The organism is Rheinheimera mesophila (genome assembly GCF_000986865.1).
GTDB classification, from domain to species: domain Bacteria; phylum Pseudomonadota; class Gammaproteobacteria; order Enterobacterales; family Alteromonadaceae; genus Pararheinheimera; species Pararheinheimera mesophila.
Map to the genome: position 1 here is coordinate 1 of NZ_LAVS01000011.1, position 57,671 is coordinate 57,671.

49 protein-coding genes (1 of these 49 running past the window's edge) are annotated in these 57,671 nt (G+C 48.5%); 37 read left to right on the forward strand and 12 right to left on the reverse strand.

Annotated features, from left to right (window positions below; translation table 11 throughout):
* The coding region (locus SD53_RS06245) for an efflux RND transporter permease subunit (protein ID WP_046519378.1) at window positions 1-573 on the forward strand (573 nt) is incomplete at its 5' end.
* Entirely contained in the window at window positions 570-3,635 is a 3,066-nt protein-coding gene (locus tag SD53_RS06250; protein WP_046519379.1) for an efflux RND transporter permease subunit, read from the forward strand. The genes SD53_RS06245 and SD53_RS06250, both read left to right, overlap by 4 nt.
* A gap of 106 nt (window positions 3,636-3,741) precedes the next feature.
* Here the strand turns inward: SD53_RS06250 and SD53_RS06255 are convergent, their stop codons facing one another.
* Together SD53_RS06255 and SD53_RS06260 are read right to left on the reverse strand one after the other, a co-directional pair.
* Window positions 3,742-4,962, reverse strand: a complete 1,221-nt coding sequence (locus SD53_RS06255; protein WP_046519380.1) for a sugar MFS transporter — start codon at window positions 4,960-4,962, stop codon at window positions 3,742-3,744.
* A 43-nt stretch (window positions 4,963-5,005) separates the two neighbouring features.
* Window positions 5,006-7,549, reverse strand: a complete 2,544-nt coding sequence (locus SD53_RS06260) for a glycoside hydrolase family 3 protein (RefSeq protein WP_046519381.1) — start codon at window positions 7,547-7,549, stop codon at window positions 5,006-5,008.
* A 518-nt stretch (window positions 7,550-8,067) separates the two neighbouring features.
* Between SD53_RS06260 and SD53_RS06265 the strand changes: the two genes are divergently transcribed.
* The 8 genes from SD53_RS06265 to SD53_RS06300 all read left to right on the forward strand — a co-directional run bounded on the left by SD53_RS06265 (window position 8,068) and on the right by SD53_RS06300 (window position 19,193).
* On the forward strand, window positions 8,068-11,037 hold the full coding sequence (locus SD53_RS06265) for a TonB-dependent receptor (protein WP_046519382.1): 2,970 nt from the start codon (window positions 8,068-8,070) through the stop codon (window positions 11,035-11,037).
* 182 nt (window positions 11,038-11,219) lie between these two features.
* Window positions 11,220-11,945 carry a SapC family protein gene (locus SD53_RS06270; RefSeq protein ID WP_046519383.1) on the forward strand — a complete coding sequence of 242 codons (726 nt, stop codon included), beginning with the start codon at window positions 11,220-11,222 and terminating at the stop codon, window positions 11,943-11,945.
* A gap of 13 nt (window positions 11,946-11,958) precedes the next feature.
* The gene (locus tag SD53_RS06275; RefSeq protein WP_046519384.1) at window positions 11,959-12,981 is read left to right on the forward strand and encodes a cupin-like domain-containing protein; all 1,023 of its coding nucleotides are present in this window, start codon (window positions 11,959-11,961) and stop codon (window positions 12,979-12,981) included.
* A 47-nt stretch (window positions 12,982-13,028) separates the two neighbouring features.
* The gene (locus tag SD53_RS06280; RefSeq protein ID WP_046519385.1) at window positions 13,029-14,522 is read left to right on the forward strand and encodes a tryptophan halogenase family protein; all 1,494 of its coding nucleotides are present in this window, start codon (window positions 13,029-13,031) and stop codon (window positions 14,520-14,522) included.
* A complete protein-coding gene (locus SD53_RS06285; RefSeq protein ID WP_241481757.1) occupies window positions 14,482-15,243 on the forward strand; it encodes a DUF6445 family protein in 762 nt (253 codons plus the stop codon). The genes SD53_RS06280 and SD53_RS06285 overlap by 41 nt, the downstream gene beginning before the upstream one ends.
* A 141-nt stretch (window positions 15,244-15,384) precedes the next feature.
* The gene (locus SD53_RS06290) at window positions 15,385-16,713 is read left to right on the forward strand and encodes a GH1 family beta-glucosidase (RefSeq protein WP_046519387.1); all 1,329 of its coding nucleotides are present in this window, start codon (window positions 15,385-15,387) and stop codon (window positions 16,711-16,713) included.
* Between the two features lie 50 nt (window positions 16,714-16,763).
* Window positions 16,764-18,095, forward strand: coding sequence for a glycoside-pentoside-hexuronide (GPH):cation symporter (locus SD53_RS06295; RefSeq protein ID WP_046519388.1), 1,332 nt, complete (start codon window positions 16,764-16,766; stop codon window positions 18,093-18,095).
* Window positions 18,096-18,194: 99 nt separating this feature from the next.
* Window positions 18,195-19,193 carry a LacI family DNA-binding transcriptional regulator gene (locus SD53_RS06300; RefSeq protein ID WP_046519389.1) on the forward strand — a complete coding sequence of 333 codons (999 nt, stop codon included), beginning with the start codon at window positions 18,195-18,197 and terminating at the stop codon, window positions 19,191-19,193.
* Between the two features lie 35 nt (window positions 19,194-19,228).
* Here the strand turns inward: SD53_RS06300 and SD53_RS06305 are convergent, their stop codons facing one another.
* Genes SD53_RS06305 through SD53_RS06315 form a run of 3 tightly spaced genes read right to left on the reverse strand, consistent with a single transcriptional unit; the run spans window position 19,229 to window position 21,170 of the window.
* Complete coding sequence (locus SD53_RS06305) at window positions 19,229-20,032, reverse strand: DUF4198 domain-containing protein (RefSeq protein WP_046519390.1); 804 nt, start codon at window positions 20,030-20,032, stop codon at window positions 19,229-19,231.
* A 4-nt stretch (window positions 20,033-20,036) separates the two neighbouring features.
* Window positions 20,037-20,531 carry a DUF2271 domain-containing protein gene (locus SD53_RS06310; protein ID WP_046519391.1) on the reverse strand — a complete coding sequence of 165 codons (495 nt, stop codon included), beginning with the start codon at window positions 20,529-20,531 and terminating at the stop codon, window positions 20,037-20,039.
* 30 nt (window positions 20,532-20,561) lie between these two features.
* Window positions 20,562-21,170 (reverse strand): PepSY-associated TM helix domain-containing protein, encoded by a 609-nt coding sequence (locus SD53_RS06315; protein WP_241481758.1) that lies wholly within the window; start codon window positions 21,168-21,170, stop codon window positions 20,562-20,564.
* A gap of 269 nt (window positions 21,171-21,439) precedes the next feature.
* Here SD53_RS06315 and SD53_RS06320 point away from each other — a divergent pair, with 269 nt between their 5' ends.
* The 4 genes from SD53_RS06320 to SD53_RS17970 all read left to right on the forward strand — a co-directional run bounded on the left by SD53_RS06320 (window position 21,440) and on the right by SD53_RS17970 (window position 27,293).
* Window positions 21,440-23,866, forward strand: a complete 2,427-nt coding sequence (locus tag SD53_RS06320; protein WP_046519393.1) for a TonB-dependent receptor domain-containing protein — start codon at window positions 21,440-21,442, stop codon at window positions 23,864-23,866.
* A 140-nt stretch (window positions 23,867-24,006) separates the two neighbouring features.
* The gene (locus SD53_RS06325) at window positions 24,007-25,005 is read left to right on the forward strand and encodes an SMP-30/gluconolactonase/LRE family protein (RefSeq protein ID WP_046519394.1); all 999 of its coding nucleotides are present in this window, start codon (window positions 24,007-24,009) and stop codon (window positions 25,003-25,005) included.
* A gap of 90 nt (window positions 25,006-25,095) precedes the next feature.
* Complete coding sequence (locus SD53_RS06330) at window positions 25,096-25,779, forward strand: response regulator (RefSeq protein ID WP_046519395.1); 684 nt, start codon at window positions 25,096-25,098, stop codon at window positions 25,777-25,779.
* A gap of 2 nt (window positions 25,780-25,781) precedes the next feature.
* Complete coding sequence (locus SD53_RS17970; RefSeq protein ID WP_052749281.1) at window positions 25,782-27,293, forward strand: sensor histidine kinase; 1,512 nt, start codon at window positions 25,782-25,784, stop codon at window positions 27,291-27,293.
* Here the strand turns inward: SD53_RS17970 and SD53_RS06340 are convergent.
* Window positions 27,290-29,161 (reverse strand): Ig-like domain-containing protein, encoded by a 1,872-nt coding sequence (locus SD53_RS06340; RefSeq protein ID WP_046519396.1) that lies wholly within the window; start codon window positions 29,159-29,161, stop codon window positions 27,290-27,292. The two genes, SD53_RS17970 and SD53_RS06340, sit on opposite strands and share 4 nt — an antisense overlap.
* 171 nt (window positions 29,162-29,332) lie before the next feature.
* On the opposite strand from SD53_RS06340, the gene SD53_RS06345 reads away from it, so the two are divergent.
* Window positions 29,333-29,650, forward strand: a complete 318-nt coding sequence (locus tag SD53_RS06345; RefSeq protein WP_046519397.1) for a DUF1840 domain-containing protein — start codon at window positions 29,333-29,335, stop codon at window positions 29,648-29,650.
* Window positions 29,651-29,673: 23 nt separating this feature from the next.
* Here the strand turns inward: SD53_RS06345 and SD53_RS17975 are convergent, their stop codons facing one another.
* Complete coding sequence (locus SD53_RS17975) at window positions 29,674-32,322, reverse strand: CHASE domain-containing protein (protein WP_125060951.1); 2,649 nt, start codon at window positions 32,320-32,322, stop codon at window positions 29,674-29,676.
* Window positions 32,323-32,468: 146 nt separating this feature from the next.
* Here SD53_RS17975 and SD53_RS06355 point away from each other — a divergent pair, with 146 nt between their 5' ends.
* Together SD53_RS06355 and SD53_RS06360 are read left to right on the forward strand one after the other, a co-directional pair.
* Window positions 32,469-34,412 carry a DNA topoisomerase III gene (locus SD53_RS06355; protein WP_046519398.1) on the forward strand — a complete coding sequence of 648 codons (1,944 nt, stop codon included), beginning with the start codon at window positions 32,469-32,471 and terminating at the stop codon, window positions 34,410-34,412.
* 83 nt (window positions 34,413-34,495) lie between these two features.
* Complete coding sequence (locus SD53_RS06360; protein WP_046519399.1) at window positions 34,496-35,260, forward strand: peptidylprolyl isomerase; 765 nt, start codon at window positions 34,496-34,498, stop codon at window positions 35,258-35,260.
* Between the two features lie 15 nt (window positions 35,261-35,275).
* Here the strand turns inward: SD53_RS06360 and SD53_RS06365 are convergent, their stop codons facing one another.
* Both SD53_RS06365 and SD53_RS06370 read right to left on the reverse strand, forming a co-directional pair.
* Window positions 35,276-35,911, reverse strand: coding sequence for a GntR family transcriptional regulator (locus tag SD53_RS06365; protein ID WP_046519400.1), 636 nt, complete (start codon window positions 35,909-35,911; stop codon window positions 35,276-35,278).
* 1 nt (window position 35,912) lies between these two features.
* Complete coding sequence (locus tag SD53_RS06370) at window positions 35,913-37,088, reverse strand: benzoate/H(+) symporter BenE family transporter (protein WP_241481759.1); 1,176 nt, start codon at window positions 37,086-37,088, stop codon at window positions 35,913-35,915.
* Window positions 37,089-37,251: 163 nt separating this feature from the next.
* Between SD53_RS06370 and SD53_RS06375 the strand changes: the two genes are divergently transcribed.
* The 4 genes from SD53_RS06375 to SD53_RS06390 are packed head-to-tail and all read left to right on the forward strand — an operon-like array spanning window position 37,252 to window position 40,895.
* A complete protein-coding gene (locus SD53_RS06375; RefSeq protein WP_046519402.1) occupies window positions 37,252-37,632 on the forward strand; it encodes a response regulator transcription factor in 381 nt (126 codons plus the stop codon).
* Entirely contained in the window at window positions 37,629-38,372 is a 744-nt protein-coding gene (locus SD53_RS06380; protein ID WP_082101801.1) for a YaiO family outer membrane beta-barrel protein, read from the forward strand. The genes SD53_RS06375 and SD53_RS06380 overlap by 4 nt, the downstream gene beginning before the upstream one ends.
* On the forward strand, window positions 38,353-39,429 hold the full coding sequence (locus SD53_RS06385) for a HEAT repeat domain-containing protein (RefSeq protein ID WP_046519404.1): 1,077 nt from the start codon (window positions 38,353-38,355) through the stop codon (window positions 39,427-39,429). The genes SD53_RS06380 and SD53_RS06385 overlap by 20 nt, the downstream gene beginning before the upstream one ends.
* Window positions 39,429-40,895, forward strand: a complete 1,467-nt coding sequence (locus tag SD53_RS06390; RefSeq protein ID WP_206539905.1) for a glycosyltransferase family 2 protein — start codon at window positions 39,429-39,431, stop codon at window positions 40,893-40,895. Before SD53_RS06385 ends, SD53_RS06390 begins: the two co-directional genes overlap by 1 nt.
* Before the next feature lies 1 nt (window position 40,896).
* Here SD53_RS06390 and SD53_RS06395 read toward each other — a convergent pair whose 3' ends face one another.
* Window positions 40,897-41,103 (reverse strand): cysteine-rich CWC family protein, encoded by a 207-nt coding sequence (locus SD53_RS06395; RefSeq protein WP_046519405.1) that lies wholly within the window; start codon window positions 41,101-41,103, stop codon window positions 40,897-40,899.
* Between the two features lie 127 nt (window positions 41,104-41,230).
* Here SD53_RS06395 and purT point away from each other — a divergent pair, with 127 nt between their 5' ends.
* From purT to SD53_RS06420, 6 genes are all read left to right on the forward strand, one after another.
* On the forward strand, window positions 41,231-42,415 hold the full coding sequence (gene purT / locus SD53_RS06400) for a formate-dependent phosphoribosylglycinamide formyltransferase (protein ID WP_046519406.1): 1,185 nt from the start codon (window positions 41,231-41,233) through the stop codon (window positions 42,413-42,415).
* A 345-nt stretch (window positions 42,416-42,760) separates the two neighbouring features.
* A complete protein-coding gene (locus tag SD53_RS06405; RefSeq protein ID WP_046519407.1) occupies window positions 42,761-42,994 on the forward strand; it encodes a hypothetical protein in 234 nt (77 codons plus the stop codon).
* Between the two features lie 51 nt (window positions 42,995-43,045).
* Window positions 43,046-43,321 (forward strand): hypothetical protein, encoded by a 276-nt coding sequence (locus tag SD53_RS06410; protein ID WP_125060950.1) that lies wholly within the window; start codon window positions 43,046-43,048, stop codon window positions 43,319-43,321.
* A gap of 499 nt (window positions 43,322-43,820) precedes the next feature.
* Window positions 43,821-43,982 carry a hypothetical protein gene (locus SD53_RS18635; protein ID WP_157850010.1) on the forward strand — a complete coding sequence of 54 codons (162 nt, stop codon included), beginning with the start codon at window positions 43,821-43,823 and terminating at the stop codon, window positions 43,980-43,982.
* Between the two features lie 317 nt (window positions 43,983-44,299).
* On the forward strand, window positions 44,300-44,608 hold the full coding sequence (locus tag SD53_RS18800) for a hypothetical protein (RefSeq protein WP_052749283.1): 309 nt from the start codon (window positions 44,300-44,302) through the stop codon (window positions 44,606-44,608).
* 337 nt (window positions 44,609-44,945) lie between these two features.
* Complete coding sequence (locus SD53_RS06420; RefSeq protein ID WP_046519409.1) at window positions 44,946-45,776, forward strand: hypothetical protein; 831 nt, start codon at window positions 44,946-44,948, stop codon at window positions 45,774-45,776.
* Here SD53_RS06420 and SD53_RS06425 read toward each other — a convergent pair.
* Window positions 45,766-46,134 (reverse strand): hypothetical protein, encoded by a 369-nt coding sequence (locus SD53_RS06425; RefSeq protein WP_046519410.1) that lies wholly within the window; start codon window positions 46,132-46,134, stop codon window positions 45,766-45,768. The two genes, SD53_RS06420 and SD53_RS06425, sit on opposite strands and share 11 nt — an antisense overlap.
* Before the next feature lie 360 nt (window positions 46,135-46,494).
* Here SD53_RS06425 and ccoG point away from each other — a divergent pair, with 360 nt between their 5' ends.
* The 5 genes from ccoG (at window position 46,495) to SD53_RS17985 (ending at window position 50,907) form a co-directional block, all read left to right on the forward strand.
* Window positions 46,495-47,919 (forward strand): cytochrome c oxidase accessory protein CcoG, encoded by a 1,425-nt coding sequence (gene ccoG, locus SD53_RS06430; protein ID WP_082101802.1) that lies wholly within the window; start codon window positions 46,495-46,497, stop codon window positions 47,917-47,919.
* 79 nt (window positions 47,920-47,998) lie between these two features.
* Window positions 47,999-48,979, forward strand: coding sequence for a serine/threonine protein kinase (locus SD53_RS06435; RefSeq protein ID WP_046519411.1), 981 nt, complete (start codon window positions 47,999-48,001; stop codon window positions 48,977-48,979).
* Window positions 48,980-49,026: 47 nt separating this feature from the next.
* On the forward strand, window positions 49,027-49,662 hold the full coding sequence (locus SD53_RS06440) for a thiol:disulfide interchange protein DsbA/DsbL (protein WP_046519412.1): 636 nt from the start codon (window positions 49,027-49,029) through the stop codon (window positions 49,660-49,662).
* 16 nt (window positions 49,663-49,678) lie between these two features.
* A complete protein-coding gene (locus SD53_RS06445; RefSeq protein ID WP_046519413.1) occupies window positions 49,679-50,326 on the forward strand; it encodes a thiol:disulfide interchange protein DsbA/DsbL in 648 nt (215 codons plus the stop codon).
* Between the two features lie 146 nt (window positions 50,327-50,472).
* Window positions 50,473-50,907 (forward strand): hypothetical protein, encoded by a 435-nt coding sequence (locus tag SD53_RS17985; RefSeq protein ID WP_052749284.1) that lies wholly within the window; start codon window positions 50,473-50,475, stop codon window positions 50,905-50,907.
* 31 nt (window positions 50,908-50,938) lie between these two features.
* On the opposite strand, the gene SD53_RS06455 is transcribed toward SD53_RS17985, so the two are convergent.
* Window positions 50,939-51,604 (reverse strand): hypothetical protein, encoded by a 666-nt coding sequence (locus SD53_RS06455; protein WP_046519414.1) that lies wholly within the window; start codon window positions 51,602-51,604, stop codon window positions 50,939-50,941.
* Between the two features lie 136 nt (window positions 51,605-51,740).
* Between SD53_RS06455 and SD53_RS06460 the strand changes: the two genes are divergently transcribed.
* The 5 genes from SD53_RS06460 to SD53_RS06480 form a co-directional block, all read left to right on the forward strand.
* Window positions 51,741-52,430, forward strand: a complete 690-nt coding sequence (locus SD53_RS06460) for an SDR family NAD(P)-dependent oxidoreductase (RefSeq protein WP_046519415.1) — start codon at window positions 51,741-51,743, stop codon at window positions 52,428-52,430.
* 181 nt (window positions 52,431-52,611) lie between these two features.
* Entirely contained in the window at window positions 52,612-54,129 is a 1,518-nt protein-coding gene (locus tag SD53_RS06465) for a leucyl aminopeptidase (protein ID WP_106693138.1), read from the forward strand.
* A 295-nt stretch (window positions 54,130-54,424) separates the two neighbouring features.
* On the forward strand, window positions 54,425-56,389 hold the full coding sequence (locus SD53_RS06470) for a protein-disulfide reductase DsbD family protein (protein ID WP_241481760.1): 1,965 nt from the start codon (window positions 54,425-54,427) through the stop codon (window positions 56,387-56,389).
* A gap of 16 nt (window positions 56,390-56,405) precedes the next feature.
* Entirely contained in the window at window positions 56,406-57,002 is a 597-nt protein-coding gene (locus tag SD53_RS06475) for a thioredoxin family protein (RefSeq protein ID WP_046519416.1), read from the forward strand.
* Window positions 57,003-57,220: 218 nt separating this feature from the next.
* Window positions 57,221-57,671 carry the 5' portion of a PA4780 family RIO1-like protein kinase gene (locus tag SD53_RS06480; RefSeq protein WP_046519417.1) on the forward strand. The gene runs 407 nt beyond the window's last position, so 451 of the gene's 858 nt are visible here — the first part of the coding sequence; the start codon lies at window positions 57,221-57,223; the stop codon falls past the right edge of the window.

Here is a 57,671-nt window from a genome sequence, read left to right on the forward strand (position 1 = left end):
GCTGCTGAAGCCTTCCGGGCATCGCTCAGCAATACGCTCTGGCTGGTGCTGGCGGCTGTAGTGACTATGTACATAGTGCTGGGTATTTTGTACGAAAGCTTAATCCACCCTGTCACTATCTTGTCGACCTTACCTTCCGCCACAGTCGGAGCTTTGCTAGCGCTGCTGATCGCGGGCCAGCCTTTGGATCTGATTGCAGTCATCGGCATAGTACTGCTGATAGGTTTAGTGAAGAAAAACGGCATCATGATGGTCGACTTTGCCTTGGAAGCGCAGCGGCATCAGGGCTTAACGCCAACCGAAGCTATTTATCAGGCGGCGTTAATGCGGTTCAGGCCTATTTTAATGACGACTTTAGCTGCGCTGTTTGGCGCTATTCCGCTGTTATTGGCCAGCGGCTCGGGTGCTGAATTGCGTCAACCTTTAGGCCTGGTGATGGTCGGTGGTTTGTTAGTTAGTCAGGTGCTGACGCTGTTTACCACGCCAGTGGTGTATTTGTGGTTTGACCGTCATTTTAGTAGTAAAGAAGGTCATCAGGAACAGCTACCTGAAGCTGAGGCAAAAGCGCTATGAATTTAGCTCAGCCCTTTATTCAGCGCCCTGTCGCCAGCGGTTTAATCGCCACCGCTATTTTGTTACTTGGTATGTTGTGCTGGCGTTTATTGCCGGTCTCGCCTTTGCCTGCAGTCGATTTCCCTATGATAGTGGTCACCGCCAGTTTGCCTGGCGCCAGCCCTGAAAGTATGGCGGCTACAGTGGCGACACCGTTGGAGCGCGCCTTGGGCAGCATCGCTGGTATTAACCGCATCAGTTCCAGTAGCAATCAGGGCTCAGCGCAAATCCGGCTGGAGTTTGACTTAGACCGTAATGTCGATGAAGCGGCGCGTGAAGTGCAGGCTGCGATTAACGCCGCCCGTAGTCAGTTGCCGTCCGGTATGCCGGGTAATCCTAGTTACCGTAAATTTAACCCGTCACAGGCTCCGGTCATGGCGCTGGCGTTAAGTTCAGAGCATTTAGCGTCCAGTGCTTTATATGATGCGGCCTCTACTGTGTTGGCACAAAAACTGGCTGCTATTACTGGTGTGGGTCAGGTAGAAGTGACAGGCGCCTCCTTGCCGGCAGTTCGGGTACAGTTAAACCCCGGCATGCTGACGCATTATGGTGTGGCTTTGGATGAGGTGCGCAGCGCCATCAGTGGTGCTAATGCGTCGTTGCCTTTAGGCGTGCTGGAGAGCAATGATCAGCGCTGGCAGTTGTCGACCAGTCAAACCTTACGGCAGGCGTCGGATTATCAGAATTTAGTAGTGAAATACGTCAACGGTGCTCCTATTCGTTTGTCGGATGTGGCTTCGGTCACTGACTCGACAGAAAACCGCTACAGTGCAGGTTTTCATAACGATAAAAACGCTGTGATTCTGCTGATCAGCCGCCGCACCGGTGCCAATATAGTCGAAACCATAGATGCGATTTATCAGCAAATGCCGTTGCTACAAGCGCTGGTACCAGCCGGAGCTGATTTGGCCGTAGTGATGGACCGCAGTCCGGTGATCCGTGCCACCTTAACCGAAGCGCAAATCAGTTTGTTGATTGCGGTGGCTTTGGTGGTGCTGGTGGTTTGGGTGTTTTTAGGCAGTTTACGCAGCGCGTTGATCCCCAGTCTGGCTATTCCTGTGTCTTTGGTCGGTGCTTTTACCGTGATGTATCTGTGTGATTTTTCACTGAATAACTTGTCGGTAATGGCGCTGATTGTGGCGACAGGTTTAGTGGTGGACGATGCAATTGTCGTGGTCGAAAATATTAAACGCCATATAGAACGCGGTTTAACGCCATTGCAGGCAGCGCGGCAAGGTGCGTCCGAAGTGGGTTTTACTCTGTTGGCGATGAACCTGGCGTTAGTGGTGATTTTCCTGTCGATTTTGTTTATGGGCGGGTTGGTCGAGCGTTTATTCCGTGAGTTTTCTATTACGCTGGTCGCGGCTATGATCATCAGTCTGGTGATTTCTTTAACCTTAACCCCCAGCCTGTCAGCTCTGCTACTCAAAGCAAAAAAAACACCGCAGGAGCAACAAGGGGCGTTTCAGCGTTTTCAGCAGAAGTACCACCAAAGTGTGGCCTGGAGCTTAAGTCATTACCGTTGGTTGTTAGCGGGTTTGGTGTTGTTATTTGCCGCCAACGCCTGGTTATACACTAAGGTGCCTACAGGTTTACTGCCGGATCAGGATACAGGCCAACTGAATGGTTTTGTCCGCGGCGACGATGGCTTTTCCTTCCAGATCATGCAGCCAAAAATTGAAGCCTTTCGTCAGCATTTATTAAAAGACCCGGCCATTGCTGATGTCACAGGTTCCAGTGGTGGAGATATGGGCATCAGCAATAGCTGGATGCGGGTGCGGTTAAAACCTCTGGCCGAACGCAAAATATCAGCTCAGCAAGTGGTAGACCGTATTCGCGCTACAGCGCCTAAAGTACCGGGTGGCATGTTGTTTTTAAATGTCGATCAGGACATACGTTTATCTTCACCTTTTGGTCGCAGTGATTACGAGCTGCTGATGTTATCCGGTGATTTGCAGCTATTACGCAAATGGAGCAAACAGGTCGCGGAAAAAATGCAGGAGCTGCCTGAGTTGGTGGATGTGGATACGCCCAGCGGCGAAGATGCTCAGCAAATTTCATTAACCATAGACCGTGAAGCCGCGCAGCGTTTAGGGGTGGATATGCGTACTGTGGCGACCTTGCTGAACAACTCGTTCTCGCAACGCCAGGTGGCTACGTTGTACGATGAGATGAATCAATACCGCATCGTGATGGAGCTGGCGCCTGGCTATACCGCTCAGCCTGAAGTGCTAAAACAACTGCAACTGGTGACGGCCGGGGGAGAAAAAGTGCCTTTGTCCAGCATTGCCAGCTACCAGTACAGTTTAGCCAATGACCGTATTCGCCGTGATGGTCAGTTTGCCTCTGTCGGTATAGGGTATGGTCTGGCACCTGGTGTGACATTGCAGCAGGCTTCTGCCGCCATAGAGCAGGTTCTGGCGCGGGCTATGGTGCCCAGTGGTATTCATACCATCAATGGCGAAGATCAGCGCAATGCCATGTTTAAAACCGGCGATCAGCTCTGGTTGATTATTGGTGTGATTTTAACTGTGTACCTGCTGCTTGGTGTGTTGTATGAAAGCACCATTCAGCCGATCACCATCTTATCTACTTTACCTTGTGCCGGATTAGGCGCCTTGTTGGCGCTCTATGTCAGCAATACCGACTTTAACCTGATTGCTTTGCTTGGGCTGTTTTTACTGATCGGCATCGTAATGAAAAACGCTATTTTGCTGGTCGACTTTGCCTTGCATGCCGAGCGGGATTTAGGCTTATCGCCAAAAGAGGCGGTTGCTTTGGCGGCAGCACAACGGTTACGGCCTATCCTGATGACCAACTTTGCAGCTTTATTGGGTGCTGTGCCCTTGCTGTTTGGTATGGGCGAAGGTTCAGAGTTACGCCAGCCTTTGGGGATCACCATAGTAGGTGGTTTGCTGGTCAGTCAGTTACTGACCTTGTACAGCACTCCGGCTGTGTATCTGGCGTTAAGTAAATTCCGGCGCAAAGCCGCAGAACAAGCTGTGTTGAACACAGCGAACTGAACCAGAGCAAAGGCTGGGATTTCACTCAGCCTGAAGTGTAAAATAAGGCAAGGCCAACCGGGATTCTTGTCTGTCCATAGACGAAAGCCTTGCCCCGGCTCACGCCTTAACTGGTGACTTTGCGACTGCGTAAACCGAAGTAGCAAATGTAAAGGTAACAAAATACCGGCAACACAAAAGACAGGGCTAAACCAAAAGTGTCAGCTAACAGGCCTTGGGCTACAGGCACTAAAGCGCCACCCACTATTGCCAGACACAATAAACCTGCGCCCTGACCCGTGTATTTGCCCAGACCATGTAAAGCCAGGCTGAAAATCGTAGGGAACATAATAGAGTTGGCAATACCAATCGCCAGTAAAGCCAATAATGCCAGTTGGCCCTGACCGGTAATCACCAGCACTAGTAATAAGATAGCGGCTGCAGCGTGGATCGCTAATAACAAACCCGCATTCATTTTTTGCATCAAGGCTGCACCGACAAAACGTCCCACCATAGCGCCACCCCAATACCAGGCCACGTAATGCGCTGCTTCTGCTTCCGGTAATCCGGTGATTTCAGGCAAAGCGATAAAATTTACCATCACTGAGCCTATGGCTACTTCAGCACCTACATACATAAAAATACCTACAGCCCCCAGTAACAAATGAGTATGAGGCAACAAGGCTTTGATTGAGATTTTTTCTGCCGCTGTGGTGTTTTCAACCACAGGCAAATTCAGGCGCGAAAAGATAAGAGCGACGGCAAATAAAGCGATCGTCAGGATCAGATAAGGTAGTTGCACTGCATCAGCACCTTTTGTGCTGTCGAGCTGACTGAGGATCAATGCAGCACCGATCAGAGGCGCTACAGTGGTGCCCAACGAGTTAAAGGCTTGAGTCATGGTCAGGCGGCTGGACGCGGTTTTGGGGTTCCCCAGCACTGTGACATAAGGGTTGGCTGCGACCTGTAAAATGGTGATACCGGAGGCCAGCACAAACAAAGCAGCTAAAAACCAGGGGTAACTGTGAAAGCTGGCGGCCGGAATAAAGTTTAGTGTACCAAAACCGGCAATAGCTAAACCTGTCACTATGCCTTTTTGATAGCCCAGTCGGTTAATCAAGGCTCCTGCGGGTAAAGACACCACAAAATAAGCACTGAAAAAGCAGAATTGGATCAGCATGGCCTGAGTGTAAGTCAGATCGAAGACGGCTTTTAAATGTGGGATCAAAATGTCGTTCAGACAGGTAATAAAACCCCAGATAAAAAATAAAAATGTCAGAGTGGGTAAAGCCCAGCGACTGATGGCGGCGGTTGAACTCTGCACCGGAGTGCTTTGAACTGTTTGCATGTAACTCCCCGTCAGGCCGCCCGCAGGCGGCCTTGTATTAGTATTAAGCCGCCGGACAACTTAAATCTGCTGTTGCCGCGGCCGGAGTGAAGCGGATATTCGAAATACTCAGTTGATAAGCCGCTGCACTGTGCAGTACAAAAGCTTGCTGTAATTGAGTTAACTTTACGCCCTTGGCTGCAAAACAGTGTAAATCAATCACTACTTTATGCCATTGGCCCTGAGCTTTAGTCGCGAAGATTGGTGCCAGATCCAACACCCCGCCACAGTCTGCACCACAAGACTGGGCCAGGGTGACAGCGGCTGTAGGGGTTGAGTTCCATTTCATATCCACCACCAATTGAGCATAAGCGCTGGCATCCAGTGGCGTTGCTGCCTGCAACACCAGTTTAGCTTTGGAATCGGCTGCCCAGTCCAGTAATAAAGCGTCTTCCTGCTTTTGCCAATTGACGGCGGCTAAGCTCAGGCTTTGGTCGGCACTTTTAGCTTTGTTTCCAGTTACTGTCACCAGGCCTTGCTCATCCTGCAGCATCAGGCTGTAGCCTGCAGCCGGACGACGGTCCAATAAGCTTAAGCTGTCACTGTTGCTCTGGATACTGTTGATTTGTTCAGCTAAATCATTAGCTACTGTGATTTTGTCCTGATAGCTCAGGCCATAACCTAAAGCGAATAGCGGGTCATAGTTTGGGTCACCCTGATTCAGTGGGGATTGATCCGCTGTTTTTGGCCAGGAGAACGGCAATTTGCCTTTAAAGTCATACTGGATTTCACCTGAAGCAGTTTTGAACAACACCTCTGCCACTGCCTGACCGGCAGAGCCCGGTAACCAGGCGGCGACAAAAGCATCAGACTGGTTCAGCTCCGGATTGACCCACAAAGGCCGTCCGGTTAAAAACACCGTCACGACCGGAATACCATCGGCTTTGAGTTTTTTCAGTAATTCCACATCGGTATTTTTACCGGCCTGATAATCCAGTGTTTTGATATCGCCATCAAATTCGGCATAAGGGTTTTCGCCTATCACCACAATGGCAACATCAGGTTTTTGCTGGTAAGAGCCATCCACACTTAATTCGACTGAGCCCTGAGCTGCTTCCACTTGCTGTTTGATGCCTGAGAAAATAGAGCGGCCATTCGGGAAGTCAGCATTGGTGTTACCTGTACCTTGCCAGGTTAAAGTCCAGCCACCACTTTGTTTGCCGATATTGTCAGCGCCATCGCCTGTCACCAGTACTTTTTGTTTTGGCGCTAAGGGCAGTAATTGGTTATTGTTTTTCAGCAGTACCAAAGATTCACGCACCGCCTGAGCGGCGATAGCCTGATGATCGGCATGGCCTATCCACTGTTGTTTACCGGCAAATTCAGACTGCGCCGGATTGCCCTTTTCAAATAAACCGGCGCGGATTTTTACTCTTAAAATACGGCTAACGGCGTCATCTATACGTGCTGCCGGGATTTCTCCGGCTTTGGCCTGTGCCAGGGTATTTTTATACAGAGCTTTACCATCTTCCGGCGCCATTAAAATATCAACACCTGCGTTAATAGCTGCAGCACAGCTAGTGTTGGTGCAGCCCGGTAACTGACCGTGACCATTCCAGTCGCCCACCACCAGACCGTCGAAGCCCATACGTTGTTTTAACACAGTGGTCAGCAGGTACTGATGGCCATGCATTTTGTCGCCATGCCAGCTATTGAATGAGGCCATCACGGTTTGTACGCCTGCATCGAGGCTGCTGATATAACCCTGAGCATGCAGACGGACTAAATCAGCTTCGTTATCCAGGTTATTGCCCTGATCTTTGCCGTTTTCAGTACCACCATCCCCCAAATAATGTTTGGCTGTGGCAATTAAACGGCCGCTTTGCATAAAGTCGCTGCCAAGATTACCCTGAATACCTTTGACTAAAGCCGCTCCCAGTTCTTTTACAATCACTGGGTCTTCAGAATAACTCTCGTAGCTGCGACCCCAGCGATCGTCGCGTGCGACTGCGACTGTGGGCGCAAAGATCCAGTTAATGCCGGTCGCAGCTACTTCTATGGCTGTCGCTTTACCTATGGCTTCAACCAACTGTGCATTGTTGGCCGCACCTAAACCAATATTGTGTGGAAAGATGGTCGCACCCATCACATTATTGTGACCATGCACCGCATCTGTGCCCCACATAGGCGGGATGCTGCTGCCATCTTGAGTGGCATCGACGCCTGCATCGTAATAAGCCTGAGCTAAAGCCACCCAGTCTGCTGCTGTGGAGTTTTTATTATCGTTCGGGTAAGCGCCACCGCCATTGAGATAAGAACCAAAGCCATACTGGCGCATATCTTCGACTGTCATCCAGCGAATATCCGGTTGGATCAACTGAGCTACTTTTTGCTCTAGGGTCATGGCGGATAGCAGTTGTTGTACACGTTTTTCAGTGTCAGCGCTGGCCAAAGGACTAGTTAATTCAGGCCACAACGCCAGATTGTCAGTGCTGGCGGCTGTCACTTCAGTTGCGTTCTGCGGACTCGTCTGTTGTTGACCACAACCTGATAAAGTTGTCACAAGAGCAGCACTGCACAACAACGCCAAAGGGGTGTATCGAAACATAATCAGTATCCTGTAGAGCTCTGTCTGCTTTTGTGTCCGCTTCCGTTTGAGAGTCGGGTTTTTTCACTGAGTCAGCAGAGTTTTTATCGGCGGGGCTGGCAGGCAAGTCAGTCGTTTGTATCTGCAAATGCATACAAAAGCTCTGATGGATGCTTGATCTTTGGTCCCCGAGTCCTCCGGGCTTACCATTAAGCTCCGGCATTCAAATCTTTGATTTGCTTATTGTTATTTTTTACTTACTACGAATTTTGCTTGTGATTTGTATGGCAACTGCATGTTTTGTTCAGACAAAAATCAAATTGTAAGCGGTTTCATTTTTAGCTGATAAAGTCAGTATTGCCAACTGTTTTTAACCAAAATGTAAGAATTAGTTTTTCTGTATTGACGAGTTAAAAAAAATCACCTAAGTTTGTGAAAGCGCTTACAGTTAGTTTTGGGGTGTAAATAAACTACCTGTCCGGCGTCACCCGAATTTTGTAGCAAGTAAAAAACCAAAAACAGTCGACAGGGAACTACACATGAAATCCAAAACGTTCAAAAAGACCAGACTCGCCACCAGTCTGTCATTAGTGCTTGGCGTGGGCGTTGTTATGCCTGCCTTCGCGGATGACGCGCAGGAACAAAAAGCACAACAAGCCGAAGAAAAAATTGAAGTGATCAGCGTCACCGGTATCCGCGGTAGTCTGATCAAATCTATGGACACCAAACGCTCATCCACTGGTATTGTGGATGCCATTTCAGCCGAAGATATTGGTAAATTCCCTGACACCAACCTGGCAGAATCACTGCAGCGGATCAGTGGTGTATCAATTGACCGTGTTAACGGTGAAGGTAGTAAAGTATCAGTTCGTGGTTTTGGTCCGGACTTTAACTTAGTGACCTTAAATGGCCGTCAAATGCCTGTGACTACAGGGTCACGTTCTTTTGATTTCGCTAATATTTCTGCCGACACCATCAGTGGCGTTGAAGTTAATAAAACCAGTTTTGCCTCCAATCCGACGGGTGGTATAGGTTCGGTTATTGATGTACAAACCTTAAAACCTTTAAGTGCTGGCGGCGAAAAAGCGGTATTCAGTGCAGCAATGGTCGATGATAAATCGACCGAAGAAGGCAGTGCCACGCCTGAACTATCAGGTTTGTATTCCACCACCTTCAATGATGATAAATTCGGTGTGTTAGTCTCTGCCAGTTATCAGGAACGTGAGAGTGGCAGCCAACAAGCCAACGTCGGCACAGGCTGGCGTAGTTTCGCCGGTTCTGTCGATAACACGTCCGGTCAGTGGGGCAGTATCCCTGCAGACAATCAGGTGAATCGTCCTGGTCCGGATGATATCTATTCTGTGCCTCAAACCACTATTTATAAATTTGAAGAGCAGCAACGTGCCCGTACCAACGGTCAGTTGGTGTTGCAATATGCGCCGACAGACACTGTAACGGCCAGCGTCGACTATACCTACATGCGCAATGACATCGACACCCAGTATAACGATGTGTCTGCCTGGTATACCTATGTACCTTCACAAAGCATCTGGACTGACGGTCCCGTCGCGTCTCCGCTGATCTACTCTGAAGATTACGGCAACAATCCTGCCGATTTGTCTATGGGCGCCGGTGACTATGGTGTTCGTAACGAAAGTGGTTCTTTAGGTCTGAATCTGGAATGGCAGGCGACTGATAACCTGAAACTGAGCTTCGATGCGCACAGATCAGAAGCTGAATTCAAACCAAACCATGAGTTAGGGTCAAGCAACACCTTAAGTACAGCCGCTTTTATCCGTCAAAGTGCAGCCACAGATTTTACCGGTGATATTCCACTTTTGGCTGTTGAAGGTGGTAACTCAGTTCGTCCTTCAGATATGGTGGTGACAGGTAGTGTGTTTGGTAACTCCACTAACAAATCTGAAATTGACCAGTACCAGTTTGATGGCGAATATATCTTTGAAAATGCGGGCAGTATTGATTTTGGTATTGCCATCACGGACGTAGACAACCACTCAAAATCAGTCAACGTACAACGGAACGACTGGGGTGGTGTAGGTCAGGCCGGTGATTTTGATGATTCCTTCTTCCCAGCCGGAACTATTCACGACAAATTCAAAGGTAGCAAAGGCGATTTCTCCTTAATGCCGGATCGTGATTTTGAAGTGCTGAATACCATTTTCTTCTGGGATTTCAATACAGTACGTGCCCGTGCTGAAGAGTTATACACTCCGGATGGTTTTGTCGGTGCCGGTGATTGTGGTACTAACTTCTGTCCTTCGACCGATTACGACAGTGATACCAACAGATATACGTTGGAAGAGTCGCAGTCTGCTTATGTGCAGTACAACTACGAAGATGAACTTTCTGGTATGCCATACGATGTTCATGTGGGTGTGCGTTATGAAAAGACTGACGTCACTTCAATATCCGCTGTGGCAGCCTACAATGGCGCTCGTTGGGTGGCTGAAACTGAGATAGTTCTGCAAGCCAGTGGTGAGCGTGAGTTCCAAACCCAAACCGGTGATTACGATTACGTCCTGCCTAACCTGAACTTCAATATTGAAGTAGTGGAAGACGTGATGTTACGTGCCGCCTACAGCGAAACTATAGGTCGTCCTGATTATGTGTCTATTCAGGGTGGTACAGTGGTCGCAACTATTGCTAACCGTGCCGGTGGTGGTGGTTCTGCCGGTAACCCGGGTTTGTTACCGTTAGAGTCAAAAAATATCGACTTGTCGGCAGAATGGTATTACTCGCCAGCCAGTTACGCGTCAATCGGCTATTTCCGTAAAGACACCAGTAACTTTATCAGCAACTCTGTGGTGGAATCGACCATCTACAATATTCCTAACCCTGTGGATGGCAAAAAGTATGCCGAAGCAGTAGCTGCCGTAGGTAACGATGCCCGTGATATTCGTGAATGGATTTTTGAAAACTATCCGGATGCGCCAGGTGTGGACGTTGCTGCGGGCACTATTGATGGGGTAGCGGGTGAAGATAACGCCCTGGTGTTCGACATCAATACGCCATCAAACGGTTCTGATTCTGAAGTGATAGATGGTTGGGAATTTGCAGTCCAGCATGCCTTTGGTGAAACAGGTTTTGGCGCTATTGCCAACTACACCATGGTTGACAGCGAAACCAAATACAACAACTTCCTGCTGCAGGATCAGGCCGCTTTGATTGGTTTAAGTGACACCGCCAACGCCATTCTGTTCTATGAAATGGATGGTTTCCAGGCGCGGGTCGCTTATAACTGGCGTGATCAGTTCCTGAACTCCAGAGGTCAGGATACAGGTGCCAACCCTCGTTACACTGAGGCTTATCACCAAATTGATATGTCAGTCAGCTATGACTTACCACAAGTAGAAGGTTTAACTATTTTTGTGGAGGCCTTAAACGTGACTGATGAACATATCCGTGTGCATGGTCGTGCTAAAGAGCAAGTGTTAAACCTGATTGAATCTGGTGCCCGTTATAGTCTGGGTGCGCGTTACAGCTTCTAAGCTGAGTCGGGGCCATAAGGATATGGCCCATTCTGTACTGGCATTTTCAGCCCATGTTGAAAATGCCATCTCTCGATTTTTCTGTAGCTTCGTACTTAAACAAAAAACCAGTAGCTTTCCTATCCGGCGACGGGTTTAATCAAACCAGAACTAAAAATATACGGTAAAGGTCGGGATATAGCATGAGTAAAAATGTTCTATTAAACAGCGTTGAACACAGAGATCTGAAAGTCATTACGGCCCGAGGCGCACAATACGGGGATGCGGTTTGGTTTGCTGTCACTTTTCCCAAAGAATTTCGCACTGCTCAGGCGCACTACCCGATTTTTTTTCACAAAGATAACAACAGCAATCAGTTTTTTGCTGTGACTCTGTTTGGCTTTCAGGATCAGGAAAATCTGTTTTTACAACAGGATAACTGGCGTGGTTGTTATATTCCGCTGATGCTCAGACGTCAGCCTTTTTTGATTGGCCAGCAACTGGTGCGTGAAGATGGCATTGAAACCACACAACGCGTGATCCATATCGACCTGAATAACCCGCGCGTTAGCCAAACTGAAGGCGAAGCGCTGTTTTTACCTTTTGGTGGCAATAGCCCTTATCTGGATGAAGTAGCCTCCATGCTGGAGACTATCCATCATGGCATGCTGGACAGCAAAGCTTTTATTGATCTATTGCTTGCACATCAGTTGTTGGAGTCTTTCACCTTAGACTTAACCTTTAGTAACGGCCAGAAGCAGCAGTTGGCAGGTTTTTACACTATTCATGAAGAGAATCTGGCGGCTTTATCGGCAGAGGTATTAGCGCAGTTACATCAACAAGGTTATTTGCAGGCGATTTACATGGCTATTGCGTCTCAGGCCAATATCCGGCATTTGCTGCAGTTAAAAAATAAGCAGTTTGAATAAGGCCGGACTAAGCATGCATAGCATAACGCCCTTAACGCAGGTAAAAACTCTGGAAGGATGCGACTTAGCTGATGCGTTAAGTTTGATTGCAGATGCCGATCAACCTTTAATTTTCAAAGGCTTGTGTAACGACTGGCCGCTGGTTCAGGCCGGTCTTGTGTCCGCTTCGTCTGCGGCAGATTACCTCCGGCAGTTTTATCAGGGCATTCCGGTCAGTGCCTGTTACCTTGAACCTTCCCAGCAAGGCCGGGTGTTTTATAACCCGGAGCAAAATGGCTTTAATTATCAGGGCGGCAAAATTGATTTTAATCAGTTGTTGGATCGGCTTTTTGCGCTGAATAATCAAGCCGAAGTGCCGACCTATTATATGGGCTCGACGGAGATCAACCATTGGTTTCCGGGTTTGGCACAGCACAATTCGCTGCCAATGCCAGGCATCAGTCCGTTAACCAGTGTCTGGTTGGGCAATCAGTCCCGTATCGCTGCTCATTATGACTTTCCGCAAAATCTGGCCTGTAATGCGGTCGGCCACCGGACTTTTACCTTATTTCCACCCGAGCAAATTGCCAATTTATATCCGGGCCCTATGGAGTTTGCGCCCGGCGGTCAGGATGTCAGTATGGTCGATTTTGCGGCGCCTGATTTTGCACGTTTTCCTAAATTTGCCGAAGCATTAAAACATGCACAGTTGGCTGAACTAGAACCCGGTGATGTGTTATTTATTCCCAGCATGTGGTGGCATCATGTCGAAGCCTTAGATGCCTTTAATGTGCTCGTCAGCCACTGGTGGCGCGATACCCCAGCCTATTTAGGCCGGCCTAACAATGCGCTGTCGATGGCGGTGCTGAGCTTACGCAGTTTACCTAAAGCCCAGCGTCAGGCCTGGAAAGCGATTTTTGATTACTACATTTTTGAGCACGATGAGGTATCGCAAGACCATATTCAGCCAGAGGCATTAAAAATGTTAACCAAGCCACTGGATGAGCTGAATGCGCGCCAGATCCGGGCTGATTTACTGAATAAATTAAAACGCTGACCACAAGTAAAAACAAAAAAACAGAGTCAGGCAACAGGGGGGAGTCTATGAACAACGTACACAACAGAATTAAAAAAGTCGTGATTGCAGGCGGCGGCACAGCCGGCTGGATGACGGCAGCTGGCCTGACTAAATTGCTGGGCAAAAACCTGGAGGTTGTTTTAGTCGAGTCGGACGATATTGGCACTGTGGGGGTCGGCGAAGCCACTATTCCCACCTTGCATATCTTCCACCGCTTATTAAATATCAAAGAATCCGAGGTGATGGCGGCCACTAATGCCACCTTTAAGCTAGGGATTCAGTTTGAAAACTGGAAGGCTCTGGGTGAAGACTATATTCACTCCTTTGGGTTTTTAGGCAAAGACTGCTGGGCCTGTGGCTTTCAGCACTTTTGGGTCAAAGGCCGGCAAAAAGGTATAGCCACCGAAATAGGTGACTATTGTGTTGAGCATTTAGGCGCCCGTCAGGGCCGTTTTGCTGTGCTGCCGAATCAGGATCTGAACCACGCTTACCATATGGATGCCTCGTTGTACGCCAAATTTCTGCGTCGTATCTCCGAGCAACATGGCATCAGACGTATGGAAGGAAAAATCCGCGAAGTACAGCAGCATATGGATGGCACTATCAGTGCCTTATTGCTGGAATCCGGCGAGCTGGTAGAAGGTGATTTATTTATCGATTGCACCGGTTTTCGGGCACTACTGATTGAGCAAACCCTCAATACGGGTTTTGAAGACTGGAGCCATTGGTTACCGTGCGACAGCGCTTATGCGGTACAGACCAAAACGACCCATGAACCAGTAGCGTACACCCGCGCTATCGCTCGTCAGGCGGGCTGGCAATGGAAAATTCCGCTGCAAAGCCGGGTGGGTAATGGTCTGGTGTTTTGCAGCAAATTTATAACGGAAGCTGAAGCCAAACAAACGCTGGTGGATAACCTGGAAGGCGAAATGATGTTTGAGCCACGGCTGATCAAATTTAAAACCGGTACCCGCCGTCAGCACTGGAATAAAAACTGTGTCGCTATTGGTTTATCCAGTGGTTTCCTGGAGCCTTTAGAATCCACCAGTATTCATTTGATCCAGCGCAGTATTATTCGTCTGCTGCAGATGTTTCCATCCAACGGCATAAATTCTGCTGATGTGGCTGAGTTTAACCGCCAGACGAAAATAGAAATGGATAACATCCGCGACTTTATCATCCTGCACTACAAAGCCACCGAGCGCACAGACACAAAATTCTGGCGTTACTGCAAAGATATGGAAATCCCAGATACTCTTGCTCATCGGATGGAATTGTTTAAGCAATCCGGCAAGGTCTATAAATTTGCGCAGGAGTTATTTGGTGAGAGCTCCTGGCTACAGGTGTTGATTGGGCAGGGCTTAATGCCCGAGCAGTACCATCCTATTGTCGATTTAATGCCGGACTCTGAGCTGAATGATTTCCTGATGAGCATCAAGCAGAACGTGAAACGTACTGTCAGTCAGTTCCCGACTCATCATGAGTTTATTCAGCATTACTGCAAGTCGTCTTTGGTCTGAAGTGAGTATGATGGAAGCGCTGAATTATCAGGTCAATAGCGCCATCCGGCCCGAAATTATCTACCTCGGGCTGGAAAAAACGCCATTGATTCTGATTGATGATTTTGCTCTGGACTTGTCTGGTGTGCGCCAGCAGGCAGTGCAGAGTGATTTTATGCGCGAAAATCAAACTTATTACCCCGGTCAGCGTGCTGTATTACCCAAAGCTTATGTAGCCGCCAGTTTAAATGCAGTGTATCAGCTGATTTACCAGGTGTATCAGGTCCCGGAACAGCTCAGATTAAAACCACAAATGCTGTTTTATGCGCTGATCACTCAGCCAGAAAATAGCCTGCATCCGCTGCAATGTATGCCACATTTCGATACCAGCTCGCCTTATTATTTTGCGCTGTTGCATTACCTGAATGATTCGCCTCATGGCAGCACAGGTTTTTTCCGGCACAAACCTACTGGCTTTGAGCGGGTGACTGATCAAAGACGGCAGGACTATTTCCAGTCAGCGCAGCAGTTTATCGACCAGCATGGTGCGCCTCCGCAGCGTTATCAGGTGCAAAGCAATGCACATTATGAGCTGTATCACCAGATCCCATACAAGGCCAACAGATTGATTATTTACCCCGGCAATCTGCTGCATTCGTCATTGGTGGATAGTGCGACGGATATAGACGGTTCGCCAGTGACCGGGCGTTTAACCGCCAATATGTTTATCGATTTTGTATAACCCCAAAAACCACTGAACTAATAACAGTAAGGAACTGAAGATGATCACAACAACACAAAAAATGAAAGCGATTACACGCTGAGTGTTGCCCAACGAGGATCAGGTTCACCTTCCAATTTTAAAGATGAAAAGAAGATAACGATGAATTATGAATTGCCAAAAGGCTCAAGACTGCTGAACAAAGAATTTACTTATGGTGTGGCTACTTCATCCTTCCAGATTGAAGGTGGAGTTGAGCATCGTCTGCCTTGTATCTGGGATACTTTTTGTGCCACACCGGGCAAAGTCAAAGATGGCTCTAACGGCGATTTGGCTTGTGATCACTATCACTTGTGGCGTGAGGATATAGCGCTGATAAGCTCATTAGGGGTCGATGCCTACCGTTTATCTATCGCCTGGGGCCGGGTGATGAATCAAGACGGCAGTCTGAATCAACAAGGTGTGGATTTTTACATTGGTATTTTAGACGAGCTGAAAGCGAAAAATATTAAGTCTTTTGTCACTTTGTATCACTGGGATTTGCCGCAGCATATCGAAGATCAGGGCGGCTGGCTGAATCGTAACACCGCTTATTTATTTCAGGATTATGCCGATAAGTTAAGTAAAGCTTTTGGTGACAGAGTTTATTCGTACGCCACCTTAAATGAGCCGTTTTGCAGCTCGTATTTAGGTTATGAGGCTGGTATTCACGCACCTGGTTTAACCAAAAAAGCCTATGGTCGTCAGTCGGCGCACCACTTACTGTTGGCTCACGGTTTAGCCATGCAGGTGCTGCAAAAAAATAGCCCCAACAGCATGAATGGCATAGTGCTGAACTTTACTCCGGCCTATCCGCTGACCGACAGTGCGGAAGATAAAAGAGCAGCACAACTGGCCGATGACTACTTTAACCAGTGGTATATCAAACCTGTGTTTGATGGCGCTTACCCGGATTCTTTTGAGCTGCTGGCCGATGCAGACAAGCCAGTAATTGAACCGGGAGACTTTGACATTATCAAAGCGCCGCTGGACTTTTTAGGTGTTAATTTTTACACCCGCACTGTGTATAAAGCCACTGAAGGTCGTGACTTTATTGAAGTCGACATGGTGGATGCACCTAAGACAGATATTGGTTGGGAAATTTACCCACAGGCCTTTACTGATCTGTTAGTGTCTTTGCATCAGAAATACAAACTGCCTCCGGTCTATATTACCGAAAATGGTGCGGCGGCTGCTGATCAACTGCACAATGGCGTAGTGGACGATCAACTGCGTTTGTCTTATTACCAATCGCATTTAAATGCAGTGCATCAGGCGGTTGAGCAAGGGGTGGATATTCAGGGCTATTTCGCCTGGAGTTTAATGGATAACTTTGAGTGGGCTGAAGGCTACTTAAAGCGTTTTGGTATCGTTTATGTCGACTACAACAGTCAGCAAAGAACGGTGAAAAACAGCGGTCTAGCTTACAAAAACTTAATCAGTAATCGTTAATTTATAAAAAATAATAATTTTAAATCAACAGTTTATAGGATGCGCCTGACATGGTTAGTGTAAAGGAGAAAATTGCTTACGGCCTCGGGGATACGGCAAGCAATATAGTGTTCCAAACCGTCATGTTGTTTCTGACGTTTTTTTATACCGACATCTACGGTATTTCGCCGGCTTTTGTCGGCACTATGTTTTTGGCTGTACGTATCATCGACGCTGTGACCGATCCCATCATGGGCGCTATCGCTGACCGCACGCAAAGCAAATACGGCAAGTTCCGGCCTTATTTGCTGTGGTTTGCTTTGCCCTTTGGCCTGATCAGCGTACTGGCGTTTACCACACCGGATTTTGGCGAAGAAGGCAAAATGATTTACGCCTTTCTCACTTATACCCTGCTGATGTTGGTCTACACCGCCATTAATATTCCTTATTGTGCTTTGGGCGCTGTGCTGACCGCCGATCCAAAAGAGCGGGTGTCGGTGCAGTCGTACCGTTTTGTCTTTGCCATGTTGGGCGGTCTGATGGTGACGGCTTTAACTTTGCCTTTAGTGGAGTTTTTTGGTCAGGGCGACAGAGCCAAAGGCTACCAGTTGACCATTATGGCAATGAGCGCCTTAGGCGTGCTGATGTTTTTAGCCTGTTTTTATGGCACCAAAGAGCGTATCAACCCACCCAAAGAAGCCGTCAGTCAAAGCTACATGGATAACTTCCGTCAGTTGTGGAAAAACGATCAGTGGCGGGTGTTAGCGCTGGTAGCTTTGTGCCTGATGAGTGGTTATGTGCTGCGCACAACCCTGGCGATTTATTATGTGAAGTATTATCTGGAAATGCCGGATAGCATCACCTTGTTTATCACCTTGGGTATGCTTGGCAGTATGGTCGGTTGTGTGATAGCTCAGCCGCTGGCCAAGCGCTATTGCAAAGTAAAACTCTATATCGGTATTCAGATTTTGGCAGCCGTGCTTTGTGCCAGCAGCTATTTTGTCGCGGCGGACAATGTGACGCTGGCTATTGCCTTGTATGTGGTGTGGAATCTGGTGTTTAACACCGGTACTCCATTGCTGTGGGCCAAAATGGCGGACACAGTGGATTATGGCCAATGGCGTACCGGCATTCGCACCACAGGTATGGTGTACTCCTCCATTATTTTCTTTATCAAAATGGGCATAGCAGTAGGCGGTGCTTTAGGTGGCTGGTTACTGGCTGGCATTGGCTATCAGGCTGATGTGACTCAAACCGAGGAGACCAAAGCTGGCTTGTTATTGGCTTTTAGTTTGTATCCGGCTATTGGTTCTTTGATTGTCGCTGTTGTGATGGGGGCTTATAAACTCAACACGCAAAAAGTTGATGAAATCACGCTGGAATTGAAGAGAGCTGCAGAGTAAAAGCTGATAGTATGAAGAACCTGCAGTGCAATTCAGTTTTTGCTGAATTACTCTGCGGTTTCTGATTTTCTTAGACTTAACAATAAGCGACAGCACTATATGGCGACCATTTACGACGTTTCTCAGCTTGCGGGTGTATCTCTGGCGACCGTCTCCAGAGTGATGAATAAAAACACCAATGTCAGTGAAAAAACCAGACAAAAAGTATTGGCCGCTATGGCTGAATTAGGCTATCGGCCTAATACTTTTGCACAGTCTTTGGCGTCGAATTGTTCGAATAGTGTCGGAGTTTTAGTATCGCAACTGGATGGCCCCTATTACGGCCCTATGATGGCGGAAATTGAGGCGGCGCTGCGCGCTGATAACCGCCATGTCATTATTGCGGTCGGCCACAGTGATGCGGCTCAGGAAATCGATAGTGTGGAGTTTTTATTAAGTAAAGGTTGTGATGCGCTGATCCTCGATGTAGAAGCCGTATCAGACGACTATCTGATTAAACTCAGTCAAAGTTCCACTCCTATAGTGCTGATCAACAGATACATAGCCGAAATCAGTGACTGCTGTATTTATCTGAATAATGAACTGGGGGGATATCTGGCCACCCGGCATCTGATTGAGTTGGGACACCGCGATATTGCCTATATTTCCGGCCCGGCGAAAAAACACGACGCCACCGAGCGTCTTGAGGGCCATAAACGTGCTTTGGCAGAAGTGGGTGTGTCTTTTGATCCTGCTTTATTTTTTGAAGGCGATTATAAAGAAGACAGCGGTGTAGAGGGCATGCACTATCTGTTTGGTCAAGATAAAACATTTACCGCTGTGGTCTGTGCCAACGATCAGATGGTGTCCGGTGCTATTTCGGTCTGTCTGGAACGGGGCATGAGAATACCGCAAGACTTATCTTTTGTGGGTTACGACAATATTCCTTTTGCCCGTTATGTGTCACCTAAGCTGACTACAGTGAATAACCCTATTCATGAAATGGGTAAAATGGCTGCTTTGTGGTTACTGAAGCACCTGTATAAACACGATATTGAGGTGGAAAATGTGTTTGAACCTGAACTGGTGGTGCGAAATTCTGCAACTCGCTTAGGGTAAAACAGCCTCCGCCTGATACGGAGGCTGTGTCTAGCTTAAGGTAAAGCAGCTTCTAAAGTTAAAGTGAGGCCTTCACGGATTTGGTCGGCTAATTCAGATTCAGCTTTGGCTGAATAGGAAGCTTCAATTAAAAACACACCCGCTTCCACCGGAGTGTAAGTAAATTGGCCTGATGCATCTGTTGTATGTTGCACCCGTCCTGCTTCATCACGGTAGCGTTCACCTTCGTAGGACACTTCCAGTTCTACACCAGCTTGCGCTTTACCATTGACTAAAAAGGTAAAAGTGACAGGCTCACCCGCCACTATGTCCGCCGGATGGACTGAACTTTTAAACTCTAAACCTTGGTTTTTCAGTGCCAGCACTTCAGAGCTTGGTTTATTCACCGTGATAAAAGCCATTGAACGGCTGCGGCTTTGGCTGGTGACGACATCAGTGGCGTTGGCCGGTAATTCTTTCGCGCGGCTCTTTTTATCCGCCATCAGACGCTTACGTTCATCCCCTACTTTGTACATAGTGTTAAAACGCACAGGACCGCCTAATTCTAGTTTGTAGGTGCCTTCCGTATTTAACTGTGCATCAACCTGCGATTTACGTTTGCCCTGGTATTTATGCTCAATCGCCTGCTTTTTACCGTCCGGTGTATACAAAGCGACGTTGTCGACGCCAATACCTTTGTCCGCTACAAAGGTCATATTGGCGGCGCTGATATCAGCCGATACCCAACTGCCTGTTTTTGACAAGACAAAGTGGCTGGGTACGACCCATAAGGTATGAGCGATAGCCGGAGCGCTGATAGCTGCTGCTACCACGAATGACGCCAGAATAGATTTTTTCATTGGACTAGTTTCCCTGTACTGAACTAAGTTGAATTTTGCCCAGCTCTTTGCTGGCTTTTATGTCGATCTGAACGGAACTGCCGTCCCACTTAAATGCTTGTTTTGCCAGATTACGGCCGCCTTGTTCACGTGCTGCCTCCACAAAAACTACATAAGTACCCGCAGCGACAGCTTTGCCTTGTTCGTCTTTGCCATCCCAACGCACTTTGTAACTGCCAGGCCCTTTGGTGGCGCCTGTTTTTGCATCCACCAGTTCAGGCTCGCTACGGCCGAGTTTGCGCCAGAAACGACGTAAGTCTTTAATCCAATCCGGTTTTTCTAACCAGGCTTCGATAAGACGGACGGGTTGCTGTTGCTCGTTTTCAATCCAAACCGCTACATAAGGCCTGTGGTAAGTGCCGGTCTCGATTTTTGGCAGTTCGATCTGGATCTCCAGTTGTTGTTGCGCCACAGCGGTACCGCAACACCACAGCAACGCAGCGGCCAAATACTTGTACATACAATTCCCTCTAAGTGAAACAATCGATTGTTAGTGAAACGACGCTAGATAAGCGAATAAAGCCAACACCACACCAGCGACTGCAGTGGCGTTGCCAAAATCTCTTCTGTTCGGCTGACGCCACAACAAATAAAAGCCCGATAAGGCAAATAACAGACAAACTACAGCAGTGATATCAATCAGCCATTTCCAGCTACTGCCAGCATAACGACCTTTATGTAAGTCGTTGGCCAGAGCCAGATAACCGCCAAATTCAGCATCTAACTCTGCAGTGCGCTCTGCTAAATCAATCACCACAGCGGTATAACCAGCGGGGCGTTTAAAATCGATTTCCAGCAGCTCGTCTTGCGGTGAAAAGTTCAGGCTGTAACCACCTTGCAACTGCTGCTCCTGCTTTAACCAGTCGACATACAAAGCCAGTGCGGCTTGTTGTTGATCCTCAGGCAGAGTTAACAGATCCGGCAATTGTTCCGGCAGCTCCAACTGCAGTTGCTGACTGGTTTTGCCCAGGCTACTGCTCAGTTCAGGGTGGTTTAAGGTGATGCCTGTGATGGCAAAAAATAACAACAGCAACAACACCAACATAGCGCTGTAGGTATGTAACCAACGCATCCAACGAGCTAAAGCTGAACTCTTCACAGTACCCCCTAAAAAACAGGTGTCCATGCTACTGAGAATTGTTCTTATTTGCAAGTTTTTCGCAAGGTGCTGATTTGGATTGTGATTATATCAATCTTCTTTTGAGGTGATGCCACGACTATCGCAATTGCAAATAGTTCGCAATTGCTCTTGATCTTCTAATGAGAATCACTATCATTGTCGGCTAGCAAGATTTATTAACTTATCTTTACAAAACGGGCTCAGATTTATCCAGGTTGGGATGAGCTACCCGGACCACAGGAGTGTTTATGTTCAAATCCCGTCCAGCCAAACTTGTATTAGCCACTCAGCTCGCTTTAGGGCTGATAGCTACAGCGCAGGCAGAAGATGCCGCAGTGATTGCCGATCATCGGATTGAACGTATAGTCATCACGGCCTCTGGTTTTGAACAAAAACTGGTTGATGCTCCTGCCAGTATTTCGGTGATTACTGCCGAGGAACTTCGTACCCGGCCTTACACTACTTTGCTCGATGCTGTGCGGGATCTGGAAGGTGTGGATATAGGTGAAACCCGCGACAAAACGGGTCAGGGGACTATTAGTATGCGGGGCATGGGCTCTGACTACACCCTGATTCTGGTGGATGGTAAACGTCAGAATAACCATGGCGATATTTATCCAAACAACTTTGGTGGCAACCAGTTTGGTCATATGCCACCTTTGGATACAGTAGAACGCATTGAAGTGATACGTGGTCCTGCTTCAACTTTGTATGGTGCCGACGCTTTAGGTGGTGTGATCAATATCATCACTAAAAAAGTCACTACTGAGTGGGCTGGTTCAGTCAGTCATAGTCGCACAGCACAAACCGATGATAGCTTTGGTGAAGAGATCACCACTGACTTTAACCTGATGGGCCCGCTGATCCCCGGCGTGCTGGGCATGTCCATTCGTGGTAGCGAATACAACCGTATGGCATCTACTCCGAAATATGCTGATGTTGTGTATCCAAATGGTGAGGTGCGTAGTCGTTCGTTAGGTTTTGGTGCTGGTGGTAAAACAGTAGATAACGACAGTACAGTGTTAGGCGCCCGTCTGAGCTGGACTCCGACAGAAAATCAGGCCATTTGGTTTGATATAGACAGTTCTAAGCAGGAATACGATAACAGTCCTGTGATTAACGATGATGGTAGCCGTGAGTACCCTGTAGGTACAGTGGATAATATCGACAGTATCTGGGCGGCAGGCAGTTTCTGTAGGGGCGCTACAGGCAATAATGCAAATGCCTGTACCAGCAATGGCGGTACCTGGACCCGTCGGGCTAACCCACAAGTCGGTTACAGTCCAACTCAGGAATTCAGCCGTGACACCTGGTCATTAAGCCATGAAGGCAAATGGGAACTGGGCAACAGTTTTGTGTCGTTATCTTATGTGGACACGCAAAACCACGGCCGTACTTTACCTTTTACATTAGCGGAACGGGCAGAGTTATTGACCATGATTGATGGCACTGGTGCCTATGCCGGATTGACGGTGGATGAGCGTAAAGCCATAGCAAAAGATACTTTCCTACCGCGTGACAAACGTAAAATGTCCAGTAATCAATATACGCTGGATGCCAAAATGGATATGCCCTTCGAATTGGCCGGCCAACACAAGGCTGTAGTGGGTACACAAGTGATCCGTGGTGAGCTGGAAGACGGTGTTTTTGGCATGGAAAGCGGCACTCCGGGTGGTGTGCAGGAACACAATATGTGGTCTGTGTTTGCGGAGGACACCTGGGATGCGACTGAGGCATTTGCCATCACTGCAGGTTTACGCCGCGACGACCATGAAATTTTTGGCAGCGAAATGAGTCCTCGTTTGTATGGGGTTTATACCTTAACAGAACAGTGGACTCTCAAAGGTGGTGTCAGTACTGGCTTTAAAACACCAAAAACCACCCAGTTGTATGATGGCGTCGTTGGTTTTGGTGGTCAGGGCACCTCCCCTATGTTTGGTAACCCGGATCTGCAGCCCGAAACCAGCACCTCGACTGAAATTGCGGCCTATTGGGAACACCCGGATCACCACAACTTCAATATCACTATTTTTAATAACGAATTTGACGACAAAATTGCCTCCCAGCCTTGTGGTACTTCAACTGGCCTGGTATGCAGCAGCACGGGTCAATACGCTGATTTGGGCTACGCGACCAGCACTAAAACCGTCAATATCGACAGTGTGACTATCAAAGGTGCTGAAGTGGCAGGACGCTGGCAGATCATCGACGACATCGCTTTCCGTGCCAACTACACCTACACCGACAGCGAACAAAAAAGTGGTGCCAATAAAGGCCAGCCGCTGACCAACACCGCTAAACATATGGCGAACCTGACGCTCGACTGGAATGCGACTGATGAATTAAAAGTATTCCTGACGTCCGAAATCCGGACTAACAGGTTCCGCTCATGGGACATTATTAAAAATGCTCCACTGCATTACAAAGCCTATGATGTGTATCATTTAGGCGCCAGTTATGCCGCCAGTGACGCTGTGACTTTTACAGCCCGGATCAATAACTTGTTTGATCAGGATTTCACGACCTACGATTTAGAGTTTGCGGAATGTGATAGCGGCACTAGCTGTATTCTGGATGCAAATGGCGCAAACGGCTATCAGGCCAGCTATGTTGACCATTTCAACAATAAAGACAAAGCCCGTAACTTATGGATGAGTGTGAACGTCAGTTTCTAAGTCTGTTGTAACACCAGCCTGTGAATAAACCGCAGATCATTCTGCGGTTTTTTTATCCCTCAGGCAGTGCTTTGGTTGCGCTAACAATGCTACATTGTTTGAAACATGAAGAGCTTTCCAATACTACTAAGGTGACAAGGATGCGACATAGTCTAGCGCTGCTTTTTTTAACCCCTGCTTTGGCTTTTGCCAATCCATCCCCTATTCCGGCCAATCCGGTCCAGCAACTAAAACCAGAGTTAAGTCAGGTGATTGCCGCTGACGCTCAACTGGAGCTACTGGCAGAGGGTTTTCGTTGGGCTGAAGGTCCGGTGGCTGAGCCCAACACAGGGGATATTTTGTTTTCCGATGTGCCTGACAATAAAGTCTGGCGCTGGAATGCAAAAGACGGTTTAACTTTGTACCTCAGCCCTTCAGGCCATACAGGTTTTGTCGATGAACCTTCGATTAAACAAGGTTCCAACGGTCTGATTTTTAACCAGAAAGGTCAACTGGTGCTGGCGCAACATGGCGACAGACGTTTAGCTGTTTTGACGTCAGTCAACGCAACAGGGCCACAGTATCAAAGCCTGATCACTCACTATCAGGATAAGTTATTCAATAGTCCTAATGACGTGATACAGCACAGCAATGGCAGCTACCTCTTTACTGATCCGCCTTATGGCCTTAAAGACGCGGATGACTCCAGGCAAAAGCAGTTGGCTTTTAATGGCGTGTATTGGCTCAAAGGTGGCGATGTCACGCTGGTGACTGATCAACTCACCCGACCTAATGGTTTGGCGTTATCGCCAGATGAGCAGTGGCTCTATGTGGCCAATTCCGATCCACAGGCGGCGCAGTGGTGGAAGTATCCTTTGTCTGCGGATGGCTCGGTCGGTGCAGGACAGTTATTTTTTGACGCCACCGCCTGGGTGAACACTAAACCCGGTTTACCTGATGGTTTAAAGGTACTGCCTTCAGGCCATTTATTGGCAACGGGACCAGGGGGCGTGCTGGTGTTGAATGCCAAAGGCGAACATCTGGGCACTATTCAAACTGGTGTAGCGGCAGCTAATGTGGCTTTGAGCCTGAACAAAGACTATTTGTATATCACAGCCTCCAGCTATTTATTGCGGATCAAGCTAAATACCGGGACCTAAATAGCAGCCAGTGTATAGAAATGTAAAGCTGCTCAGAAACTCAGCAGCTTAAGGTTAAACTGCGGCCAGTCAACACCGGAGTACCAGGCCTTGAATCCATTATTGCTGATTGATGATGACCGTGAATTAACCTCTATGCTAAGTACGTACTTGCAGCGCGAGGGTTTTGAGGTGCAGGTTGCTAATGATAGCCAGCAGGGGCTGCGTAAGGCTATTTCTGGTCATTATGAATTATTGGTGTTGGATGTGATGATGCCGGGCTTAGATGGCATCTCGTTGTTGCGCCAGATCCGTCAGCATTCCAATATGCCCGTCATTATGTTAACTGCGAAGGGGGATGATATCGACAAAGTGCTTGGCCTTGAGCTGGGCGCAGATGACTATGTTGCTAAGCCTTGTTTACCCCGGGAGTTAGTGGCCCGAATTCGGGCTATTTTACGCCGGGTACAACAGCAGCAAGATGAACCTGTTGAAGTCAGAGTCGGACCTTTAACGCTCGATCCCGGGTCACGTAAAGCCTGGGTCAATGGCCAGACCGTGCAACTGACCGGGGCTGAATTTAGTGTGCTTTGGGTATTGGCCTGTCAGGCGGGCCGGCTGGTCAGCAAAGCTGAATTATCACTGCAGGCGTTAGGTAAAACCTTAACTCAGTACGATCGCAGTCTGGATGTGCACATCAGTAATATCCGGCAAAAGCTGGGGAAAAGAGAGGGTGATCAAGCCTGGATTGAGGCTGTGCGTGGTAAAGGTTATCAATTGATGCACAGATACTGATTATGGGGCAGGTATTCTGGAAATTTTTAGTCGCTTTTTGGGGCGCGCTGATTCTGGCCGGTACTTTAGTCTGGGCGGTTAACGAACTGAGTCGTGCCGCAGAAGACGAACCCAGGCCCGTCTGGATAGGGCCACAATTGCGTCTGGTGCTGGGCTCTGCTCAACTGATGATAGACTCAGGCGGTATTCAGTTACTTGGTGATGTATTGCAGCGCTGGGACGACGACCCTATGTCCCGCGACAAAATTCTACTGCTCAATGCCAGGGGCGAAGATTATCTGCAGCGTAAAGTGCCGTCAAACTGGGCCGAATTACTGACCGAACAAGCTGAATACAAAGTGCAGGACAAATCCGGCCAAAGCTGGTTTTTATTGGCTGTACCGCGCCACGAGTTTTTACTGGATTGGTTACGCAGTGGCAGAGGCGTCATGGCCGCCAGCTCAGTGCCAGCACAACGTCTGGACATACACAATGCACAACCCGCCCGACCTTTTGGCCCAGCGCCCGCTGGCGCCAGACCCGATTTAGCGTCGACAGGTGTCTCTGATCAAGGTCCGCCGCCCGGCATGCCGGTAAAGCCGACCCTGGCTATGCCTCCCGTATGGTTTCATCCGGCATTTTTGCTGGCAGCTATTTTGCTGACCAGCTTATCTGTCAGTTTATGGTTGGCCTGGTACTTCGCCTCGCCGGTGCGGCAATTAAAACGAGCCTTGCAGTCACTGGCCTCGGATCAATGGCTGACTCAACTCGGGCCTAAAGTCACAGGGCGGCGGGATGAGTTTGGCGCTGTCGCCCGCAGTTTCAATGAGATGGCCAAAAGTGTTGAACAGGCCATCAGTGGCCAACGCCGTTTATTGCATGATGTCTCCCATGAGTTCCGTTCGCCCTTAGCCCGCTTACAAATTTTGGTTGGGCTAGCCCGGCAAACGCCGTCAGAAAGCGCCATGGTACTGGATAAAGTTGAAGCCGAAACGCAAAAACTCAACGCCTTAGTTGAAGAAATTCTGACCTACTCACGACTGGAAAGTGGTGCTGCTGCAGTCAAGTTACAGCCTGTCGATCTGTTGGAATTGCTGGAATCTGTGGCTGAAGACGGCCGGCTTGAGGCCTTGTCGCAGCAAAAGCAACTGCGGGTCAAAGCAGACACCACAGTGTGGGTGCAGGCCGACCCTGACCTGCTTTACCGTGCACTGGAAAACCTGATCCGCAATGCCATCAAATTTACTCCCGCTTTAACTCTGGTCACTATAGAGCTGCAACAGCACGAGCAGCAGGTGCAGATTTGTATTTCCGATCAGGGCCCAGGTGTAGCGCATGATGATTTAGCTAAACTTTTTACGCCTTTTTTCCGGGCTCAAAGTAAAAAAGACGGTGTGGGTTTAGGTTTAAGTATTGCCAAAAGAGCAGTGGAAAGTTGTGACGGAGAGTTAAAGCTGCATAACCTCTATGCAGCTTCAGGGATAGTTTGTGGTTTTCAGGCGGTGATCAGTCTGCCACTGCAGCAGAAAAGTTAAGGCACAGTGACAGAGATAGCTAAAGGTGTGCCACCTGAAACCCCTAAAGTGATGGTGGCGGTATCACCCGAAGTGCCTCCGCTGGTGTTGATTTGCAGTTCGCATTGCCCATACAAATCGGTGCGTAAGCTGGCCGTTGCCAAACAATGTCCCACCTCCACCTGCAAATTCCCGTTGTTTGACGCACCGTAACTAATACCTGCATCAAAGCCAAGGAAAGGCAAGCGCACTGCACCTTGATCCCGTATCTCCAGGCTCAGCACAGTGTCACCGCTGATGCTGGTGATACCGGAGCTGATCACAGCAGGGCTGATGTAATTGAAACAGGCTCTGTCATCAATAGTGGTGGCACTGCTGCCACTGGCTTCAGCCACCACAAAAACCTGAGCCGAGCCGCGCGGTGAATGACGGGTATCCAGATTAGGCGACACACAACCCGTTGAAATAGTATCCTGATTGGCCGGATAGGTCAGGTAAAAGCTGGCGGCACCGTCTTTTGTTACCGCCTGGCCGCTAACCAGGCCTTCTTTGGCCGGGTCTACACCCGCAACCTGCATACCTAATAATGAAGCTCCAACCAGATATTCGAGCTCAGTGTCTGTATTCAGGTAGTTTTTATTGACTGTCACGCTGCTGGCCTGAGTAGGCAAGGCGGCGACAAAACGACTTTTATCTTCAGCCTGAGCGTTAAAAATCAACACTCTGTCCTGCGCTTCGATAAAACGGTTGGTATTGTTGCGGGTAATCACTGCACTTTGAAACAAGGCATTGCTTAAATCTGTGAGTATTGTGGAATTGGCTGTAGTAGAGGCATTACCGTCAGTCACAGTGCTGCCAAAACCGTAGTTAATTTGTGGTGCTCTGTTGGACAATAACACGCTGTCAATCACCCCGAGGTTGATCACTGTACCGTCAGCCACAGGGTTGCCGTATCTGTCAGTGACCAACAAACCGCCTTCCCTTCTGTAGGTACCATTACCCATATTCTGAATACCAGCTTCGATTGGATAACTGAACACAATAGAGTGAGCAGGGCCTGAGGCTATACTCAGTACCGACGCTGTGGTTTGGATCGCCGGGCTATAACTGGCGCCTGTAGTGTCCAAAGCTTCAGCTTTGAGTTCCACCACTCCGGGTAACTGGCCTGAATTCAGCGTTAAGGTGGCAACGCCATTGGTGGTGGCTACATCCAGAGTCTTAGTGTTTTGCACCAACTGACCTGACGATTGTGTCCCAAGCAGCAATTCACCACCATTAGGCTGAGTGACAAAACTCACCCGCACGTTATTGATACCCGCCGGGGCATCCTTCGCTGCGCCACCTGTGGAGGTCAGCAAACGCACTGTAATAGTGCTGCTTTCCATCTGGCCGACACCAGCTACAAAAATAGCGCGTTCACTGGCTGCAATACTGATGCTGGCTGGTACAGGCCGTTCAGGTTCGACTGCAGTGCCTGCGATAGTGACTGTGGTGGTGGTCTGCACGCCATTGACATACACAGTCACTGTCGCTGAACCCGCACTTTGACCTGGAAACAGGCGCACAGCCGCAACTCCATTGCCTGCATCATTAGAACCACCACGGCCAGTTTCTGCTGTAGTGCGGGTGATGGCTTCGGTTGCACTAAAGCTGCCTAAGGTGGTACTGAACTGGACTGTGGCATTGCGCAACAGCTCGCCGTCAGCGTCTCTGACCGTAGCGGAAATGGTACTAAAACGCTCAGGAAAACCTATATCCAAACTGGCTGTGCTGGCACTGACTGCAACAGCAGTGGCATCCTCAGTTTTATCGGACCCTCCGCAGGCGGTTAAAAACAGCAGAGAAAAAATAACATACAGACCAGACAAAACACGTGGCAACAGCGTCATACACTATCCTTGTAACCAGAACGTTAGCTTATGTAAAATTTGCAAATTTATTGAATTCTAAAGAGGTACGAGCCTTTTGTATAGGCTCTGCCTGAGCATCATGGCATTCGCTTGTGCTTTACTGCCGAACAGCGCATGCTGAAGTTTCATTTCTCTGGAAGTCAGACCGTTATGTTAATTACGTTTAAATCTGTAGCCGCCGCGCCAGTGCCGATGTTTGGCCATATCGCTTTGCAACTGTTAGAGTTGATGGGCCGTTTACCTAAAGCTCCCGGCGCTTTGTTTGCCGACGACGTGGCAGAGGCGTTGGTGTTGTTGCAACAAGGCTTAACCGAATTGGAAGCCCGTGAGCAGGCTGAATTACCTGATGATTCAGCCGATAAAGACCAGGAAAAACCTAATACGGTTCCGCTAAAACATCGCGCCGTGCCGCTAATTGCATTAATGCAGGCGGCTATACGCGAGCAAAAAGGAGTGAGCTGGGAGTAGCCATTTTTTAAGCCCGCTTGTCGCTATTCCGACTGCTGAGTTTTTTCGTGTCGATTGAATGATGGATAGTAAGGAAAAGTCAGGCTAAAGCAGGTACCTTTACCCAGTTCTGATTCAAAATCTATACTGCCTTGCATCATCTCCACCAGGGTTTTACTGATATTTAACCCCAGGCCTGAACCCTGATTACTGCGACTGTCGGAGCTGTCGGCCTGAGCGAATTTCTGGAAAATTTTGCTTCTGAAAGATTCGGCTATGCCTGCACCCTGATCGGTCACCTGGATCACCAGTTGCTGCTGTTTTAATTGATAACTTAACGTTACGACTGAATGACTGGGTGAAAACTTAATAGCATTGGAGATCAAATTCGACAGAATTTGCAGCAAGCGGAATTTATCCTGATACAAATACACAGGCGCGGCCTCTGGTGGTGCCACTAAATCCAGCCTGACCAGATACTTATCGGCATAGGCCTGATTTTGAGCCTTAGCTTCCTGCAATAACGCCAGCACTTCAACCTCTGAGGGCTGCAGCTTTAACTGGCCAAATTCCAGTTTTTCAATATCCAGAATATCATTGACCAGACGAGCCAGACGGTCGGTATTGGTTTTGGCTATTTGCACCAATTGCTGGGCTTGTGGGGGCAATTCTCCCACTACACCACCTGCTAATAAGCCCAAAGAACCATTAATAGAGGTCAAGGGCGTGCGTAATTCATGGCTGACGGTAGAGATGAACTCGCTTTTCATCCGGTCTATTTTTTTACGCTCTCTCAAGTCATGCAGCATTAGGGTGTATAAATGTTTATCTGCAATATCAACCCGGCTTAACCCCATTTCCAGCGGTATTTGCTGGCCTTCCTGATTCAGTCCAGTTACCTCCACCGTGTGGCCTACCCATAAGTTCAACTGCTCGAGCATCAAAGGTTGCAGCAGTTGGTGATTTTTATGCTCAGGTAAATAGGCCAATAATTTGCTAACCGGCTGACGCAACAGTGCGGGCATAGGGTAACCAAACAACAAGGAGGTTTCTTTATTAACCCTTTCGATCAGCCCTTGCTGATCCACTATGATGATGGACTCAACTGCATTATCAAGGATCGAACTGAGCTCTTTGGTGCGTTGTGCTATTAAGTGCTCAATCCGCGCTGAGCGTCCGGTCAGCACTAACAGAAAGATGCCCAATAAGCTGGATAACACCAAGCCACCGGTCAGCACATACCAGCTTTGCTGACCAGAGTTTGCTGCCAGCATTTTCGCGCTGGGGACCAGTTGTAACTCCATAGTCCGGCCAGCGTAAGACCAAAAATTAACCCAGTTCAGCCACTGCGGATCCGATGAAGCCAGTGGTGCGCCATAATACAAGTCACCTGTTCCCAAGTCTCTGATTTGTAGGTTGAATTGTGAGTTGTCGTATTGGCTTAAGCTGGTTTGTACCAGAACTTTGGTTGAAAAAATACCGCAGACAAAACCACGCAGTTGCTGTCTGCGCTCGGCCTGCGTTTTAGGCTCTGTACCATGTTGATACACAGGAATAAAAAACAATACTGCATCATCTCCATTCACCAGCTTGACCGGGGCCGTCATACTGATTTCGCCCTTATCTCTGGCGTAGTCCATGGCTTCCTTGCGTTTTGCTTCAGCGCTTAAATCCAGGCCAATCAGACTGCGGTCGCCTGTTGCCGACGCCATGTAGCGGACGATGCTATAGCTCGGCCTGACCTCAGCATATTTTACTCCCGGATTGGCATACTCCAAAAAGGCTAAGGCGGGCTCAAGTTCAAGTCGCTGTGCATGACTGACTTGTTCGACCCAATCAAAGTACAATACGCCAGATTCCTGCCAGGGATAATGCTGCAGAAACTGCTGGAACATAGCATCCGTGATCTCAGGCTGAGTGGCAAATAAGCGCTCGAGCGACTGCATTTTTTGCAACACTTTGCTGACCCTGAACTGGAAAGTGGCATTGATTTGTTCTGCCTGATCAAAAAAACGCTGCTGCTGAGTGTCCTGATACTGAAAACGAGCCCGAATAGACAATGCAGTGACCAGCACGGCACAGACCAGCAGAGGCAAGCCTACCGTCAGCCAACGTGACCGCCATAAAGCCCGGGGTCTGGCAAACAGCATAAAGGTTAAAGGCAGAAAGATCATGACACCCAGCATGTCACCTATCCACCAGGTCAGCCAATTCAGTTGCACCTCATCGGTACTGAGAACATTATGCTGCAGCAACACCGCTGTCGATAAACCTGAGCTGATCAGGCAAGCAACAGGGCCCGCCAGAATAAATAAACCTATGATGCTTCGTTCATAGGTCAGTGCGGTGTGAAAGTCAGCAAAACGCCGCACAGACCAGACGGCTATCGCCACGGTCAAGACGGTCACCGCCGCCATGCTAAAACAGTGCTGCAGTTGCTCCGGCCACAGGCTGCTATCCGGCCAATCGCCTCTACTGAAAATCAATACAAAAGAGCCGAGAAAAGTACCAAACAGCATGGGATAACCCCACAGCAGAGTCGCCGCTATGGCAATACCAACAGAGGGAAACACAGCAGTAGCCAGACCCGGTGCTATGGCCAGCATCAAGGCCAGATATCCAAACGCAAAGTAACCAAGGGCCAGCAGAAGGTTACGGATCAGTGCTGTGCTGAAGGCTGAAAGAGTGATCAAAACTGACAATTCACCTGACTTAACCCCGGTTTGCACCGGCAAAGTCTTAGCTTACTCCGTACCCAACAGAAAACAAATGCTGCTGTCTTTGCTTTTTAGCAAAAATTAGGGTTAAATTAACTGTGTTTTCATACAGTCAATTGCTTATGAGATTATATATCGCCGAAAAGCCAAGCATGGCCCGCGCTATAGCCGACGCTTTTGGCTCACATCAAAAACAGCAGGGTTATCTGCAACTTAGCAATGGCGATAAAGTCAGTTGGTGTCTTGGCCACTTATTAGAACAGGCTGAACCCGAGTACTATGATGCCGCTTACAAAAGCTGGCGGCTGGAGCATTTGCCTATAGTGCCAGACCAATGGAAGCTGATCCCTAAAGCTCAAAGTAAAGCTCAGCTTAAAGTGCTCACTCAGTTGATCAAAGAAGCGACTGAACTGGTGCACGCGGGTGACCCGGACAGAGAGGGCCAGTTGCTGGTGGATGAAGTGCTGCAACATAGCAAAATCAGCCCAGGCAAACTGAAACAAACCAAAAGATTACTACTCAACGATTTAACTCCAGGCGCTGTGCGTTTGGCTTTGCAGCAGTTAAAGCAAAATTCTGAGTTTGCGCCTTTGTCGCAAAGTGCCCTGGCGCGCAGCAGAGCCGACTGGCTGTATGGCATTAATTTAACCCGTGCTTATACCCTGCATGGCCAGAAACAAGGCTATCAGGGAGTGTTGTCCGTTGGCCGGGTACAAACGCCAGTCCTGGGATTAGTGGTACAACGCGACTTACAAATAGAGAACTTTGTCAGCCGTGATTTTTATCAGGTCAAAGCACATATAACCACAGCCGACTGGCCTTTTACTGCCATGTGGCAGCCCAGTGAGGCCTGCGCACCTTATCAGGATGAAGAGGGCCGGGTATTGAGTCGCGAATTGGCTGAACTGGTACAACGTAAAACCAGCCATCAAGTGGCTGTAGTAGAGCAAGTGCAACAACTGCCGAAAAAACAGTACGCGCCTTTGCCTTTTAGTTTGTCGGCTCTGCAAATTGAAGCGGCCAAACTGTATGGCATGACAGCGCAACAAGTACTGGATACCTGCCAGCAATTGTATGAACGCCATCAACTGATCACCTACCCACGCTCGGATTGCCGGTATGTACCAGAACAGCAATTTAGTCAGTCTGCTGCGGTGTGTCGCGCCATAGTGGCCAACAGCCCGGAGCTTGCCGATATGCAACAGCAGGCGACTCTGAGTCTGCGCAGCAAAGCCTGGGATGACAGTAAAATTACTGCTCACCACGCTATTATTCCGACCGATAAAGCGCTGAAATCAGCCAGCCTGAATAGCAGTGAAGCCAAGCTCTACTGGCTGATCGCCCGGCAGTTTTTATGGCAGTTTTTCCCACCCTACTGCTATCTTGAGCAGCAGGCGCTGCTGAAAATTGCCGGAGGTGTATTTAAAGCTCAGGCGCGTTTGGTGCAGTCGTTAGGCTGGAAAGCTTTTTACAAGGCCAGTCAGAAAGAGGAGCAAGACGAGGATACTGATGAGCAACAAAGTTTACCGCCTCTGACAAAAGGCCAACAGTTGCAATCCGGTCAGTCAGAGTTGTTGTCGAAACAAACCCAACCCCCAGCTTATTTTACCGATGCCACGTTATTGGCCGCGATGACGGGGATCAGCCGTTTTGTTACGGATCCTGAACTCAAGCGTATTCTAAAAGAAACAGCAGGCTTAGGTACCGAAGCAACCCGGGCTGGTATTCTGGAGTTGTTGTTTAAGCGCGGTTATTTACAGCGCCAGGGCAAACAAATTCGTGCCAGTCAGTTGGGCCGTGTTTTTATTCAGAGCTTGCCACAACGCATCACCACACCAGATTTAACCGCTTTGTGGGAAGCTCAACTGGAACAAATTTGCCATCAACAACAAGATTACCCGCAGTTTATGGCGCAGTTGCAGCCAGAAATTGCCTTGTTAATACAACAGGCTCAGGTATCGGCTGAAATCGCCAAAACAGCTCCTCAACAAAAACCTGCCTATAAGAAGAAAAGACGCTTTGCGGCAGCGGGATCAGCAGGCAAAAAGGTTAATAAAGTTAGCTAGTTCGTTACCAATTGTAATGCTGCTGGCTTGAGCTTTGGTTATTCGATTAAAGTCAACGCACTTTATTCGCAAAGAGCCTTAGCATGTTAAAAAAATCTATATTTGCGGCAACCTTTACCGCTGCTTTGGCGTTCAGCCATCCCGCTGTCGCTACTATTGTGTTGGTAGAAACCAATATGGGTGATTTTGAAATCAACCTGTTTGACCAAACTACGCCAAAAACTGTGGCTAATTTCCTGACGTACGTCAGAGATGGTTCATACAACAATGTCCTGCTCCACCGTTCAGTAAAAGACTTTGTCATTCAGGGGGGAGGCTTCCGCTACAGTGGTAATAATACCAACCCATTTACCGCTGTAACCCCAAGAGGCCCGGTTGATAACGAGCCTAAACTATCTAACGTGCGTGGCACTGTGGCTATGGCAAAAGTGGCAAATAGTCCCAATAGCGCCACTATTCAGTGGTTTGTCAATCTGGAAAACAATGCCAGTAATCTGGATAAACAAAATAGTGGCTTTACAGTATTTGGTACAGTCCAGGGAACAGGCATGTCTATTCTCGACAGTATTGAGGACTTATATGTACCAGCGACAGGAAAATTTGCAGGAGTACCACTGCGTTCATACAGCGCCACAGATCTGGCGAATAATGTAGCTGTGACTGCCAGTAACCTGGTGACTATTGAGCGTATTAGTATCATCAATGACAGCCCAACTACAGCAGCTAATTTGAATCCTGTACCCAACACTCTGGCTGGTAGCAGCGACAGTTCAGGCAGTGGTTCTTCTGCGCCAACTTTACTGCTGGCTCTGGCTGCTTTAGCCTTCTGGCGCCGCCGGAAGGTATAAGCCCCCGGCGAAACACTAGGTGCTAAGCTGGCGCAGGTGAGTGACTAATAACTCACCGGCCTGCTGAATATGCTGCTGTAGTAAAGTGACAGCAGCGTCCAATTGCTGCGATCGCAGTAACTCCAGTAATTGCCAATGCTCCTGATGACTGGTATCGGCATAGTTCAGGCTGATTTCCTGAAAACCTAAATAACGTTCCACTTGCTGGTGCAGACTGTGCAGTAAACGCAGCAAATGCGGGCAATGACTGGCCTGATACAACATCAGGTGAAATTGCCAGTTGAGTGCGCCTCTGTCTGCTGCGGATAAATGCTGATCCTGCTCAATTCGCTGCAATAAATCTTCGGCCTGACCGAGCAAAGCAAAACTAAGCTGAGGAAAAGCCCGACGCAGCGCCATAGGTTCCAGTTGCAGGCGAATTTGATACAACTCTTCAGCTTCTGCTGCGGTTAAAGGCGGCACCATTAAACTGGCTTTGCCTGCCATGACTAATAGCGCTTCTGCTTTGAGTTGCTGTAACGCATCCCGCACCGGAATGCGACTAACCTGATAATACTCCGATAACTTTTGTTGATTCAGTACTGTACCCGCTGGCCAGACGCCCTGCCGGATATCCTGTTTTAACTGCTGATATAAACTGGCTTTAGTCATCTCAGACCACCTGTTTTTTCGGTAGTTTGAGGACCAGCACACAGAGTAAACCTGCGACTAAGCCCCAGAAAGCCGAGGCGATGCCAAAAAAACTAACGCCTGAAACTGTCACCAGTAAGGTGACTACAGCGGCTTCTCTGTTTGGCCCGGCCTGGGTGGTCAGAGTCAAATTCGTAGCTATAGTACCAAGCAACGCCAGTCCTGCTAACGCTGTGACTAAAGTGGCTGGAAAGGCGGCAAATAACGCCACCACAGCAGCGCCAGCTACACCAGTCAGCAGGTAAAAAATACCGGCGGCCACCCCGGCGCTGTATCTTTTGGCCGGATCGGTATGAGCTTCAGGGCTGGCACAAATGGCGGCTGTAATAGCGGCTAAATTGATCGAAAAAGCGCCTAATGGTGCCAATACTATAGTGGTCAGCGCACTGGCATTGATCAAAGGCGACACCGGCAGGTGGTAACCACTGCTTTTAAATACCGCTAAACCCGGAATATTTTGCGAGGTTAAAGTGACAATAAAAAGTGGTACGCCTACACCAATGAATGCGCTGAGAGACCAGTCTGGCCAAATCCAGACCGGAGCAGGCCAGTCTAGATGCACCTGAGCCAGGCTCAGTTGTCCTTGCAAACTGGCATAAAGCACAGCCACCACCAACACCAGCGGAATAGCATAACGCGGCAGGTACTGTTTGCTGATCAGGTAAGTGACGCACATCAAACCAACCAGCCACAAGTCCTGCTGCAAAGAGGTAAAAATCGACAACCCGAAGTTAAATAAAATACCGGCCAGCATGGCAGAGGCGATTTGCAGTGGAATTTTCGCGCTGAGTTTTTCAAACCAACCGGTCAAACCCAAGACTAAACTTAAAGCGGCGGCAAAGATAAACACGCCCACAGCTTCAGCTAAACTCAGGCCCGGTAAACTGCTGACTAAAAGTGCAGCTCCGGGCGTGGACCATGCGGTTAAAACAGGAGCTTTAAAATAGCAAGACAAACCAATGCAGGTCAGGCCCATGCCTAAACCCAGAGCTAAAATCCAGGACGCCATCACCACCTGATCGGCACCTGCGGCTGCTGCAGCCTGAAACACAATAGCCACTGAACTGGCAAAGCCCACCAAGACTGCCACAAAGCCAGCAGCTATGGCCGATAAGCTAAAGTCACGCCACATCGTCATCTACCTTAAATATTTTTGAATACACTAATTTAATTTGTATACAAAATCCAGTGGCTCACTGCTAATTGAGTAACCTCTATTGTCTTTTTTTTCTCTACAGCTTGAACATGTCAGTGAATTAGCTTAAGAAAGGAGCCAGAGACAGCCGATCTGTGGAGTATGAATGGGCGTTAAAACTGTATTGCTGGTTGAGGATGATGAGCTGATTGGCAAGTTATTGGTTTTTATTCTGCAACGTGATGGTTATCAAGTGGAATGGCTGAAAGATGGTCAACAGGCGCAGGAGTTGGTGTTATCCGGTCGCGACTTTAGTGCTGTCGTACTGGATTTAATGCTGCCATTTTTTGACGGCTTGTTTTTACTGGAATTAATTCGCAACCAAGCGGCTATGGCTAGTGTTCCCGTATTGATTCTGACCTCCAAAATGGGAGAAGAAGACATAGCTCTTGCGCTGAAAAAAGGTGCAGACGACTACTTAGTCAAACCATTTCAGCCGCCTGAATTAAGTGCCCGTTTACGTCGTCTGATAGGGAAACAAGGATGATGAAAAGTTTCGTCTTTATGTTGTCCGCTTTCATGCCTGTCTGTGCTGTGGCAGCGGACAGTTATCAATTGGAAAGCGGAGCTGGTTATGAACAGTTGTCGGACAGTTTTGCTGACGGTTCGTTTTATTATGCCGGATTACGTCATGCAACCACAGATTATGGCTGGGGAGCCCGCTGGCAGCGCAGTAAGCGTTTTGACTTAAAGGATCAGGAATGGCTGACGGATGGCTACTATAAACTCAGTGATGATCTCACCTGGTTAGGTCAAGCCGCCTATAGTCCGCAAAACAGAGTAAGGCCTGAGCTCTCACTGGGCAGTCAACTGGCCTGGCAATGGACTAAAGGTTGGGTGGTGACACCGGGAGTCTCTGTATCAAATGATGATCAGCAGGACAGCCGCAGTTACAGCCTGATGAATGAACATTATCGGGGCTCATGGCGCTACGCCTACACCTTGTATCACTCCAGACCCGAAGACACAGGCTCAGCCAATACTCATGTACTGCAAGCCAGTTATTACTTTAACGATACGGATTATCTCACTGCCTTACTGGTGAAGGGCAAAGAGCTGGAACGCCTGCCCAACCGGGTACTGGTGATGGATGTCACCCGCATTGGTTTATTTGGTCAGTTTGCTTTTGCCACCGATTGGAGCTTGTTATACAACCTGAGCTGGTCTGAACAAGATGTGTTATACGAAAAAACTGAGGTGGGTTTAGGTGTCCGATACACACTCTGATGTGATAGTGCAGTTGGTGTGGTACAGCAGCGCTGTGTTATTGCTGATGACACTGATGCTATTGCTGTTGACGCTGTTTATGCATTACGAAAGACGACAGCGAGAAAAAAGCCGCCAGCAGGCCACGGAACAGTGGACTCCTATTCTGTTCTCCTGGATTTATTCGCCGGAACAAACAACGGGCCCTTTGCCTCAGCTTAATGCGGAAGGTTTTGGTTTTGTAGTGCAATTGTGGTTGCAGCTTGAACAAACAGTGCGGGGCAGCGCGTCAACCCGGCTGGCCGAACTGGCGCAGCGCTTGGATCTGATCCCAGTGATGAAACAGTGGCTGCATGGCTACAGTACAGATAAAAAGTTAACCGCCATTATGGCGCTGGGCATAGTGCAGGAAAAATCGGCTTTTGCTGAGCTGTTGCCACATGTGCTGGATAAAAGAACGATTTTCTCTTTAGTGGCGGCCCGGGCTTTGTTGTCGATAGACGCCAAATTGGGCCTGCCGGTTATTTTGAGTCAAATTTATCGCGACGACTGGTCGGTCAGCCGGGTCGCTGGTTTGTTAGTGCGCTTGCCGCACGATCTGATGGTTCGGTCTGTGACAGAGTGCGCCGAAAAAGCCACAGCCAAAGAACTCAGACGGTTAATTAAGCTAATGCATATCTTATCGCCGATCGACAGCCAACCGCTGATCCAGCAGGCTTTAACACAATATCCGGATGAAATGGAACTACTGACTACAGCTTTTGCCAGCGCTGTATCGCCGGATTTACTGCCATTATTGCGCCAGCAGGTTGAACATCCACAATGGGAAGTTCGGGTGCAGCTTGCCAAAGCTCTGGCCCGGTTAGGCGACAGTTCTGACGCGCCTTTATTGTTGAACATGTTGTCGGATCCCAACTGGTGGGTACGGTATCGTGCCGCACAGAGCCTAATCAGCTTACCCGGTGTTGACGAGGCGCAGCTACAACTCTGGCAGCAACAACTGACAGATCCTTTTGCACTGGCGATTTTGTTGCAGGTAAAAGAAGAACAACAACGTCAGCACCAAGGGAGAACCTGATGATGAACGACTGGATGCAGCAGGTCATAGAACTGACCCATCAATGGGTACAGCAGTTGGATTTGGCTCCCTGGCTGGTGCCTTTGCAATGGCTGTTGGTGGGGTATTTTGTCTGTTTGTCAGCAGGTTACCTAACGCTGAATTTAGTAGCGTTACTGGTGATGCGCAGCCATATCCAATCGGCACGAACTGAGTTGTTGCCGGCCAGCTATGCCAGCTTTTTAACGCCTATTTCTGTGCTGGTGCCTGCGTATAACGAGCAGGAAACCATCGCCAGCTCAGTGTTGTCTTTATTGCAACTGACGTACCCTGAATATGAAGTGATCGTCATCAACGACGGCTCCAAAGATGACACTTTAGAGGTCCTCAAACAAAGTTTTGCCTTAAGTTTGTCTTCGGCCACTTGCCCTTTACGTTTACCTTGCCAGCCCATTCGCGGCATTTATCAATCCAGCCGTTACCCGAATTTAAAAGTGATAGACAAAGCCAATGGCGGTAAAGCTGATGCGTTAAACGCCGGGGTGAATCTTTCGCGTTTCCCACTGTTTTGTGGTGTAGACGCCGACTCTATTTTGCAGCGCGACAGCCTGCTGCGTATTATCCGGCCTTTTTTGGAAGACCCGGACGCCATAGCTGCTGGTGGCACAGTACGTATTGCCAACGGCTGTGAAGTAAAAGATGGTTTGTTATTAAAAGCCGCTTTACCAAACAAAATATTGCCGCAACTGCAAATAGTGGAATACCTGCGTGGTTTCTTGTTTGGCCGCCTGGGCTGGTCGTCTTTAAATGCGTTGTTAATCATCAGCGGTGCTTTTGGTTTGTTTAAAAAAGATTTGGTGATTGAAGTGGGTGGCTACCGGCATAAAACTATAGGCGAAGATATGGAACTGGTGGTGCGGATGCATAAACACATGCGGCTGCATCAACGCAAATACCGCATTTATTTTATTCCGGACCCGGTTTGCTGGACTGAAGCACCGGAAGATGTAGCGACCTTAGCGCAGCAGCGGGTGCGCTGGCAGCGTGGTTTACTGGAAAGTTTAAGTGCGAATATGTCGTTGTTATTCCATCCTAAATCCGGTGTGGTCGGCTGGCTGGCTTTTCCTTTTGCCTTGCTATTTGAAGCCCTGGGCCCGGCGCTGGAAGTCATGGGGTATTTATTTATGTTATTTACCTGGCTGGCTGGTTGGTTAGACCCGGCCGCTTTATTGGCCTTCTTAGTGGTGACCATAGGTTTTGGCATATTGATTTCTGTGGTCGCGCTGGTGCTGGAAGAAATGTCGTATCCGGTCTATCCAGGCGGGCGCAGCATCATGCGGTTGTTTTTTATGGCAGTGCTGGAAAACTTTGGCTATCGCCAGTTGAATTCCTGGTGGCGGTTAAAAGGCCTGTGGCTTTGGGCGCGAAACAGCAAAAGTAGCTGGGGCACGATGAAACGCTCAGGCAAATGGCAAAACAGCAAATAAATCAGACGGGTTTAAACTGCTGCACCGCTGTTGTTTGTTGCGCAAAACGCGCTAAGCAGTCTCTACAAATACAGCTATTTTGGTCCGGCGCCTGAGCCAATAGCTCCGCCGGAAATTGCTGCGCCATACACCAACACTGGTTTTGTTCCGCAGTGCCAGCTTTGCATAAATTGTTTTGCTGGCATAAAGGGCATAATTGCTCTGACATAAAAACCTCGATCTGGACAGTGTTTTACTATACCTCAGCCTAGCTTCTCTGGCTGAAATCATGAAGTGTTCAGAGCTGATTTTTGGTATGCTCTTTGCCATTGAATTTCGCTGAGGAAGTGCAACGCATGAGCCAGATAGGAACCCCGGGCGCGGCCAACGCCACTAAAGTACTGCTGCTGGGCAGCGGTGAGCTGGGCAAAGAAGTATGTATTGAGTTAAAGCGGTTAGGCTGCGAAGTGATAGCAGTCGACCGTTACGCCAATGCGCCTGCCATGCAGGTGGCAGACCGTTGTTATGTCATCTCTATGCTGGACGGTGCGGCTTTGCGTCAAATCGTGATCAAAGAAAAGCCTGCACTGATAGTTCCTGAGCTGGAAGCCATTGCTACCAGTACGCTGGTGGAACTCGAGCAGCAAGGTTTCACTGTGATCCCAAGCGCCAAAGCCGCCAACTTAACTATGAACCGCGAAGGCATCCGCCGTTTAGCCGCTGAAGAGTTACAACTGCCAACCTCGCCATTCCGTTTTGCTGATGACAAAGCCAGCTACTTAGCTGCTGTGGCGCATATTGGTTACCCTTGTGTGGTAAAACCTATTATGTCGTCCTCAGGTAAAGGCCAGTCTGTACTGAAATCCGACGCCGATTTAGAGGCTGCCTGGGCTTATGCTCAGGAAGGCGGCCGTGCTGGTAAAGGCCGGGTGATAGTGGAAGGTTTTATCGACTTCGATTATGAAATCACTCTGCTGACAGTGCGTTCCTTTTCCGGTACTCAATACTGCGAACCTGTGGGTCATCGCCAGGAAAAAGGCGATTACCGCGAATCCTGGCAACCTCAGGTGATGTCAGCCGCTGCGTTAGAAAAAGCCCAGCGTTATGCCGCTTTGGTGACTGAAGCTTTAGGTGGTTATGGTTTATTTGGCGTCGAGCTGTTTGTCAAAGGCGACGATGTCTGGTTTAGCGAAGTGTCACCCCGGCCACACGACACCGGCATGGTGACTTTAATTTCGCAAAACTATTCTGAATTTGCTTTGCATGCCCGCGCTATTTTAGGTTTGCCTATTCCTGTTATCCGCCAATACGGCCCGGCCGCTTCTGCTGTATTGCTGGTTCCTGGCAACTCACAGCAAATTGGTTATGGCAACTTAGCTCAGGCGTTAATGCAACCCGACACCGACTTGCGGCTGTTTGGTAAACCCGAAGTACAAGGCGAACGCCGCATGGGTGTGGCTTTGGCTTTAGGTGATAACGTCGATCAGGCCAAACAAAAGGCGCTGGATGTGATAGCGAGAATTAAAGTGGAAGTGTTGTAGGTTTTTCTCCTTTGTCAGGCAGGGGCGACAGAGCCCCTGTTTGGTTTTCAGTGCAGAGCGTCAGGGGCTCAGCCATCTGCAAAACTAAATTTCTTTCGTCTTCAAACCATTAAAACTCATTCTTGTGTTCATCGTGATCTTTGGCTTGCCATTTCTTTTTGTTAATTTATATTTAAATTAAAGTTAACTATAAGTTTTGGTGCGCATTGGATCCGCGCTCGTTCTTGTGTGGGTTTATTGTCGTCGGACATGAGTGAAACAGCGCAGATAAGGAGCCAAAACGAGATTGTTTTGGTTTGTCAAAAGCTTGTTTTTCAGACTTTACTTAACTCAAGGAGACATATCATGAAAGAGTTAACATTTGAGCAAGTGGCTTATATCAGTGGTGGCGATCGTGGTGACGCAGTAGCTGGCGGTGCTATAGCTACAGGTCTTGGTGCTGGAGGTTATGCGGCGGCAGCTGCGCGCGGTGCAGGTTACGGAGCGAGAGCTGGTGCAATCTTTGGGGTTGCTGGTTTCTTGGGCGGAGCTCTTTTAGGTGGTGTAGTCGGTTTTATCGCTTACGAAATTGGCAAATAACACTTTGTATCGGAGGGCTATGCCCTCCGATTATCCTTTGGGAGGTATTGTATGATCTGGAGTAAGAAACATACCGTTACTATGGTTTTATCAATAGCTATATTATTTTCTTTTTTATTTATTCTTCCAGGTAACCTATCCGCCCAGATCACAATGGGTACAGCCACATTTGTCATCATTAGCATGATTTTTTTCTTTGAAAAAAACAATGGTCTAGGTTTTTTTGGTAATTTGAGAGTATTTTCTTTTAATTTAGTATTGAGTTTGTTTGTTGCTTTACCGCTAGTGTTTTTAACGGTTTGGCTATCTCATTATGTAAGTCGCTGACCACGAATCAAAGACACTAAATGACAGTTTCGATTAATAGATCGCTGGTAGGTGGAAATTCGATTCGGTGCTAATGCTCCGATGTATCATTAAACCGCTTTGAGTATATGCGAAATGATATTTTTCCATGGCGATAAGGCTCGTAGTTTTAAAAAGTTATTCATTAAACTAGAGATAAATATCTATACAAAAAGCCGATGCTGCTCTGCTTGAGTTGAATACAAAATGAGTGGGCAGGCCAATTACGAAGCCCAAGGCCTGTATTTGTTAGTTATTTAGACACAGGGAGATATTATGTGTTGGAAAAGAAAACTCACCCTTTGTAGGCGTAGTGTAATTTTTGGCGCCAGTTTGGGTATCGCACTTGGTGTTTGTCTTCAGATTATGATTCAACAATTATTTGGCTAAATGTTTTAGCCGATGTATTAATTTAAAATATAGTCGTAACCCGTGAGATTGTATATTCAGCGGTGAGAAGGCTTTGAATCAAGGATGTTCTATGTTTAAAGGAATAAAAAATTATTCAATTCTGCATAAGTTCACTGTACTGGGCGGATTTGTTGGCCTCTCAATTGATTTATTTTTTGATTGTTTTCCTTTATTTACCGGGATGAGCATGCTGGTGCTGGCATTGGTGACTTATGTCCTGCTCGATAAATGACAAAAGCAGATCTATAAAATGGGGTGTGAAAGGAAGACACCCGCTTATAGATATAAACTCACTGAGCTTATTCGTGTAAATAACTGTTCCAATTAGTAGATCACTTGTAGGCTGAAACCCATCGTTTGAAGAAAGTCATTCATAGAACCAGAGATAAAGACCTATGCCGCAGAGCCAATGCGGTTCTGCTGATGTTAAAAGGTGCCACTAAATCTGAAGTCGCCAGTGTTGATGGCTTGGAAACAAAAGGAGTTGGTAGGCCAGTCCGCCAGCCTAAAGCCTTTATCTGTAAGGTATTGAGACTGTCATTGGAGTAAATGCCGCGAACCTTGGATTATCAGCGCTCACGCTGGAGTACTGAGTTGTTCGCGTTGCTGCTCAGAAAGCCGTGTAGCATCAAGCCGCATAGTTCCACCATCAGACGTTGGTTGCCAAAGCTGGGTATGATCTGGCGTCGGGCCGCCCCGACCCTAACCATACGAGACCAGGACAAAGATGCGAAGTTAGCGGCGATGTGTGAAGCGCTGGACGACAGCAGTTCTGACCATCCGGTATTTTATGAAGATGAAGCGGATATCCACCTGAACCCGAGGATTGGCGCTGAATGGAGCCTAAAAGGCCTGTAGCGTAAAGTGGTGAAACCAGGCCAAAGGTCAGTACAGGCGTGCGAAAAGCGTGACCTTTATTGTGGACAATTACATCATTCACAAGATTAAGAAAACGCAAAAGTAGCTGGCTGAAAACCCGAAGTTCAAACTGTTGTTTTTACTTGTCTATCGCCCGTGGCATAACAAAGTAGAAAAACTCCGGCATGCGCTGCATCAAAGGATTACTCGCAACCGTCGATTTAGTTATTTAGTACTAGCCCTACTTGCATGGCATACAGTTAAATTGTACAAAAGTGGCCCTATGCCTGATTGACCGGGAATGGATAACCATAAATAAACAAAGGGATAAAGTCAGATGAAAGTGCTGTGGGGTTGGGTGGTTGTGTTGCTGGCAGGTTGCAGTTCAATGGCGGACGGTGATTACCGTTATGGGGTGATAATTGAGCCGGACGACGAAAGTTTTATTATTCACTCCTATGCACAGCAGGCGCAGGCTGTTGAAATAACCACTAAAACGGCGGATAAACACCAGTATCAGCCTATTGCCAGCAGTACATTGGCTGAACTGCAGTTGGAGCTTTGGCTGAAAGATCCGCAGCAACTTTGTTCTGTTGAGGAGACAAAGGCGTTAGTCACTCATTTTAAGGCGTTAGGTCGCAGTGCCGGTTTTAGTTATGGCCAGCCGCAACGCCTGCAGCTTTATCTCTCGCTGAATGAGAGTTTCAATTACAAAGAGCGACTGGCCCCAGACAGTGATCAACTGGCTTTATTTTATTCACTGCGTACTTGTCAGCAGGCGACTGAGCAATTAGCTGAGTTTTACAGTCACTCAGTGCATGAGCTGATGCACTGGCTGATGCTGCGGCATGGTTTGGATTTTGCGCAACTGAACCAGGTTCAGCATGAATACTGGGCCAGTCGGGGCGCGTATTGCGCATTGATCAGTAATCCGGGCTTTCAGAGCCTGGATCCTTTGTACCCCAGCGAATTTACAGCCAAAGAACTGCGGCTGATGCAGAAAAAATCAGGGGTAGAGAATGCAACAGAATTAGGTGCCCGCTTGCTGCATAACGAGTTAAATCAATTGGCTGGCGCTTTGCAAGTGACAAAACATCATCCAGATTTACAGCAGATACTGAGTTGGTGTCAGCAAAAGCCTGAGCTTAATCCAGCTATTACTGACTAAATTCTTCCAACTTCGGATACTGCTCTAATACAGCACAGGCTCTTTGCATGGCTTCGCCAAACAAGGCCGGGTGAAAATCACCGTTTTGGCAGTAATCACGGCGAAATTGCAGCAGGCTGTGGATATCCTGGGCTGCTTTGGCTAAGGCTTGCTGTTGGCCTTCGCCATAATCCTGACCTATCGCATAAAAAGCTTTCTGAATTTTGCGGCTGACCACTGAATCAGATTGAGCGCCCGGTAGTGAAACATGTTCGGCCAGCCAATCCAATACAGGCTCGGAATACGGCAGCACCCGCGGATGATCATAAAATGTCAGGGCACCGACAAGAAGCAAACACAACAGTAAAAATTTGCGCATAACCTGTTACCCCATCTTTCACTTGATTGGTTATAACACAGTGCAGCCAGCTTGCCACTGTCAACCAGGCAACCAGAATAGGCTTGAGTGTCAACGATGTTGACAGAGCAAAACTGAGCCTAAGATTAAAATTCAATATGGATCAGAGTGTTATATACTATAGGCCTTTGGTTCAATTATTGCAGACAGTTCTTTCGGTGATAATACAAAGCAGCCAGGACCAGCCGCCTTACCCAGCCTTTTAGCTGCAGCAGACAGTTAAGAGGCGGATCATTTGCCAGACCAAGGTATGGTTTGTCCTGTATCAACAAGCTGCACTAAACAGCCTGCTACACTGATGATCAGAGAGCAGCACGAGGTATGGGCGTGGATAATAAGATAGATATTAAAAATATTCCGGTTGAGGTGTACAAACCCGATCCGGACAAGAAAGCAAAGTACAATCCAAGAGATCGCATCTATGTGCGGGCGGTTAAGGGGTTACATCAGACATTAAGGCGCAATATAGGTTTTGTCTTTATGGCGGCCTTTATGCTGCTGCCCTGGCTTCAATTTAACGGCCAGCAGGCCATTTTGCTCGATATTGTGGAGCAGAGATTTTATATTTTCGGTTTGACCTTATGGCCGCAGGATTTCACCATTCTGGCCTGGATTTTTGTCATCGCCGCATTTGCGTTGTTTTTTGTCACTACCTTTTATGGCCGGGTCTGGTGTGGTTATTTATGCCCGCAAACCGTCTGGACTTTTATTTTTATGTGGTTTGAAGAGAAATTTCAGGGTACCCGCAATCAGCGAATGAAGCTGGATCAGGAACCCTGGAGCTTCAACAAGCTATGGAGAAAAGGCCTGACTCATTTTAGCTGGCTGGCATTTTCTGTGCTTACAGCGCTGATTTTTGTCGGCTACTTTACCCCTGTCGATCAGCTCTTTATTCAGTTCTTTACTTTTGAAACCAGCTTCTGGGCTGCGGTGTCGGTGTGGTTTTTTGCTTTCTGTACTTATGGCAATGCCGGCTGGATGCGCGAAATTATGTGTACTCACATTTGCCCTTATGCCCGTTTCCAATCCGCTATGTTCGATAAAGACACTTTTACCGTCACCTACGATGCCAAACGTGGTGAAAACCGTGGTCCACGTGCCCGTAAAGACACCGACTACAAAGCCAAAGGTTTAGGCGATTGTATCGACTGTAATTTATGTGTGCATGTCTGCCCTACTGGTATCGATATTCGTAACGGTCTGCAGTACGAGTGCATTAACTGTGGTGCCTGTATCGACGCTTGTGACGACACCATGGATAAAATGGGCTACGCCAAAGGCTTAATCAGCTACACCACAGAACATAGCCTGGAGGGCAAAACCACTAAAGTGATCCGTGGCAAATTAGTCGGCTACTTTATGGTGCTGGTCGCAGTTTGTGCTGCCTTTGCCTGGACCTTAGTGGTGCGCAAACCTGTGGTGATGGACATAGTGCGTGACCGAGGGGCTTTGTTCCGTGAAACCGACGAAGGTTTAATTGAAAATACCTACACCTTAAAAGTCATTAACAAGTCGCAGTTGGAGCAAACCTATCGGCTGTCGGTTGAGGGGTTGGATGATGCACAGTGGATTGGCGAGAAAGAGCTGACCGTCAAAGGTGGCGAAACCGCCAACCTGCCAATCAGCTTATCGCTGGATCCTGTGGATGCAAAAAGGCCTGTGCTGGAAATTGAATTTGTGTTGCAGGACAGTGACGAGCCTGATGTTCGTTTAACTCAGGGCAGCAAGTTCTTTTCCGCCCGCTAAAGCGGTAAAAGCGTTAGACTAGGGAGCTTCGGCTCCCTATTTTTTAGGCTAACCAGCAGCTATTACCAAACGGAATTTCATGAGCACTTTTGATTTTTCTACCTTAAGTCCGGATTTAATGCTGGATGCCCTGTTTCATTATGGCTTTGATGTCAGTTCGGGTTTATTACAACTCAACAGCTTTGAAAACCGCGTTTGCCAGTTCAGAGATGACGATCGTAAAAGCTGGGTGGTAAAGTTCTACCGGCCAGAGCGCTGGAGTTTAGAGCAACTGAACGAAGAACATCAGTTTGTCCGTGAACTGGCGGAGATTGAAGTACCGGTGGCTGAAGCTGTTGCACGCGATGGCCAGCAGGTGTTGTCTTATGGCGGCTTTTATTTATCGGTTTTTCCAAGCCGTGGTGGCCGCACTTTAGAACCGGACAACGAAAATCAACTGCTGCAACTGGGACGCTTTTTAGGCATGTTGCATCAGGTCGGCGCGGCCCGGCCTTTCGTGCACAGACCGACCATCAACCACCAGACTTTTTTACTCGACAGCCAGCACAGCTTGTTGCAATCGGGCCTTATTCCACCTTCATTGGAAAAACATTATCAGGCCATGATGCAACAATTAGGCGATAAAGTCGGTCCTTTGTATCAGCCAGAAAAAATCCGCAGGGTGCATGGCGATTGCCATATCGGCAATTTGCTCTGGCACGACGACAGGCCTTTGTTGCTGGACTTTGATGACAGTCGCAATGGCCCTGCAGTGCAGGATTTGTGGTTATTGCTCAATGGCGACAGGGCGGAACAAACTTATCAGTTGTCGTTGTTATTGGAAGAGTATGAACAGTACTGCGACTTTGATCATAAAGAGCTGCGGCTGATCGAACCCCTGCGGGCTATGCGTATAGTGTCCTACATGGCCTGGATAGCAAAAAGGTGGAGCGATCCGGCTTTCCCGCAGAACTTTCCATGGTTCAGTACAGACCAATACTGGCAGCAACAACTCAAGGCGCTGGATGAACAGCTTAAATTCTGTGACCAGAGCCCACTTTCTTTGATGCCGCAGTGGTAAGTTTTTGTTAGAGTAGTGACAGTTTTATTCCAAGGAACATTCGAATAATGAAAAAGTTAACAGCGTTGTTAGTAGGTGCATTGTTATTACCTGTAGCCGTTTTTGCCGCTCAGTTTGAGGAAGGTAAACACTATGAAGTGATTTCAGAGCAAGCTACCACCAAACCTGAAGTGAAAGAGTTTTTCTCGTTTTATTGCCCAGCCTGTTTTGGTTATGAACCCAAGGTTCAGGCGTTAGCCAAGCAATTACCTGCGGGTATTGAACTGAAAAAAGTGCATGTCGACTTTTTACAGCACGCTTCACCAGAAATTCAGGCGACTTTAGCCAAAGCTTATCTGGTCGCAAAAAATCTGGGGAAAGGCGATCAGGTTGCCAGCGCGTTTTTTAATCACATTCATGTCGACCGCAAAACTTTTGCCAACGACGACGATATCAAAGCTGTGGCTGTGGCTCAGGGCATAGACGCAGACACTTACGATAAAGCCATCAAAAGCTTTACTGTAGCTGGTGGTGCTAAACAAATGAAAAAAGAGCAGGATGCTTTGTCTTCCCGCCGTGTATTAACTGGTGTACCGACTTTTATCGTCAATGGCAAATATAAAATTCTGAATCAGGGTCTGAGCCGTGAGAATCAGGATGAAGAGTTTAAACAGCTCGTTAATTTCTTACTGACTCAATCTTAATAAAAAGGCGCCTTTTATGTTGAAAAAATTACTGGTTGCGCTGGTCTTTGCTCCCGCCATGGCTTTTGCCTCTGCGGCGGCATCGGTGCAGTATCAAGAGGGTGTGCATTACGAGGTCGTGGCAGAACAAGCAACGGCTCAACCTGAAGTTCTGGAGTTCTTCTCGTTTTACTGTCCCCATTGTAAAGCTTTTGAGCCTTTTGCTCAGGCGCTGAATAAGAGTTTGCCTAAAGGGGTCAGCCTGACTAAACATCACGTCGACTTTTTGCAGGTTGCTCCGCCTGAGTTACAGCAGTCGCTCGCTAAAGCCTATGTGGTGGCAAAAAATGCCGGTCAGGGCGATCGCATTGCTGATGTAATTTTTGATTATTTGCATACGCAGCGTGCCAGTTTCAGCAACGAGCAGGATATTCGCAACTTGCTAATTGCAAATGATATTCCTGCTATGCTGTTTGATTCAGGTATGGTCAGTCAGGCTGTGAACGATGAAGTCGCTGCGATGAAAAAGAGTCAGGACCATTATTCTGAAGCCAAAGTCCTCAGAGGTGTGCCGACCTTACTGGTGAACGGCAAATATCTGGTGAAGTTTTCTGGTTTAAGCCAACAAAATTTCCAGCAGGATTTAGATGCACTGGTCGCTTTTTTACTGGCGAAAAAAACCTAAGCAGTCTGTGATTGCTCCAGCCAGCAACAAAACCGGCCTTGTGGAAACAGGCCGGTTTTTTCTTTTAGTCATTTCGCCCGATTTATTGCGAACTATTCTCAACTAAACTAGTCTAGATAGTATCTATTCTCAATTGGAACAGCGCGATGCAACACTGGCAACAAATTATTGCTCAAGGCAATCAGGCCTTTATTGAACGCCATCTAAGCGCGGCAGAACATTTATATCGTCAGGCCATTTCTGATGTCTGGCCTGTTTGGTACCACTGTGCTTTTGTGGGTTGTCCGCCTGAGCTGAGTCGTGAGGAGGCGTCGTTACCTACCTTTTGTTTATCTGTTTCCATTCAGAATCTGGCTGAAACTTATGCACAACAGCAACGCTGGCGCCGTTGTCAGAGCACATTAAGGCATGGTTTAAATTGGTTTGAGCAGATGCTACAGCGTTTGGATGCTGATCATCCGGCCAGTATTGCGGTGCTGCAAGAGTCCGCCAAACTCAGAGCCGAATATCAGGCGGCCTGTACAAGATATAAGCAATGGCAACTATCCCGTGTTGTACAAAGAGGGAGTTATCTGCATTAGCTGTGCTGTCTGGCTGAGCAGACAGGCGACTTCAAAGTAAAAACCACTTGCCCTGCTGCAATTGCAGACTCTGTCGTTTTTGTTCTTCCTCTCCATTGTGGTAGTGCAGCCTGGTAAATTCGACTTTTTCCGGGCTGACCCAACGCACATCCAGTGGATTCCAGGGTTGTATTCTGTTGTCATCGCCACTTAACACCAGCTCGGCATAGAGTTTATGATGACGGATCCGGTAAATAACCACCAGATTGGCATTTTCTTTATCGGAGTGCGCTTCGGAATACACCAGCAAACGTTGATTGTCTGGCGACAACAGCGGGAAGCCATTGATCTGAGTTTGTAAGCCGGTCTGGGTATTCACCAGATAAACGCTGCGGCCCCTGTATTCAAACACCCAGACCACTGCAAGTTGTACAGCCTGCAAATAGGCCACCAGATAAGGCTGTGTGTCCTCATCTGTTTTTTCATGAAAAATAGGAAAAGCTAAAGCACCGGCTTTGGTTTGCAAATGCAGGAAGTTACTGTTGCGCTGCACCTGAAAAGGAACCTGAGTGAGCAATTCTTCTTCCAGCTCTTGCGCACAAGAGCGCTCAAGCTCTGTATCAAACTCGCACGCCATTGCAGTCGTCGCAATAGCACTGCAAAATAGCCAGAACAGGAACGACACTGCTATTTTTTGCAGTAAGCTGATGCTGTACATCAGAAGTTTTCCTCGCTTGGGTAGGAGCTTCAATGAGTCATGTTGCTTAGTTTAGGTAATTTTGTACTTCAGTCATCACTATTTCGTTTGAAAAGGCTAAAAACTAAGTTCAATCCACAGATCCAGGAGCGGATATATGGCACAGCGACAAAAAACTGCATTGATCACCGGAGCAAACCGCGGCATAGGTTTAGCTATCGCCAAACTACTGCTTGCCCGGGGTGATCTTCGGGTATTGCTGGCAGCCCGTCAGCAAAAAGATGCGGAAGAAGCTGTGGCTCTGCTTGGCGGTGGTACCGCACTTCGGCTTGATTTAACCGATCCTTTGCTGCTGGAGCAAAAAGCACTGCAGATTGAGCGGCAATACGGCCCTGTTGACGTGTTAATTAACAACGCGGGAGTATTGCACTCTACTGAGCTACAGCAAACTCAGGCTGAGGACTTGTTGCATAGTTTATCGGTCAACACCGTGGCCCCTTTTATGCTCTGCAAGGTATTTGGTCATTTGATGAAACAGCGGGGTTATGGCCGTATTGTAAATGTGTCATCCAGTTGGGGAAATTTCTCTGAAGGCCTGGAAGGCCCGGCCTGTTATGCCATCAGTAAGGCTGCACTGAATGCGGTGACTGTTAGTTGTGCGCGCGAGCTAATGCCTGAGGTGAAAGTCAACGCGGCCTGCCCTGGCTGGGTTCGTACCCGAATGGGCGGTGACGCAGCAGATTTGAGTCCCGAGCGAGGTGCAGAAACTCCGGTTTGGCTGGCTACTTTGGCTGAGGATGGTCCAACAGGTGCGTTTTTCCGTAACAAAGTTCAATTGGATTGGTAGCTGGCAGCCGTTTGTTTAGGTCAAAGCCAGTCGTGTTGCGGCGCTTTATTCGCCTCTATTCTGAGCCTGGGCATTCAAACGGATTTGGTCGCTTAAATTCTTCAATTTAACCAGATTGAGCTTGTTGTTCATGCTGGCTTTAGCCACTCTTGGCTGCACTACAATAAAAAGGAAAATCCCCATGAAAACACTTATGACCAGTCTGGCCACTGTGCTGTTGTCTTATTCAGCCGTTGCCGCAGTCCCTTCCATTGAAATGAATCAAAAAGCAGAGCTTGATGCGGATACTCTGGTACTTCTGGTCAGTCCAGAACAACTGGCGCAGTCTTCTTCCGCAGTGCTGCAGCATCAGGCGGTCAAACACGCGATTAAAACCACAGGCTTTTCAGCGAAGAAAGCCGCCCAGTTGGATATTCTGGCGGAAGTTGCGGGTTACAACAGAGTGATGCTGTTAGGCACAGGTGAGCCTGCACAACTGACTGCAGCAAGCAGCAATAATCTGGGGGCAGATATTGCAGCCTGGGTCAAAAAAGACAAAGCCCGTTCTGTGACTATAGATACGGCAGCACTGCAACCGGCGTCAGGCAATGCCGACTTTGCTGCACAACTGGCGCATGGCATTGAGTTGCGCTCTTACAGCTTTGATCGTTATTTCAGTAAAAAAACCGCAGGCGAAGCGAAGAAGTTGGAAATTCTGGTGACAGATGAACAAACGGCAGAGCGTCAGTTCAGTAAGTTACAGGCCGTCACTCAGGGGGTGTTTTTAGCCCGCGATCTGGTGAATGAACCTGCCGCAGCATTAACGCCTGAAACTTTTGCAGCACAGGCCAAAGCTTTGGAAAAGTACGGGGTAAAAGTCCGGGTACTGGATGTGCCTGCGATGGAAAAACTGGGGATGGGCGCTCTTTTAGCCGTAGGGAAAGGCAGTAACAGACCGCCACGTTTAGTAGTGGCGCAGTGGCAGGGCAGCGATCAAAAGCCGCTGGCTATTGTTGGTAAAGGTATTACCTTTGATACCGGCGGTTACAACCTGAAAACAGATGCTGAATCTATAGTCCGGATGACCAGCGATATGGCGGGTGCAGCGGCGGCGTTAGGCACAGTCAAAGCCTTAGCCTTACAAAAAGCCCCGGTCAATGTGGTGGCTGTGATGGCGATGGCTGAAAATATGATATCGGACAAAGCCATGCTGCCTGGCGACGTGCTCAAATCAGCCGCTGGTTTAACCATTCAGGTGACCAATACCGATGCGGAAGGCCGTTTAGTGCTGGCTGATGCGCTTTGGTATGCCAATAAAGAATTCCAGCCGCGCGCTATGGTCGATATTGCAACTTTAACAGGAGCCAAGGTTGGTGCTGTCGGGACTTACTATGCTGGTTTATTCTCAGAGCAGCAGCAACTGGTGGATCAACTGAGCTTAGCCGGTGAAAAAGTGAATGAACCGCTGTGGCGTTTACCTTTGGGTCCACAATTTGCGGACGAACTCAAAAGCGACATTGCCGATCTGAAAAACACTGGCAGCAGCACTGGTGCATCAACCGCCGCCTGGTTTTTAAAACAATTTACCGGTGAGACACCATGGGCTCACCTCGATATAGCAGGCAATGCGCTAAGCAGAGCAGACAAAGAGGTGAACACCAAAGGCGCGACCGGTTATGGTGTGCGCTTGCTGACCGAATGGGCTTTGCAACAACCCTAACGCTATTTCCAATAAAGCCTGAGTTGGACTATCAGAGGGGCGGGTGCAAAACCTGCCCCTACACCCCTCGGCGTGCTGTGGCTGAGGCAGAAAGCCAGCCAGTTGCGTTTGATGGCTGATCCCTGCAGTGTGAATGCCGTACACTAAAAATATCCTGACATACAGCGACAGAAATAATCTGATGACTTTGTTTTGGCGACTATTTTTCTCAATTCTATTCGTGCTCTTTTCCACTGGCTCCGCTCAGGCGCACAGCAGTGGCTGGGTTAAAGCCAGTCACTTAAAAGCAGAGTTGGTGAGTGATCATCAGGATCTTCGCCCCGGTCAACGATTTAAACTTGCATTGCATTTTATTCCGGACGAGCACTGGCATACCTACTGGCAGAACCCTGGTGATTCAGGTTTAGCCACCAGTATTGACTGGACTTTGCCGGACGGTGTCGAGGCAGGAGCTATTCAGTGGCCTGCTCCTATGGCGATTTCGGTGCCGCCATTGGTGAACTACGGTTTTGAAGGGCCGACTATTCTGGTATCGGAGCTCAGTATTCCCGCTGATTTCGAAGGTTCCCAACTGCAGATTAAGGCCAAAGTCGACTGGCTGGTGTGCAAAGAGATTTGTATTCCGGCTGACGCCAGTTTTGAGCTGAACTTGCCTGTGACCCAAACTGCGGTGCTGGCGACTGACTATCTGAAGCTGTTTGAGAAAGCCCGCCAGCAACAGCCTAAAGCTGTGCCACTGCGCGGGCGTTATGATGTCCAAAATCAGCAATTTTCTGCGGCCGTGCCCATGCCTGAGGACTTAAAAGTCTCTGCGTTTTTTGTCGCGGCTGCTGAACTGGTGGATCACGCCGCGCCACAACAAATTGACTGGGTGGACGGCGAATTGTTGTTACGTCAGCAGCAGAATACGTATTTTAATCAGGCGCCCGAGCAGTTTGATTTGGTGCTAAATACAGCGGCTGGGCCTGTATTACTGCAACTGCAGCATGAAAGTGTGCCGCAACAATCAGCCATCAGTCTGGCCAGTTTTAGTCTGATTGACTGGTTAGCTATGTTGGGACTGGCGGCGGTCGGCGGTTTGATCCTGAATCTGATGCCCTGCGTCTTTCCCGTACTGTCGTTAAAAGCCTTGAGCCTGGTCAACGGCCAGCAGTCTGCACAACACACCAAAGCGGAAGCGTTGTGGTACAGCGCTGGAGTCGTGCTGAGTTTTGTGCTGTTAGCGGCAATGCTGTTACTGCTCCGATCCGCAGGCGAGGCTGTGGGCTGGGGATTTCAGTTACAAAACCCTCTGGTTGTAGGGTTGCTGGCTTACTTGCTGTTTGTTCTGGCGCTAAGTTTGTCTGGCGTCGTCCAGTTGGGGCTGGGTTTGATGAACTCAGGCCAACAACTGACAGAAAAGCCCGGCGCTAGAGGATCGTTTTTTACCGGAGTATTAGCCGTCGTTGTCGCCAGCCCTTGCACCGCACCTTTTATGGGCACGGCTTTAGGCTATGCCGCCACGCAGCCTGCCTTAGCGGCTTTGGCTATTTTTGCGGCTTTGGGTTTGGGTATGGCTGTACCTTTTCTGCTGTTAGCCTGGTGGCCGGGTTTTGCGGCGCTGTTGCCTAAACCCGGACTCTGGATGGAAAAGCTAAAACAATGGTTGGCTTATCCGTTGTATTTAAGCGCGGTTTGGCTGCTTTGGGTCTATGGTCGTCAGCAGGGCATAGATGCTCTGGCTTTGGCTCTGGTGGGGCTGGTGTTCGTGGCGGCGGCCTGTTGGTTGTGGGGCCAGCTTCAACTGCAACAAGCAGGCAAAGCCAGTGCGATGATGGCTGTGCTGTTATTTGCCGGTGCACTGGCCTTGTTGTGGTATCCGCAGCCTGCAGCGCAGCAAGCAGCAAAAACCGATCACGCCGAAGTCTGGTCGGAACAACGCTTAAAACAACTGCTGCAGGATGGAAAGCCGGTGTTGGTCAATATGACCGCCGACTGGTGTATTACCTGTTTAGTCAATGAACGGGTGGCGCTGGATACCGACAGCAGTAAAGCCGCTATGGCGTTGTATAACCTGACGTATTTAAAGGGGGACTGGACCAATAAAGACCCTGCCATCAGTGCCTATCTACGCCAGTTTCAGCGCGATGGTGTGCCTTTATACGTATTGTATTGGCCGGGGCAGCCGCCAGAAGTGCTACCACAAATTTTAACGCCGGATTCGTTACGTCAGGCGTTAGAGCAATTGAGCAGTAAACAACCCTTAATTACTAATCAATAGTCACAGGAGTTCACCCATGAAACTCAAACTTGCTTTAAGTTTATCCGCTTTATTTTTTGCCAGCTCTTTGTTTGCCGCCCCGCAAGTAGGTCAGGCTGCGCCTGCTTTTACCCTGACCGACAGTAAAGGGCAAAGCCACTCACTGGCTGATTTTGCCGGTAAAACTGTGGTACTGGAATGGACCAATCACGAATGTCCTTTTGTGGTGAAACATTACAGCGGCAATATGCAGAGTTTGCAAAAACAATTTGGAAGCGATGATGTAGTCTGGCTGACGGTGATTTCTTCAGCCCCGGGCAAGCAAGGTCACATTACCGGCGCGAAAGCCGATGAATTGACCTCAAGCCGTAATGCGATGCCGGATGCCGTGCTGTTTGACGAAACAGGAGTCACAGGCAAAGCCTATGACGCCAAAACCACACCGCATATGTATGTGATTGATAAAAAAGGGGTGTTGCAGTATATGGGCGGTATCGACAGTATTCCGTCTGCTAAAGTGGATGACATCGCCAAAGCCACACCGTATTTTTCTAATGCTTTAACTGCAGTGTTGGCGGGTAATCCGGCCAATCCGGCGGTGACGAAACCTTATGGTTGCAGCATTAAGTACTAACCAGCTTCGTTTTTGACGCCGCAGCTTTGTCGGTCGCGTTCTCTCGCCCCAGTTGCATAGGTCGCTATGCTACTGGGGTGTTGTTCGCTTGTTGTCGCGCTGCAACTCCAATTCCTGTGGGTCGGTGTAGCGTATTTTAAGCAGCGGCTCTTTCTTTGCGCTGATAAAAATCCTGCTTAGCTCTTTTACCCCTGCGTTAAACAAGGTATAAGTGCGCAATGAAAACTCCAAAACGCATTCAGCCACTGATCGACGAAGGTCTGGTGGATGAAGTCCTCAGGCCACTGATGAGTGGTAAAGAAGCCTCTGTCTACGTAGTTCGCTGCGGGGGCGAGATCCGCTGTGCCAAAGTGTATAAAGAAGCCAGTCAGCGCAGTTTTAAAAAGGCGGCCCAGTATCAGGAAGGCCGCAAAGTACGTAGCTCCAGACGGGCCAGAGCAATGGAAAAAGGCTCAAGTTATGGCCGTGAGCAAGCGGAAGAAAGCTGGCAAAACGCTGAGGTCGACGCTCTGTATAAATTAGCCGATGCTGGCGTGCGGGTGCCTCAACCTTATGGCTGCTTTGATGGCATTTTGCTGATGGAACTGATTTTAGATGAGGACGGTGATGTGGCCCCTCGTCTGAATGATATTCAACTGACGGCAGAACAAGCCCGCCGTGATCACAAAA

Coding starts and splice junctions, on each gene's coding strand:
- SD53_RS06270 (WP_046519383.1), top strand. CDS start 11,220: ATGAGTAAAAATGTTCTATTAAACAGCGTTGAACACAGAGATCTGAAA.
- SD53_RS06290 (WP_046519387.1), top strand. CDS start 15,385: ATGAATTATGAATTGCCAAAAGGCTCAAGACTGCTGAACAAAGAATTT.
- SD53_RS06275 (WP_046519384.1), top strand. CDS start 11,959: ATGCATAGCATAACGCCCTTAACGCAGGTAAAAACTCTGGAAGGATGC.
- SD53_RS06405 (WP_046519407.1), top strand. CDS start 42,761: ATGAAAGAGTTAACATTTGAGCAAGTGGCTTATATCAGTGGTGGCGAT.
- SD53_RS06455 (WP_046519414.1), bottom strand. CDS start 51,604: ATGTACAGCATCAGCTTACTGCAAAAAATAGCAGTGTCGTTCCTGTTC.
- SD53_RS06425 (WP_046519410.1), bottom strand. CDS start 46,134: ATGCGCAAATTTTTACTGTTGTGTTTGCTTCTTGTCGGTGCCCTGACA.
- SD53_RS06390 (WP_206539905.1), top strand. CDS start 39,429: ATGATGAACGACTGGATGCAGCAGGTCATAGAACTGACCCATCAATGG.
- SD53_RS06395 (WP_046519405.1), bottom strand. CDS start 41,103: ATGTCAGAGCAATTATGCCCTTTATGCCAGCAAAACAATTTATGCAAA.
- SD53_RS06360 (WP_046519399.1), top strand. CDS start 34,496: ATGTTAAAAAAATCTATATTTGCGGCAACCTTTACCGCTGCTTTGGCG.
- SD53_RS06320 (WP_046519393.1), top strand. CDS start 21,440: ATGTTCAAATCCCGTCCAGCCAAACTTGTATTAGCCACTCAGCTCGCT.
- SD53_RS06280 (WP_046519385.1), top strand. CDS start 13,029: ATGAACAACGTACACAACAGAATTAAAAAAGTCGTGATTGCAGGCGGC.
- SD53_RS06310 (WP_046519391.1), bottom strand. CDS start 20,531: ATGTACAAGTATTTGGCCGCTGCGTTGCTGTGGTGTTGCGGTACCGCT.
- SD53_RS06355 (WP_046519398.1), top strand. CDS start 32,469: ATGAGATTATATATCGCCGAAAAGCCAAGCATGGCCCGCGCTATAGCC.
- SD53_RS06305 (WP_046519390.1), bottom strand. CDS start 20,032: ATGAAAAAATCTATTCTGGCGTCATTCGTGGTAGCAGCAGCTATCAGC.
- SD53_RS06420 (WP_046519409.1), top strand. CDS start 44,946: ATGAAAGTGCTGTGGGGTTGGGTGGTTGTGTTGCTGGCAGGTTGCAGT.
- SD53_RS06365 (WP_046519400.1), bottom strand. CDS start 35,911: ATGACTAAAGCCAGTTTATATCAGCAGTTAAAACAGGATATCCGGCAG.
- ccoG (WP_082101802.1), top strand. CDS start 46,495: ATGGGCGTGGATAATAAGATAGATATTAAAAATATTCCGGTTGAGGTG.
- SD53_RS06475 (WP_046519416.1), top strand. CDS start 56,406: ATGAAACTCAAACTTGCTTTAAGTTTATCCGCTTTATTTTTTGCCAGC.
- purT (WP_046519406.1), top strand. CDS start 41,231: ATGAGCCAGATAGGAACCCCGGGCGCGGCCAACGCCACTAAAGTACTG.
- SD53_RS06265 (WP_046519382.1), top strand. CDS start 8,068: ATGAAATCCAAAACGTTCAAAAAGACCAGACTCGCCACCAGTCTGTCA.
- SD53_RS06250 (WP_046519379.1), top strand. CDS start 570: ATGAATTTAGCTCAGCCCTTTATTCAGCGCCCTGTCGCCAGCGGTTTA.
- SD53_RS06445 (WP_046519413.1), top strand. CDS start 49,679: ATGTTGAAAAAATTACTGGTTGCGCTGGTCTTTGCTCCCGCCATGGCT.
- SD53_RS06255 (WP_046519380.1), bottom strand. CDS start 4,962: ATGCAAACAGTTCAAAGCACTCCGGTGCAGAGTTCAACCGCCGCCATC.
- SD53_RS18635 (WP_157850010.1), top strand. CDS start 43,821: ATGTTTAAAGGAATAAAAAATTATTCAATTCTGCATAAGTTCACTGTA.
- SD53_RS06380 (WP_082101801.1), top strand. CDS start 37,629: ATGATGAAAAGTTTCGTCTTTATGTTGTCCGCTTTCATGCCTGTCTGT.
- SD53_RS06260 (WP_046519381.1), bottom strand. CDS start 7,549: ATGTTTCGATACACCCCTTTGGCGTTGTTGTGCAGTGCTGCTCTTGTG.
- SD53_RS06300 (WP_046519389.1), top strand. CDS start 18,195: ATGGCGACCATTTACGACGTTTCTCAGCTTGCGGGTGTATCTCTGGCG.
- SD53_RS18800 (WP_052749283.1), top strand. CDS start 44,300: ATGCCGCGAACCTTGGATTATCAGCGCTCACGCTGGAGTACTGAGTTG.
- SD53_RS06440 (WP_046519412.1), top strand. CDS start 49,027: ATGAAAAAGTTAACAGCGTTGTTAGTAGGTGCATTGTTATTACCTGTA.
- SD53_RS06465 (WP_106693138.1), top strand. CDS start 52,612: ATGAAAACACTTATGACCAGTCTGGCCACTGTGCTGTTGTCTTATTCA.
- SD53_RS06435 (WP_046519411.1), top strand. CDS start 47,999: ATGAGCACTTTTGATTTTTCTACCTTAAGTCCGGATTTAATGCTGGAT.
- SD53_RS06460 (WP_046519415.1), top strand. CDS start 51,741: ATGGCACAGCGACAAAAAACTGCATTGATCACCGGAGCAAACCGCGGC.
- SD53_RS17970 (WP_052749281.1), top strand. CDS start 25,782: ATGGGGCAGGTATTCTGGAAATTTTTAGTCGCTTTTTGGGGCGCGCTG.
- SD53_RS06325 (WP_046519394.1), top strand. CDS start 24,007: ATGCGACATAGTCTAGCGCTGCTTTTTTTAACCCCTGCTTTGGCTTTT.
- SD53_RS06345 (WP_046519397.1), top strand. CDS start 29,333: ATGTTAATTACGTTTAAATCTGTAGCCGCCGCGCCAGTGCCGATGTTT.
- SD53_RS17985 (WP_052749284.1), top strand. CDS start 50,473: ATGCAACACTGGCAACAAATTATTGCTCAAGGCAATCAGGCCTTTATT.
- SD53_RS06375 (WP_046519402.1), top strand. CDS start 37,252: ATGGGCGTTAAAACTGTATTGCTGGTTGAGGATGATGAGCTGATTGGC.
- SD53_RS06370 (WP_241481759.1), bottom strand. CDS start 37,088: ATGACGATGTGGCGTGACTTTAGCTTATCGGCCATAGCTGCTGGCTTT.
- SD53_RS06285 (WP_241481757.1), top strand. CDS start 14,482: ATGAGTTTATTCAGCATTACTGCAAGTCGTCTTTGGTCTGAAGTGAGT.
- SD53_RS06410 (WP_125060950.1), top strand. CDS start 43,046: ATGATCTGGAGTAAGAAACATACCGTTACTATGGTTTTATCAATAGCT.
- SD53_RS06295 (WP_046519388.1), top strand. CDS start 16,764: ATGGTTAGTGTAAAGGAGAAAATTGCTTACGGCCTCGGGGATACGGCA.
- SD53_RS06340 (WP_046519396.1), bottom strand. CDS start 29,161: ATGACGCTGTTGCCACGTGTTTTGTCTGGTCTGTATGTTATTTTTTCT.